General features: G+C 49.6%; 48 protein-coding genes (1 of these 48 only partly in view). 41 read left to right on the top strand and 7 right to left on the bottom strand.

Translation table 11 applies throughout. The features are described from left to right. The 16 genes from PLA01S_RS26880 to PLA01S_RS26805 all read left to right on the top strand — a co-directional run. Positions 1–1,213, top strand: a 1,213-nt coding sequence (locus tag PLA01S_RS26880; RefSeq protein ID WP_127594833.1) for a helicase-related protein, incomplete at its 5' end; no start/stop codon positions are given. A gap of 334 nt (positions 1,214–1,547) precedes the next feature. Next, positions 1,548–2,192: a ComF family protein gene (locus PLA01S_RS26875; RefSeq protein ID WP_246059870.1), complete on the top strand. Its 645-nt coding sequence runs from the start codon at positions 1,548–1,550 to the stop codon at positions 2,190–2,192. Positions 2,193–2,305: 113 nt separating this feature from the next. Next, a complete protein-coding gene (locus PLA01S_RS26870) occupies positions 2,306–2,716 on the top strand; it encodes a TIGR03826 family flagellar region protein (RefSeq protein WP_127594829.1) in 411 nt (136 codons plus the stop codon). An 87-nt stretch (positions 2,717–2,803) separates the two neighbouring features. Further along, entirely contained in the window at positions 2,804–3,100 is a 297-nt protein-coding gene (flgM, locus tag PLA01S_RS26865; protein WP_127594827.1) for a flagellar biosynthesis anti-sigma factor FlgM, read from the top strand. Further along, positions 3,097–3,597 (top strand): flagellar protein FlgN, encoded by a 501-nt coding sequence (locus PLA01S_RS26860; RefSeq protein ID WP_127594825.1) that lies wholly within the window; start codon positions 3,097–3,099, stop codon positions 3,595–3,597. The genes flgM and PLA01S_RS26860 overlap by 4 nt, the downstream gene beginning before the upstream one ends. A 26-nt stretch (positions 3,598–3,623) precedes the next feature. Then, positions 3,624–5,186, top strand: coding sequence for a flagellar hook-associated protein FlgK (flgK, locus tag PLA01S_RS26855; protein ID WP_127594823.1), 1,563 nt, complete (start codon positions 3,624–3,626; stop codon positions 5,184–5,186). A 15-nt stretch (positions 5,187–5,201) separates the two neighbouring features. After that, a complete protein-coding gene (gene flgL / locus PLA01S_RS26850; RefSeq protein WP_127594821.1) occupies positions 5,202–6,098 on the top strand; it encodes a flagellar hook-associated protein FlgL in 897 nt (298 codons plus the stop codon). Between the two features lie 34 nt (positions 6,099–6,132). Beyond that, the gene (locus PLA01S_RS26845) at positions 6,133–6,699 is read left to right on the top strand and encodes a DUF6470 family protein (protein ID WP_127594819.1); all 567 of its coding nucleotides are present in this window, start codon (positions 6,133–6,135) and stop codon (positions 6,697–6,699) included. Between the two features lie 50 nt (positions 6,700–6,749). Then, on the top strand, positions 6,750–7,172 hold the full coding sequence (locus tag PLA01S_RS26840; RefSeq protein ID WP_127594817.1) for a flagellar assembly protein FliW: 423 nt from the start codon (positions 6,750–6,752) through the stop codon (positions 7,170–7,172). Further along, the gene (locus PLA01S_RS26835) at positions 7,172–7,396 is read left to right on the top strand and encodes a carbon storage regulator (RefSeq protein ID WP_127594815.1); all 225 of its coding nucleotides are present in this window, start codon (positions 7,172–7,174) and stop codon (positions 7,394–7,396) included. Before PLA01S_RS26840 ends, PLA01S_RS26835 begins: the two co-directional genes overlap by 1 nt. Positions 7,397–7,506: 110 nt before the next feature. Next, positions 7,507–8,313, top strand: coding sequence for a flagellin N-terminal helical domain-containing protein (locus tag PLA01S_RS26830; RefSeq protein ID WP_127594813.1), 807 nt, complete (start codon positions 7,507–7,509; stop codon positions 8,311–8,313). 168 nt (positions 8,314–8,481) lie between these two features. Then, positions 8,482–9,417, top strand: coding sequence for a flagellar filament capping protein FliD (gene fliD / locus PLA01S_RS26825; RefSeq protein ID WP_127594812.1), 936 nt, complete (start codon positions 8,482–8,484; stop codon positions 9,415–9,417). A gap of 18 nt (positions 9,418–9,435) precedes the next feature. Continuing rightward, on the top strand, positions 9,436–9,786 hold the full coding sequence (locus PLA01S_RS26820) for a flagellar protein FlaG (protein WP_127594811.1): 351 nt from the start codon (positions 9,436–9,438) through the stop codon (positions 9,784–9,786). Further along, positions 9,783–10,184, top strand: a complete 402-nt coding sequence (fliS, locus tag PLA01S_RS26815; RefSeq protein WP_015737714.1) for a flagellar export chaperone FliS — start codon at positions 9,783–9,785, stop codon at positions 10,182–10,184. Before PLA01S_RS26820 ends, fliS begins: the two co-directional genes overlap by 4 nt. Beyond that, a complete protein-coding gene (locus PLA01S_RS26810) occupies positions 10,181–10,546 on the top strand; it encodes a hypothetical protein (protein ID WP_127594810.1) in 366 nt (121 codons plus the stop codon). Before fliS ends, PLA01S_RS26810 begins: the two co-directional genes overlap by 4 nt. A 50-nt stretch (positions 10,547–10,596) precedes the next feature. Continuing rightward, complete coding sequence (locus PLA01S_RS26805; protein ID WP_127594809.1) at positions 10,597–13,503, top strand: IPT/TIG domain-containing protein; 2,907 nt, start codon at positions 10,597–10,599, stop codon at positions 13,501–13,503. A gap of 67 nt (positions 13,504–13,570) precedes the next feature. Here PLA01S_RS26805 and PLA01S_RS26800 read toward each other — a convergent pair whose 3' ends face one another. Continuing rightward, a complete protein-coding gene (locus PLA01S_RS26800) occupies positions 13,571–15,499 on the bottom strand; it encodes a tetratricopeptide repeat-containing glycosyltransferase family 2 protein (RefSeq protein ID WP_127594808.1) in 1,929 nt (642 codons plus the stop codon). Positions 15,500–16,110: 611 nt separating this feature from the next. Between PLA01S_RS26800 and PLA01S_RS26795 the strand changes: the two genes are divergently transcribed. From PLA01S_RS26795 to argH, 13 genes are all read left to right on the top strand, one after another. Next, on the top strand, positions 16,111–16,308 hold the full coding sequence (locus PLA01S_RS26795) for a cold shock domain-containing protein (protein ID WP_009594275.1): 198 nt from the start codon (positions 16,111–16,113) through the stop codon (positions 16,306–16,308). 197 nt (positions 16,309–16,505) lie between these two features. Next, entirely contained in the window at positions 16,506–17,069 is a 564-nt protein-coding gene (gene hpf, locus PLA01S_RS26790; RefSeq protein WP_100540918.1) for a ribosome hibernation-promoting factor, HPF/YfiA family, read from the top strand. A 716-nt stretch (positions 17,070–17,785) separates the two neighbouring features. Beyond that, positions 17,786–20,299: a preprotein translocase subunit SecA gene (secA, locus tag PLA01S_RS26785; RefSeq protein ID WP_127594807.1), complete on the top strand. Its 2,514-nt coding sequence runs from the start codon at positions 17,786–17,788 to the stop codon at positions 20,297–20,299. 394 nt (positions 20,300–20,693) lie between these two features. Next, positions 20,694–21,807, top strand: a protein-coding gene (prfB, locus tag PLA01S_RS26780) for a peptide chain release factor 2 (protein WP_127594806.1) whose coding sequence is annotated in 2 segments (ribosomal slippage) — positions 20,694–20,765 and positions 20,767–21,807 — 1,113 coding nt in all. Because the reading frame shifts where the segments join, the coding sequence is not laid out codon by codon here. Between the two features lie 26 nt (positions 21,808–21,833). Next, positions 21,834–22,739, top strand: a complete 906-nt coding sequence (locus PLA01S_RS26775; RefSeq protein ID WP_100540915.1) for a YitT family protein — start codon at positions 21,834–21,836, stop codon at positions 22,737–22,739. A gap of 294 nt (positions 22,740–23,033) precedes the next feature. Continuing rightward, complete coding sequence (locus tag PLA01S_RS26770; protein ID WP_127594805.1) at positions 23,034–23,603, top strand: GNAT family N-acetyltransferase; 570 nt, start codon at positions 23,034–23,036, stop codon at positions 23,601–23,603. Between the two features lie 391 nt (positions 23,604–23,994). Then, the gene (argC, locus tag PLA01S_RS26765) at positions 23,995–25,056 is read left to right on the top strand and encodes an N-acetyl-gamma-glutamyl-phosphate reductase (protein WP_127594804.1); all 1,062 of its coding nucleotides are present in this window, start codon (positions 23,995–23,997) and stop codon (positions 25,054–25,056) included. A gap of 18 nt (positions 25,057–25,074) precedes the next feature. After that, a complete protein-coding gene (argJ, locus tag PLA01S_RS26760; RefSeq protein WP_127594803.1) occupies positions 25,075–26,301 on the top strand; it encodes a bifunctional glutamate N-acetyltransferase/amino-acid acetyltransferase ArgJ in 1,227 nt (408 codons plus the stop codon). Positions 26,302–26,332: 31 nt separating this feature from the next. Further along, positions 26,333–27,169, top strand: coding sequence for an acetylglutamate kinase (argB, locus tag PLA01S_RS26755; protein WP_127594802.1), 837 nt, complete (start codon positions 26,333–26,335; stop codon positions 27,167–27,169). Positions 27,170–27,404: 235 nt separating this feature from the next. Beyond that, entirely contained in the window at positions 27,405–28,625 is a 1,221-nt protein-coding gene (gene argD / locus PLA01S_RS26750) for an acetylornithine transaminase (protein ID WP_127594801.1), read from the top strand. 58 nt (positions 28,626–28,683) lie between these two features. Continuing rightward, a complete protein-coding gene (gene argF, locus PLA01S_RS26745) occupies positions 28,684–29,640 on the top strand; it encodes an ornithine carbamoyltransferase (RefSeq protein WP_127594800.1) in 957 nt (318 codons plus the stop codon). Between the two features lie 106 nt (positions 29,641–29,746). Beyond that, on the top strand, positions 29,747–30,979 hold the full coding sequence (locus PLA01S_RS26740; RefSeq protein WP_127594799.1) for an argininosuccinate synthase: 1,233 nt from the start codon (positions 29,747–29,749) through the stop codon (positions 30,977–30,979). Between the two features lie 131 nt (positions 30,980–31,110). Next, positions 31,111–32,526, top strand: a complete 1,416-nt coding sequence (gene argH / locus PLA01S_RS26735) for an argininosuccinate lyase (RefSeq protein WP_127594798.1) — start codon at positions 31,111–31,113, stop codon at positions 32,524–32,526. Between the two features lie 113 nt (positions 32,527–32,639). On the opposite strand, the gene PLA01S_RS26730 is transcribed toward argH, so the two are convergent. Continuing rightward, entirely contained in the window at positions 32,640–33,413 is a 774-nt protein-coding gene (locus PLA01S_RS26730; protein ID WP_127594797.1) for an alpha/beta hydrolase, read from the bottom strand. Between the two features lie 409 nt (positions 33,414–33,822). On the opposite strand from PLA01S_RS26730, the gene PLA01S_RS26725 reads away from it, so the two are divergent. Continuing rightward, positions 33,823–34,551, top strand: a complete 729-nt coding sequence (locus PLA01S_RS26725) for a bactofilin family protein (protein ID WP_127594796.1) — start codon at positions 33,823–33,825, stop codon at positions 34,549–34,551. Then, on the top strand, positions 34,499–34,699 hold the full coding sequence (locus PLA01S_RS26720) for a hypothetical protein (protein ID WP_127594795.1): 201 nt from the start codon (positions 34,499–34,501) through the stop codon (positions 34,697–34,699). The genes PLA01S_RS26725 and PLA01S_RS26720 overlap by 53 nt, the downstream gene beginning before the upstream one ends. Before the next feature lie 74 nt (positions 34,700–34,773). Here PLA01S_RS26720 and PLA01S_RS26715 read toward each other — a convergent pair whose 3' ends face one another. Continuing rightward, positions 34,774–36,210 carry a VanW family protein gene (locus PLA01S_RS26715; RefSeq protein WP_127594794.1) on the bottom strand — a complete coding sequence of 479 codons (1,437 nt, stop codon included), beginning with the start codon at positions 36,208–36,210 and terminating at the stop codon, positions 34,774–34,776. Positions 36,211–36,416: 206 nt separating this feature from the next. Between PLA01S_RS26715 and ftsE the strand changes: the two genes are divergently transcribed. The 5 genes from ftsE to PLA01S_RS26690 all read left to right on the top strand — a co-directional run bounded on the left by ftsE (position 36,417) and on the right by PLA01S_RS26690 (position 42,314). After that, the gene (gene ftsE / locus PLA01S_RS26710) at positions 36,417–37,103 is read left to right on the top strand and encodes a cell division ATP-binding protein FtsE (protein WP_071219774.1); all 687 of its coding nucleotides are present in this window, start codon (positions 36,417–36,419) and stop codon (positions 37,101–37,103) included. Further along, on the top strand, positions 37,093–38,001 hold the full coding sequence (ftsX, locus tag PLA01S_RS26705; RefSeq protein WP_127594793.1) for a permease-like cell division protein FtsX: 909 nt from the start codon (positions 37,093–37,095) through the stop codon (positions 37,999–38,001). Before ftsE ends, ftsX begins: the two co-directional genes overlap by 11 nt. Positions 38,002–38,030: 29 nt before the next feature. Further along, positions 38,031–39,299 (top strand): murein hydrolase activator EnvC family protein, encoded by a 1,269-nt coding sequence (locus tag PLA01S_RS26700; protein ID WP_127594792.1) that lies wholly within the window; start codon positions 38,031–38,033, stop codon positions 39,297–39,299. Between the two features lie 131 nt (positions 39,300–39,430). Further along, positions 39,431–40,900: a S41 family peptidase gene (locus tag PLA01S_RS26695; protein WP_100540901.1), complete on the top strand. Its 1,470-nt coding sequence runs from the start codon at positions 39,431–39,433 to the stop codon at positions 40,898–40,900. A 91-nt stretch (positions 40,901–40,991) separates the two neighbouring features. Further along, entirely contained in the window at positions 40,992–42,314 is a 1,323-nt protein-coding gene (locus PLA01S_RS26690) for a PDZ domain-containing protein (RefSeq protein WP_127594791.1), read from the top strand. A gap of 79 nt (positions 42,315–42,393) precedes the next feature. On the opposite strand, the gene PLA01S_RS26685 is transcribed toward PLA01S_RS26690, so the two are convergent. Together PLA01S_RS26685 and PLA01S_RS26680 are read right to left on the bottom strand one after the other, a co-directional pair. Continuing rightward, a complete protein-coding gene (locus tag PLA01S_RS26685) occupies positions 42,394–43,044 on the bottom strand; it encodes a response regulator (RefSeq protein ID WP_127594790.1) in 651 nt (216 codons plus the stop codon). Between the two features lie 54 nt (positions 43,045–43,098). Next, entirely contained in the window at positions 43,099–44,259 is a 1,161-nt protein-coding gene (locus PLA01S_RS26680; protein WP_246059868.1) for a sensor histidine kinase, read from the bottom strand. Positions 44,260–44,435: 176 nt separating this feature from the next. Between PLA01S_RS26680 and PLA01S_RS26675 the strand changes: the two genes are divergently transcribed. From PLA01S_RS26675 to PLA01S_RS26665, 3 genes are read left to right on the top strand one after another with little or no spacing between them, the layout of a single operon-like run. Continuing rightward, a complete protein-coding gene (locus tag PLA01S_RS26675; protein WP_371860461.1) occupies positions 44,436–45,395 on the top strand; it encodes an ABC transporter ATP-binding protein in 960 nt (319 codons plus the stop codon). Positions 45,396–45,441: 46 nt separating this feature from the next. Continuing rightward, positions 45,442–46,623 (top strand): ABC transporter permease, encoded by a 1,182-nt coding sequence (locus tag PLA01S_RS26670; protein WP_127594788.1) that lies wholly within the window; start codon positions 45,442–45,444, stop codon positions 46,621–46,623. Next, complete coding sequence (locus PLA01S_RS26665; protein ID WP_127594787.1) at positions 46,616–47,779, top strand: ABC transporter permease; 1,164 nt, start codon at positions 46,616–46,618, stop codon at positions 47,777–47,779. Before PLA01S_RS26670 ends, PLA01S_RS26665 begins: the two co-directional genes overlap by 8 nt. 206 nt (positions 47,780–47,985) lie before the next feature. Here the strand turns inward: PLA01S_RS26665 and PLA01S_RS26660 are convergent, their stop codons facing one another. Next, entirely contained in the window at positions 47,986–48,801 is an 816-nt protein-coding gene (locus PLA01S_RS26660; protein WP_127594786.1) for an OmpA/MotB family protein, read from the bottom strand. After that, a complete protein-coding gene (locus PLA01S_RS26655; RefSeq protein ID WP_127594785.1) occupies positions 48,785–49,579 on the bottom strand; it encodes a flagellar motor protein in 795 nt (264 codons plus the stop codon). The genes PLA01S_RS26660 and PLA01S_RS26655 overlap by 17 nt, the downstream gene beginning before the upstream one ends. Positions 49,580–49,882: 303 nt before the next feature. On the opposite strand from PLA01S_RS26655, the gene uvrB reads away from it, so the two are divergent. Beyond that, on the top strand, positions 49,883–51,874 hold the full coding sequence (gene uvrB / locus PLA01S_RS26650) for an excinuclease ABC subunit UvrB (RefSeq protein WP_127594784.1): 1,992 nt from the start codon (positions 49,883–49,885) through the stop codon (positions 51,872–51,874). 103 nt (positions 51,875–51,977) lie between these two features. Beyond that, a protein-coding gene (gene uvrA, locus PLA01S_RS26645) for an excinuclease ABC subunit UvrA (protein WP_127594783.1) crosses the window boundary here: on the top strand, positions 51,978–53,378 show its 5' portion. It continues 1,467 nt past the right edge of the window; 1,401 of the gene's 2,868 nt are visible here — the first part of the coding sequence; the start codon lies at positions 51,978–51,980; the stop codon falls past the right edge of the window.

Here is a 53,378-nt window from a genome sequence, read left to right as displayed (position 1 = left end):
TTATTGCGAGGCCTGCCTCGCGATGGGGCGCAGCCGCTCCTGTGCCCTGCTGCTGCATGGCGCAGCAGGATCGGCCGTGCGGGGCACGGCCGGGGGTTCCCCCACCGCGGCCTTGGGCCGGTGGGGGCTTAGCGCAGCGCAGAGCGCCGCCGCTGGCGCTGCGCTGCGGTTTTTGGCGGAGCCGCCCGCAGGGGGCTCCGCGGTGCCCGCCCGGTTTCTCATCTGGGCGGTGACCGGTGCCGGAAAGACCGAAATGATCTTTCCGCTGCTGCAGTCTATTCTGGATACGGGTGGGCGCGTGCTGGTTGCCGCGCCAAGACGGGACGTGGTGCTGGAGCTGGCACCACGTCTATCCAAGGCCTTCCCGGAACAGACGGTAGTCACGTTATATGGGGGAAGTCCGGACAGATGGAAGAGGGGGAGCATCACACTGGCAACAACGCATCAGCTGATGCGTTTCAAGAGAGCTTTTGACCTGGTCGTGATCGACGAGATTGATGCATTCCCATATCATAACGATCCGATGCTGGATTTCGCGGCCAAGGGCGCTTGCAAAATAGGGGGAAAGTATATTTACCTATCAGCCACTCCGCCAACGCCATTACAGCGTGAGGCGGCTGCAGGCAGATTGCCACATGCCAAAGTCCCCGCACGCTTCCACGGTCATCCGTTACCCGTTCCACAAAAGCTGAAAATCTTGACGGTGAACCGCTGTCTACAGGAAAAAAAGCTTCCCCCACTCTTGGTTCGCAGTCTGAGCGCATCTCTTTCCCGTGGTGCTCAGTTGTTCCTGTTCGTTTCCCGCATCAAGCATATTGCTCCAATTCTGGAGCTGCTTCGCAAGGCCATAACCAATATGCCGATTGAAGGGACTTCATCTATCGATCCGGAACGGACAAGCAAAGTGATGTCCTTTCGTAACCGGGAGATTCGCTTACTCGTGACAACGACCATACTCGAGCGCGGGGTAACGGTTCCTAAGAGTGACGTGTTCATTTTGGATGCAGACAGTGAGCTTTTTGATGAAGCTGCATTGATTCAAATGGCCGGCCGCGCGGGCCGATCCAAGGATGATCCGGCAGGACGGGTGGTATTTGCTGCGCCCCAATGGACTCGGAGCCAAAGCTCGGCAGTCCGACAAATCAAGGCGATGAACAGAATCGCGCGTAAGGGAGGGTATTTACGGTCTGTTCAGGAAATTGTCGAATACTAGGGGATTCCCGTAATAGTGATGACAATATATTCGCGTTGTTGTTTTGTAGTCTTTTTATCCGTTCAGTGATATTAATCATTCTTTTTATTCTACCTCTCTTAGAAAGGAAGGAGCATAATTGATATCAAACGCCTTTAGCCATCTGATCGGGCATATGCATCGTTTGCTCAAACCAATTGACGAAACCTGTCTCGCTTGTGGGAAAACAGGTTCATTCACCCGGGAACTTCCGGGCATATGCCGTGCCTGTTATCGGAATATCCCCTGGATTATGAAACCCAAATGTTGGCGCTGCGGGCGGGGAATCGGCTGCCCCGACTGCATTCGACCAGGCTTGAACCATCGAAGCTTTATTTTGAATCGAAGTGCGGTAACCTATGATACACAGATGAGAGAGTGGTTGGCTCAGTACAAATATAGAGGGAATGAACGTTATGCTCCTCTTTTGATAGAGATGATGCTACGGGCGTACACGCTGCTCCATCGGGAAGCAAACATCCATTTGGACTATAAGGGGTCACGGAAATCTAGTAACATGCCATGGAGTGTACATGCCGTCACTTCGGTTCCGGTCAGTGGGGAAAGGCTTCAGGAGAGGGGCTTCAATCAAGCGGAGGTACTCGCACAGGGGCTTGCGCTTAGAATTAAGGTGCCTTATGTACAGATGTTGGAACGTAGACGTCACACGGATAAACAGAGCTTCAAAAGCCGGATGGATCGGTTGAAGGATATGGAGGGTGTTTTCGGTGCATTGCAGGATGGACCCGATATGCTTTTGTCCATAAGTAATCAGGCCGCAGAGCAAACTCGTTCTCAAATGGGAGCATCTCTGTTCAAAGGACCATTCCGTATACTTTTGATTGATGATATCTATACAACTGGAAGTACGATTAATGCTTGTGCGCAGGTTTTGCGGAGATGCGAACCCCTTATGGAAATGCCCGTCGAGATCTATAGTTTAACCTGGGCTCGCTCGTAAATGATTAAAATAGGAAAAATGTGTGGATTCTGTTACCGAATGATAGACGTAAGGCCTGAGATAATGTAATCTAGGGGTATCAAAGGTTCTATGTGGCATGGAGGTTGTTGAGCATGAATCTGGGGAATTGCCCTCGGTGCGGCAAGTTATATACGGTTAATATTCGGGAGTTATGTCCTGAATGCATGAAGGTTATTGAGAAGGAATATGAGAAATGCGCAGCCTTCCTTCGTGAGCAAAAAGGTGCAACGATTCATGAAGTGTCTGAGGCTACGGAAGTATCTGTGCGGCAAATTACGAAGTTCATCAAGGAAGGCCGGATCTCGATTGCGAACGCGCCAAACCTTGCGTATCCTTGCGAGGTGTGCGGAACGTTGATTCGTGAGAGTAATATGTGCGAGTCCTGTCGAACGCGATTAACGAGGGAGCTAAGGCAGGCTGCTGCTGGCGACCAGGAAAATCAGCCTGGGTCCAGAAAAGATAGAGAGACTTACAGTGCAGTCGATAAACTGCGCAAATACTAACTTTTGAACTATTAACAATGTTTCATATCCGGCCGATAAACTTAGTAAAGCTTATCGGTCTTTTATTTTAAGTGAGGTGAATAGGGCGTGAAGATTAACGAATCGGGACGTGTGAACGGCATCAATTCGTATCAACGGAATATTGAATCTCGGGAGATGCAGCATATCGATAAGAAGAAACGCCGTAAGGATGAAGTATCAATCTCCCCGGAGGCGATGGAACTGAGTGCACAGAATAAAGTACAGGATCCGGATCGCGCGGAGAAAATTCAGCGTTTGAAGGAAGCTGTAACCAACGGTACATATGAAGTACCAGTCGACCGTTTGGCAGACAAATTGCTCCCGTATTTTCAATCCTACAATAAATCAGGTGAGTCCAAGTGAGTGTACAGAATGTCATTTTAGCAATGACGAAGTTAAACGATGTCCATCTTGAAATGATAGATGTCGGTAAAGAGAAACAACAGGCAATCATAGATAATGATTCGTCGAACTTGACTCGGCTGATGACGATTGAAAATCGGTTGTTAAGACAGATGAACGAACTGGAACAGCAGCGCGTGGAGCAAGTGAGTTTTTTCTTGCAGGAAAAGGGAATACGTTCCCAATTGAGTCTAAGCGTAACCGAGCTATCGCGACTTGTATTTGATCCGGACGAAAAGCAAGAGCTTATGCAAATCCGTGATAGCTTGCTGAATAACGCCATGATATTAAAAAAGCAGAATGAATTAACGACCCAGTTGCTTGAGCAGTCTCTGCATTTTATTGACTTCTCTTTAAATATAATCGTTGGTGTGGATGAGGAAATGATCTATAAGAAGCCTACGGACACTCCACCGGCTCTTTCGAATAAAAACAATTTTTTTGATGCCAAAGCGTAGCGTGGCACTTATTAAGGAGAGAACACATGGTATCTACATTTCACGGGATTGAAACTGCGAAGCGCAGCCTCTTTGCTCAGATGGCAGGTATGAACACGACCGGTCATAACATAGCAAATGCCAGCACTCCTGGTTACTCACGGCAAGTTGTAGGTTTGATCGCTTCACGTCCGCTGGCTATGCCAGGGATGCATAATCAGATATCTCCTGGCCAGCTGGGCACAGGTGTCGAAGTTAATTATATCAAACGTGTAAGAGATCAGTTTTTGGATCAACAATACTGGAACGCCAATCGCTCTCTTGGTGATTGGGAAGTACAAGCAGGAACGCTCTCTAAACTGGAAACGATTTTTAACGAACCTTCTGAGTCTGGGTTGACAACGGTTATCGATAACTTTTGGAAGGCTTGGTCTGAATTCAGTAAAGACCCTGAGAACGTAACTTCAAGAAAGATCGTCAGGGAAAATGCTTTAGCAATGGCAGAAGCCTTTAACGAAACTAGCAAGAAAATAACTGATATGCAGGCGGATTTGACTCAGGGGATAAGCGTAAATGCAGATCATATTAATACCCTGACCACTCAAATCGCTCAGCTAAATTATGAAATTAATCGAATTGAAGGTTTTAGAGATAATGCAAATGATTTGCGCGATCAAAGAGACCTCATTATCGACGAACTTTCTCGCATGGCTAACGTCACTGTGGTAGAGGAAGAGACGGGCTATCGGGTTACCGTTGGGGGACTTGAACTTGTTGCAGGGGATGCAGCTGTTCCCGTTACCCCTGCTCAATTAGAGACCGCATATGCCGGTAATACTCTGAATAGCGGAGAACTTTTCGGTATTATTAAATCTAGGGACGGCATCGTAAAGGATTACTTGGACCAATTAAACGAGTTGGCTAATACGATAGCTAACGGCGATGTTAGCATTACGATTCCAGCTGGTTCGGTGCTTCCTGAAGGAACCATGCTTAATGGTGTGACTTATAGTGGAACGACGAGAACTTTAACTGCAGATACGACAGTCACAGTAAAAGGTCTTAATGGACTCCATAAACTGGGGTATTTATTTACTTCTCCCGCTCAAGCGGCTGGTGATTTCTTTAGTTCCAAGGACGGGGGGCCTATTACGGCTGCTTCATTTAGCGTTAATAATGCCATTATCCAAGACCCTAACAAGATTGCTTCCTCATTGAGAGTTGTTGCAGGCGCTAATGGGGATGAAGTAGTGAAAGGGAATAATACGCTCGCTTTATTGATGTCTCAGCTTAGAGAACGTCCGTTTACATTTGGCTCCATAGCAAGTAACAATGGGATTACAAATGGCACAATAGATGATTATTACCGAGCCGTTATGGGGCAGATGGGTGTTCAGAGCCGAGAAGCTTTAAGACAGCAAGAAAATAACCAACTGTTAGTCGACCAGGTTGATTCCAGAAGACAATCTGTAAGTGGAGTTTCCTTGGATGAAGAAATGTCGAATTTAATCAAATTACAGCATTCCTATGGAGCTGCTTCACGATTTATGACAACAATTGATCAAAACCTGGATAAAATCATTAACAGCATGGGCGTTGTAGGTAGATAGAGGAGGCGATAGTTCATGGCTTTACGTGTTACACCAGGTATGATGAACCTGCAAATGATGCGAAATATCAATACGAATCTAGTGAGAATGGATGGAAACATGAATGTGCTTTCTACAGGCATGAAGTTAAATAAGCCATCTGACGATCCTGTTGGGATTACATATTCATTAAGATATCGGAGCGAGTTATCGTTTAATGATCAATATCAGAAAAATGCGGACACGGCACTTTCTTGGCTGGAATATACGGATACGGTGATCGGTCAAGTTAATGAGATTTCTCAAAGGGCCAATGAATTAATTGTTAATGCTGTCAATGGAACTAATCCCCAAGAGGGATTAGATGCAATTAACATTGAACTGAAACAAATTTACGAGCAACTCATTTCATTAGGCAATAGTAAATTTAACGATAAGTATATCTTTAATGGCCAGTTAACTGATCAAGCGCCATACGACAAAGTTCTAGCACCTACTCAGGGTACAGATCTTCATGGAATCACATATAAGTTTACAGAAGGGGCAACCTTAAATATTAACGTTACAGGTCAAGATGTATTTGGGGAACCATCAGACCCAGATAATCTATTCAGTATTTTGAATAGAGTTCAAGCTGCATTAACTATCGATGATAAAGCTGCCGCTCGAACAGAATTGGATAACTTATCCAGCCGCTTATCAAAGATTAACGAGGCGAGATCAGAGATTGGAGCCAAGACAAACAGGGTGGACCTTATCTTCAATCGATTAGGCGATCTGGAGATAAATCTAACCGCTATGCAAGCAAAGGTAGAAGATGCTGATTACGCTGAAACAATTATGAAGCTTAAGCAAGATGAAAGCGTGTATCAAGCATCACTAGCAACTAGCGCGAAGATCATGCAGATAAGCTTGCTAGACTATCTTCGGTAATAATATTATGATATAGAGAAACGGGGGTAGGAAGATGGATTTATTAAGGCTATCAATTCGCCAAACCTATGCTTCCATCGGTATAGAGACGAGTAAAGCGAAGTTAAGTATCGAGTCTCCCCCCGGCGATTTGAAGATCGAGACTGAAACGGCAAAAATGGACATTCAACGTACTCCAGCGAAGTTGACGGTTGATAGTTCAAAAGCCTGGATGGCTTTAGGGAAAGGGAATCATTTGGACTGGTGCAATATGGTATTTAGTCAGATGGATCAGGAGTACCTTACCAACGTGTCACGAATTGTGGAGGAAGGGAACCGATTAGCCCAATTTACAAAACCGGGAAGTAAGATTGCTGATATGATGGCAGACCGAATCCAGGAGAAGTCAACCATTGAGTATAATGGGCAAGCTTCTGTTGCAAATGTTGATGTTCATTACGCTCCAACTGAACTGGATGTTCAATGGAGCGATCAAGTTACGCAAATTGAATATACGCCGCAGCGTCCCCAAGCATCCTTTGAAGCGGCTGTTGCTAATATTTATATGAGAAACAAAAATTCACTGAGTATGTGGGTGAATGAGTATGACTTTTATAGTTAAAATAAAGCTATAGCTTATAGGCTGTAGCTTTTTTTATAGGAGGCGATCAAATGCTTAGTCAGTTTAACGGGATTCAAGTTTCCTTCCAAGGAAGCATTCTAGGGTTTGATGAATTGGACACTTTTGTCATGGAAGCAGTAGAAGAAACGCCGTTTGCCTATTTAAATAGCATTGAAAATCCGGAATTATCTTTTCTTGTCACGCCCCCATTTCAATGGTACAAAAACTATGAATTACAGTTAAGTGATTTGTTAAAGAAAAGATTGAATACAGAAAGACCTGAAGAAGTTTTAGTGTTATCTATTGTTACTATCCGGGATCCCCAGCAAGCGTCTACAATTAATCTATTGGCTCCTCTCATTATTAATGTTTCCAGAAAAGTCGGTTTACAGCATGTATTTCATGAACAAACAGCGTACAAGACGAACAGTCCATTGTTCGCGGATGATCAAGGACAAGGGGGAGAAGAATAATGCTGGTACTTTCCCGAAAGCGTGGGCAAACCATTTTAATAAACAATGAGATTGAAATTTTTGTCTCTTCCATTGACGGAGAAAGCGTAAAGTTAGGGATCAGCGCGCCAGCGGATGTCTCTATTTTGAGAAAAGAGCTTGCTGAAGAGGTCAGGGCCACCAATTTAGAAGCCAGTGCAACTTTGAAAAACGTAAATTTATTAAAAACAATAAAAAAACAATAAAAAATCTGAAGTTTGCTATAAATAATCCTAAGATAGCTCCGATATATATTATAGGGCGAAAAGCCTAATTCACAAGGATGTGAAATCCATATTTCAAGGAGGAATAATCAATGATTATTAACCACAATCTTAACGCGATGAACTCTCACCGCAACCTGTCCTTCAACAACATTCAACAAGGTAAGTCCAGCGAGAAATTGTCTTCCGGTTTCCGCATTAACCGTGCTGCTGACGACGCTGCAGGTCTTTCGATTTCTGAAAAGATGCGCGCGCAAATCAAAGGCATGAATCAAGGTATGCGTAATACGCAAGACGGTATTTCGATGGTTCAAGCGGCTGAGGGTGCGATGAACGAAGTTTCCGACATGTTGACCCGTATGAAGGAACTTGCGACGCAAGCGTCCAACGGAACGTATAGCGCCGATGATATCGCATCTATTCAACTCGAGTACCAAGCATTGGGCGATGAGATCAGCCGCAATGCGACGAACTTCTCGTTCAACGGAATTACGCTGCTTGACGGATCTGCTGGTAATGTTACAATTCAAAGCGCTGGCAGTGACGCAGATGCAATCGTTCTTGATTTGTCTGGTATTGACCTTACTGCCCTTCAATTCGGTGCCATTACTGACCAAGCGTCTGGTGCAACTGAACGTGGAGTAGTAGATGCTGCGATCACAGCAGTTAACACAGCTCGTTCCACACTGGGGGCTTACCAGAACCGTCTGGAGCATGCATTCAACAACACAAGCGTTAATGCCGAGAACCTGCAAGCTGCAGAATCGCGTGTTCGTGATACGGATATGGCTGCAGAGATGATGAAGTATACGAAATTCAACATCCTGCAACAAGCTTCCACGGCAATGCTGGCACAAGCGAATCAAGCACCGCAAGGCGTACTGCAGTTGCTTCGTTAAGATTCTGCTTGATACCGGAAGAGGTCCACGAGATTTGTGGACCTCTTTTTCTGTAAGAGGCTGAACATAAATAGAACAGATATATTTATGTAAATCTAAATTTTATAGTATGTTCATTCGATATATAGAGTTAGAGGTCAATTCAATAAACAAGAGGGGGGTATCCATATGCCAATACGCCTTAGCGGAATAGCTTCAGGACTAGACACCGATTCAATGATTAAAGAGCTCATGAAGGCTGAACGAATCCCTGTTAACAAACTATTACAGAAGAAGCAGACGATGGAGTGGAAGGTCGAGAAGTATACCAGCTTCAATTTACAGTTCTCTACCTTGCGCGAATCGGTATCTTCTTTGCGGTTTTCTGGTGGATGGAATAAATCTGACGGAAATGGCAACACGGTACGTTTAAGTACGGATGAGATCATTGCCAAGGCCAAAGACTTTGTAAGCAAATATAACGACACGATTTCATCCATTAGCGGGGCATTGACAGAAAAAGTGAACCGTGATTATCAACCGCTCACTTCCGAAGAGAAGGCGGCGTTAAGCGAAACGGATATTAAAAACTGGGAAACCAAAGCAAAGAGCGGGATCCTGCGTAAAGATGATGTTTTGAAAAGTGCGTTAAGTGATTTGAAAGGTTTGACTTCGGCGGTAGTATCGGGAGTTGATCCTGAATTTGATACATTGAGTGAGATCGGAATTACAACGCCTAAATACATTGTTGGTGCATCATCAGAAACGAATAGCAAGCTAATCCTAGACGAGAACAAACTGCGCGAAGCGGTAGAGAAGAATCCGGAAGCGGTTATTTCTCTGTTCTCGGCACAAGGTACTGATCCTCAAGGAAAAGGGATATTTCAACGTGCATATGATGCAATGAACACAGCGGTCGCCTCTGTTACGAGGAAGATAAGCGGTGGTAATGTAACTAGCATGGGATTGATTTCTCAAATGAACAAAATTGATAACCAAGTCGAGCGTAAAAACGAACAACTTAATAAACGTGAAGATCGCTATTATCTAATGTTCGCTGCAATGGAAAAGGCGATATCGCAAAGCAATGCTCAGTCTAGTTGGTTATCACAACAATTTGCATAAAAGGAAGGCTGTGAGGGAATGGAGATAACAACTCATGCGCAGCCAGTTCAGTCATCAAAGATAAAAGAAACTGTTCCAATTGTTCGTGTTAGTGGAGAATATCAAGAGTTGAAGTCAAAGAGCAAGAATTCCATATTATCGGTTAGTGAGCAAGCCCTCGTTAATGCGATTGACAAAGCAAACCGGGCAGCTCAAGGTACCGAACACTCGTTTCAATTCAAAGTGCATGAAAGTACGAATCAAGTAATTGTCCAAATTTTGGACAAGAACAAAGAGGTCATTCACGAAATACCTTCTGAGAAGTTTATCGATCTTGTTGAGAAATTGAAGGAGCTTTCAGTTGGGGCAATCATTGACGAAAAAAGGTGAGAAAAATTAACTTACAGGCACAATACAACTATCTGCATACGAAAATTCAAACTTCGTCGCCGGGTCAACTCACATTAATGCTCTATACCGGTTGTATAAAGTATTTAAAGTTGGCTGTTCAGAGTATAGAGATTCATGATATGGAAGGGAAGCACTTGAATTTCGTGAAAGCGCAAAACATTATAGATGAACTTCAATCGACTCTAAACATGGAGTATGAAATATCGAAGCAGTTGTACAGCTTATACACCTATATCAATGAGAAACTATTCGAAGCAAATGTCAAGCTTGACGTTAAATCGGCAGAGGATTGCATCCAACTTCTTACCGAGCTTCGAGATACTTGGGCTGAAGCCCTGAAATTAATTTCGAATGGCGAGCAGGTGGGAGTTCAATGAAATCGAGCGCCGCGGAGAATTTGTTGTTGGAATTAAGGGACATAACTCGAGCGATAAGCGATTTGGATCTAGAGAATGAAGCGGACTATGAATCGCTTCATTCTCTTCAATATGATCAAGCCCAACTAAGAGAGCAGATCGATCAGTTGTCTCAAATGAATGGCTTCTCATATACGGAGTCGGATAGGAGCATTCTACTGGAATGCATTGAATTAGAGAAGACGAATAATGAAGCCTTCGCGCAGAAACGACAGGCAGCGAGAATGGAACTAAACCGAATAAATGAGAGTCGAAAGTCTAAAGGTGCCTATCTTGGCGAATATACGCAGCATGTAGGGTACTTTATCGATAGTCAGCAATAAGTAAACATCGAACCGTTTGCTATTACTTTTTTAATAGAGGAGAAAAGCCTATGAAGAAGTTTAAACAATGCTTCACGATCATCTTCGCTGTGTGGTTCGCGTTATATGGATTAATCGCCGCTCCGCAACAAGGGGAGGCTGCGATCAATGATTATGTAACGGTTACCAAATCAGCAAATCCAACAAAAATCACAACACAAGAGGAAACGGAAATTGCGCTCAACATTACAGGAACTCCGCCTGCTAATGTGGTCATGCCTAATGACGTTGTACTTATTATTGACAAATCGGGCAGTATGGCCCCAACGTATGGCCCTAATAATGGGGAAGACAAAATGACGAATGCTAAAGAAGCGGCAAAAGGGTTCGTCGATCTAATGGATATGACTAAACATAGAGTAGCGGTTGTTGATTTCTCCTCCTCCGCAAGTTCATTTCCATTCACGGTGGATAAAGATGCAGCGAAGTCCTACATTAATACAATTAATTCTGGCGGAGGAACCGCTACAGGGAATGCAATCGATGCAGCGGTCGCATTGCTGGCTGACCACCGTACAGAAGCTCAGCCGGTAATTGTACTGATGACGGATGGAGCGGCGACAGAATCGCCGAAGAACACTGATCCGTTTGATTACGCGCTTCAGAGGGCACAAGCTGCAAAGGATGCAGGGGTTATATTCTATACAATTGCTCTTCTGAATCCTAACGAAGATCCTATTACTAGTGCTCCGAACGTCCTTATGAAAAATATGGCTACAACTGCAACTCATCATCACTTTGTTCTTGGTTCAAATGGACTTAACCAAATTTATGCAGCTATCGTTAAAGAAATTGGCATGGCGAGCGCTTATGATGTTACTGTGACAGATATAGTTGGTAACGATTTTGAGATTGTACCTGGATCCTTCGAGGATAATATTCCTAAACCTACGGTGACAGGCAACACATTGACATGGAAATTCAATGAATTGAAAAATAGCGCATTAACATTCAAGTACAAAATTCGTCCAGTCGATAAAATGAAAGCGGGCACTTTCCCGGCTTCGTTGAATGCCTCAAGCATTACTTACAAAGATTATGCTGGAGCTAACCGGACGAAGAGCATTCCAAGCGTTAATGTTACGGTTAAACTGCCAGCACCAGTAATAACCGCTGTAACAGAACCTTTCGGACATCCGAACGGCGGTGAGACAGTTACCATTACAGGTCAAAATTTCGTGTCTGGAGCAACAGTGAAATTTGGCTCTACTGCAGCTACAAATGTAGCTTTTGTCAGCAGCACTGAAATTACGGCAACCGTGCCTGCAGGGAAGCAAGGGATGGTAGATGTAAGTGTAACAAACCCAGATAATCAAGTTGCGAAAGCGCAATATCAATATAAGACTGATCCGATTATTACTTCTATAATTCCCGCTAATGGACCGCTTGTAGGTGGAACGATCGTTTCGATTAAGGGACAGTATTTCATGAGTGGCCTGACTGTGAAATTTGGCGATAAAACGGCTCCACTCTTCTATTACTATGGATCCGATCAAATTTCTGTCAAATCCCCGATTGGCGCAGAGGCAGGTCCAGTTGACGTTACGCTTACGAATCCGGATGGAACTACCGTTACTGTGACAGGAGGGTTTACCTATGATGCTCCTCCATCAACAGATCCGGAAATCGTTTCGATTTCACCTGACAATGGTGTGGTAACAGGTGGAAATACGATTTATGTGAACGGTAAAAACTTTAAAAGCGGTATGAAAGTTGTTATTGGTTCAAAAGATGCATCAACCTCGTATGTATCGGCAACTCAATTGAGGGTGACTGTTCCGGCAGGCGATGCAGCAGGAACAGTAGATGTTTCCGTTCGTACTGCTGAAGGAGCAGTGTACACAAAATCACAAAGCTATACTTATAACGCAATTGTTTATCCGACACCTACGATCACATCAGTAACACCGAATACGGGTTTGATAACAGGCGGGAATACGGTATATGTTAACGGCACCAATTTCGTAAATGGCGTAACTAAAGTTACGTTTGGTACAAATGACGTCAATGCGACTTATGTGAACTCAACAACCCTCCGCCTAACTGTACCAGCTGTTACAATGGCAGGTAAAGTTGATGTTATAGTATCGAATAATGATCAATCTGCGTTGTTACAAGAAGGATATGAATATACGATGCCAATCATCTCTGACCCTAATATTACAGCTGTAACCCCAAATCAGGGATCCATCAAAGGTGGATACATTGCGTATATCGACGGTGAAAATTTTAGTGGTGGCGCAACTGTAACCCTCGGTGGAACAAATGCTAGTGTAACATATATTAATTCGGGCCAGCTTAAAATAGTTGTCCCAGCAACAGCAACGACAGGAGTTGTTGATGTTACTGTTACGAATAAGGATGGCGGAACGGAAACATTGGCAGGCGGATTTGAGTACTTACCAATCTTGCCGGAGATCACTAGCATTTCTCCTGCAAGTGCAAGCCGTGCAGGCGGGGCGACAATCTATGTTAACGGCAACAATTTCGATACATCCGCTGCCGTAAGTATTAATGGTGTCAATGCAACCACTGCTTATGTAAACTCAACTAGTTTAAGAGTGACAGTGCCGGCTAGCTCAACGGTGGGACAAGTGCCATTAGTTGTGAGCTTGTCGAGTGGGCAATCAGCTACCTTTGCATTTACTTATACTGATCTTCCGGCCGCAGCTGCTCCAGTTATTACCAGTCTTTCTTCTGTAACAGGCAAAGCAGGCAACGTCGTATACATTTATGGAACAAACTTTAAGAATAAACCAAAAGTGTATTTCGGATCTGTAGAAGCGACTACTGTCGTATACACAAGTTCGACTACAATCCGAGTTACAGTTCCAACCGGCAACACAGGTGAAGTTTTAGTGAGGGTTGTAAATCCAGATACGCTCGAGAGCAATACAGTCACTTACACTTATAATTAATAACGTACAACACAAGAAGATCGGGTTGAGGTAAATACCTCAACCCGATCTTCTTTGTTCGGTGGTACTATAAATTCTTTGCTGGTTGTATCAAGAATGGAAGATTAATAAAGTTAGGAAAAGCTTCGAGATAACGTTTAAGAAACTGTTCATATTGGTTTTTGGAACAATAGTTAAAAACCCAGCCAATTATAGATGAATCTTCTTCATGATCAAACGCAGTATTTACGAACAAATAGCCATCATCAGAATTATTACTGATAAAATACCATTGTCCTATATTAACCATACCTTTCGTAGATAATGCCTCATTATCCAATAGAATCGCATACAATTCAACTGCTGGTTCATAGTAGCCATATTCGTACATTAGATTAGCAAGTATATTAATTGTATCTGCGGTTGCCATCGACTGAAGCCAGTGAAAATAAATGTCGTTATATGAATATCTTAATAAAATGAAAAGTGTCTTAGCAAGCAACTCAGATGCGGCATCCGTTAATTGAGGAGGAATATCCGGACTTGCTAGAAGAGCATTGTGATGGGTCCAAAGCTCTAGTGCAGAATCCCGGTATTCAGTAATAGCTGTTAAATATTGTGGATCATTATATAGAACGGCGGCCATTAAGGCTATAGAAGCATCTAACTTCATATCAATCGTAAGTTTGAACGGTTTTTCTTCATGTTGTAGTAAATGATAGGTCAAAGCATCATTAGGAGAAACATCTATTACCAGTTTCTTATGATAATATGAACTTAGCGATCGAGAGCCGGTTCGTAGTGCAACGAGAAATAAGGCGGCGTATTCAATGGCTGTAGGATTAGGATAAACCGTTTGAAACAACCGGATAATGGCTTCTTCGTCTTGCTCAGCCTGGATAAGCAGCTCCCATACTTGTTGCAGAACCGTATAGTTTTTAGGCTGAATTTGAAGCAATTGGACACCGTATCGAACAGCGTCCGTCTTGTTTCCTAATTGAACATGCAAATTGAACAACATTTGCAGCGGAACTGTAGAACCGTAGGAAGGTTGAACATTCCAATAGGGACGATTTTGACGGACCGCCATTTCGGCGAGGGCTAAAGCTTGTTCGAAATTATTGATAGCTTGTTGAAACATCCCGAATTGTTCGTAAAGAATACCAAGATGGCAATAATAATCGGAAATTTCGGGGTATTCTGTCATTGCCTGTAGAATGAGATGGTATGCCTCGACATAATTATTTAATTTTATTTCAGTGGAAATTAAGTTATCTAGCAGATGGACATACCATGAATGACTAGGAGCGCTCGAAGCAATACTTGTTCGATAAAGCTGGATGGCTCTTTCCAGTTGATTGTCGCTCGTACAGGCATTTCCCAATATAAAACAAAAGTAAGGGTCGCGAAGTTTTTCTTCTGTCTTCATAGACTCTAGAATGGACAGGTTGCGCTCTGTCTTGTTGTGACTCTCGACTCGTATTTCTGTGTATCCGTCGTGAAAGATCGGATAAGGGAGATTATTAAATGTAATTTTACGGTGATCCGAGGTGACTTGCTCGTGAATAGGGTTGCTGAAGTATATCCCTTTTTGATTCTCGAATATTCGAGCCCCTTGCGAGATCATTACTCTGGAGGGATCAACGGTTTGTCCGGTAAAATTATGGATAGGCAGCATGAATGACTTAAGAGAATCTTTGTCAGTGGGAGTTGCCCGCAGGTCGGTTATTAATCCCTCGATATCGGATGAGTTCATGTATTCATCTGCATCTAGTACCAATATCCATTTTCCGGTGGCATAACGTAATGATTCATTTCTGGCGGCAGAAAAATCGTTGATCCATTCAAAGTCATAGACATGGTTAGTATACCTTCGAGCGACTGTCTTTGTATTATCAACGGAACCGGTATCAATAATGATGATCTCATCGACAAGTCCTTGTACGCTATCTAAACAGCGTGAAATCACCTTTTCCTCGTCTTTTACGATCATGCACAATGAAATCAAATTCTCCATATATCCTCCTGTTGAGCTATAATTCTATGGTCTATACTCTAAATATTCTTTTCGAGGAGGTCATTTCCTCCCAGTTTCATTAAGTAGACGCGTTCCACGATTTTAAGGTGGAACATAAGCAAGTATTCTCAACAAACTAATGCAGCATTAAACTGAATCCCGGATTGCACAAGTTCCGAAAATCCTAGAACCGATTTACCTGCGGAAAGGATTGTAGCGGATGAGACGTAGATATAGTCAGCGTCTCATCCACTCTCACCTGCTTTTCATGATATCTTGATTATACAGCAAAAAAGGTACAGACTCTTCAATTTCCTTGAAGAATGTTCCTTTTTCCAGGAGACGGATTTTTCAGTGGCAGGTGATGGTCGGATGGCGCAGATTTATTGGCAATTAGATGTTTCACCCCCCTCCTGCTGGGTAAATATCGATAAAGCATATTTCTGCAGTGCCCGCCAACTCAGGCCTGAAGCCAAGTCGACATTTTTCCGGTTTTTTTGCAAAAGAAAACCTTTTCCTTGGTAATTGACACTGGATAAGTCGGGTGCTATAGTCGGAAATGTGGACAATTAGTGTCACACTTTATTTGACAATGAAGGGAATGTTAGTGCATGCAAGGTAAAGTGAAATGGTTCAACGCAGAGAAAGGTTATGGCTTCATCGAGACTGAGGACGGCGGCGACGTATTCGTACATTTCTCCGCGATCCAATCCGAGGGCTTCAAGACTCTGGAAGAAGGACAATCCGTAGAATTCGAGATCGTTGAAGGCGCTCGTGGCCCGCAAGCAGCTAACGTAATCAAATTATAATCATCCCGGCACAGCCGACCTACATAAACGGTATAGATGGTTAACAATTCGAGATTCGCTAGCCCAAGACTCCGGAACTTCCGGGGTCTTTTTTTTGTATCCGACCTCCGATAAATATTGTGCTAAAATTCACAATTCTGACTTTTTACATAGCCTTAACAAAATGCTATAATGAAGGTGCAAAGGAGGAGTGCCCAATGCAATTCACTATCCGAGGTCAACAAATTGAAGTGACCGATGCTTTGAAGGACTATGTTGACAAGAAACTCAGCAGGCTAGATAAGTATTTTGATGCACCCCCCACCTCCGAAGGATATGTCACCCTGAATGTCATTCGAGGATTGCACACAGTGGAAGTGACCATTCCGCTCACAGGTGTGGTACTGCGTGCGGAAGACCGAAGCGATGATATGTACGCTTCCATTGACGCTGTTGTGGACAAGTTGGAACGTCAGATTCGCAAGCACAAAACCAAGCTGAACCGTAAGATCAAGCAAGAGGGCGGATTGAAGACGCTCATTGCGGCGAACGGAGCAGCAACCAGTCAGATGGAGGCAGAGCAAGTCGAGTATGACGAGGACAATTACGAAGTTGTCCGTACGAAACGTTTTACCATGAAGCCAATGGACGTGGAAGAAGCGATCCTGCAGATGAACATGGTAGGCCATAATTTCTTTGTATTTTCCAACATTGACACACAAGAAGTAAATGTCGTTTACAAGCGCGATGACGGCAAGTACGGATTGATCGAGCGGGACTAAGCTTTAGCGATATTCCAAGCGGAATGCAGAAGCAGCTGGACCTGATTCGAATTTTAAAACGGTAAATGAAATTGAAATGTAAGATGAGCCTTCATCCGTGTAAGCGGGTGGGGCTCTTTATTTGGATATATACGTTTTCGATGCGGTAGGCATCGTAAAGACGGTGGTATTTGATGGTAAACCCATCGGAGTATGCTGAATAGTGCAACCACTGTTTTAGATGAGATGGCTCATAGGGGGCTTCGGTGCCGTTTCTTAAACAGCTTCAGGTACAACGTCTTAAGGACTTCCTTTATAAGAGGATTAGCGTTCGGTTTAGTCATGATTGAACCATAGTTCCGGGGCAGAGTCTTTGTTATTTTCGGACAATGGGAGATGAATATTTCACACCCATTTAGATGTAGAGTTTCATTCACGAAATGAATATACTTCCATGGTTGAGAGCTGGGTAAATGCTCCACGCAACTTTTTTGAGCCTTCCCGCGTCTCATAGAGTAGGGCTTCACGTAACAGACATCTCTTGTGATAACACATATTGTTGCGGCATCCCTTACAAACTGTTACAATTTATGCAAACCCTCATTTTATGGGACGGGCTTTTTAGCCTGCATGAAATGGGACCATCATAAGGAATCAATGAATCGATTTCATCATTTAACCCTTTGGCATTTAATGAAGTTGATTCTATCACTTGTTTTGCACGAAAGGGGTTAACCATGCTAGGACTTGTCAAAAAGATTTTCGGCGACACCAACGAGCGTGATGTCAAACGTCTCATGAAGACGGTCGATGTAATCAACAAAATGGAACCGGATTTTGAGAAGCTCTCCGATGAGCAGCTGAAAGCCAAAACCGAAGAGTTCCGTGCGCGGATCGAGAAAGGTGAGACGCTGGAGGAATTGCTTCCTGAAGCGTTTGCGACAGTTCGTGAAGCTTCCAGACGGACACTCGGCAAGCGTCACTATGACGTGCAGCTGATCGGAGGAATGGCCCTCCACGAAGGCAGAATTGCAGAGATGAAGACCGGTGAAGGTAAGACCCTTGTAGGTACGCTGCCGGTTTACTTAAATGCCCTGCTTGGCAAAGGTGTTCACGTGGTAACCGTCAATGATTATTTGGCACAGCGTGACAGCCAAGAAATGGCGCAAATATATAACTTCCTGGGAATGACGGTCGGGGTTAACCTGAGCGGTATGGAACACCCGGATAAACAGCAGGCGTATGCTTGTGATATTACGTACGGAACGAACAATGAGTTCGGATTTGACTATCTGCGGGACAACATGGTCCTCTACAAAGAGCAGATGGTTCAGCGTCCGCTTTATTTCTGTATCATTGACGAAGTGGACTCCATCCTGGTTGACGAAGCGCGTACGCCGCTCATCATTTCGGGACAAGCTCAGAAATCGACCGAGCTATATTTTGCAGCTGACCGTTTTGTGAAGCGTCTGACTGCGGAAGAGGATTATACGGTAGACATTAAGGTCAAATCCGTGGCCTTAACCGAAAAAGGCGTGGCCCTAGCGGAGCGTTCCTTCGGGATCGACAACCTGTATGACCATAACCACGTAACCTTGAACCACCACATTGTACAAGCGCTGAAAGCGAATGTCATCATGCGCCGCGATGTGGATTATGTCGTTACCGACGATGAAGTGGTCATCGTTGACGAATTCACGGGACGTCTAATGGCTGGACGCCGTTACAGCGACGGTCTCCACCAGGCGATTGAAGCGAAGGAAGGCATCGAGGTTCAGAACGAGAGCATGACCCTTGCAACAATCACCTTCCAGAACTACTTCCGGATGTATCGCAAGCTGGCAGGTATGACCGGTACGGCGAAAACTGAGGAAGAAGAATTCAAGAAGATTTATGGTCTTGAAGTGCTGCAAATTCCTACGAACAAACCGAATCAGCGTATCGACATGCCGGATGTGGTTTACAAGAGCGAAGAGGGCAAGTTTAAGGCGGTTGTAGCTGAGATCGTGGAACGCCATAAGAAGAACCAGCCCATTCTGGTGGGTACGGTTTCCATCGAGAACTCCGAGCGTTTATCGGAAATGCTGAAGCGCAAAGGCGTCCAGCATAAAGTTCTGAATGCGAAGTACCATGCGGAGGAAGCGGAAATCATCTCGCGTGCCGGTCAGCCGGGATCGGTAACGATCGCGACGAATATGGCGGGACGCGGTACGGATATTTTGCTTGGTGAAGGCGTACAGGATATTGGCGGGCTTCACATTATCGGTACTGAACGTCACGAATCGCGCCGGATCGATAACCAGCTGCGTGGACGTGCCGGTCGTCAGGGTGACCCGGGGTCAACTCAGTTCTATCTGTCCCTCGGCGATGAGCTGATGAAGCGTTTTGGTACAGACAACGTGCTGAATATGATGGAGCGTCTTGGATTTGAAGAAGATCAGCCGATCGAGAGCAAAATGATTACCCGTGCGGTTGAATCCGCGCAGAAGCGGGTAGAAGGCAACAACTTCGATATGCGTAAAGTCGTTCTTCAATACGATGACGTCATGAACCAGCAGCGTGAGATCATCTACAAGCAGCGCCGTGAGATCTTGGAGTCCCAAGACATTAAGCAAATCGTTGTAGAGATGATCAAGCCGGTCATTGATCGTGTGGTGCAGGCTCACTGCAGCGATGACATTCCGGAGAACTGGGAACTGCAGGAAGTGGCAGACTACGTGAACAGCAAGCTGCTGGACGAGGGTGCCGTTACCCGCGAAGATCTGTGGGGTAAAGAAGCCGAAGAGCTTACGGAGTATATCTTCGATCGCGTCATGAAGAAGTACGAAGAGCGTGAGCAAGCCATCGGCGAAGAAATGGTACGTGAATTTGAAAAAGTTATCGTCCTGCGTGCGGTGGACAGCAAGTGGATGGATCATATCGATGCAATGGACCAATTGCGTCAAGGTATTCACCTTCGTGCTTACGGCGGTACCGATCCGCTTCGAGAATACCAATTCGAAGGCTTCGAGATGTTTAATGCCATGATCGCGACGATCCAGGAAGAAGTTGCGACGTACATCATGAAGGCCCAAATCGCGACGAATCAGGAGCGTCAAGCCGTTGTGGACGAGAACAAAGTCTCCACGAACAGCAGCAGCGAACCTGCCGAGAAGCGTCCGGTCCAAGTGGCTGAACAGATCGGCCGGAATGATGCATGCCCTTGCGGCAGCGGCAAGAAGTATAAGCACTGCCATGGACAGAACGCTTAAGCGATTCGGCCCATTGGCGATGAATATAATATAAGAAAAGCATCCATCGACGCGCTTTTACAGAAGTCGGACGGCGTTTAGAGGATATTTTTCTTGCGATGATCGAATTTGTTCAGTTTCGCTAAAATCGATGAATTCGATAATCCCTATAAGCCCGTCCAGAATATGGGCGCAAACTTTCCAACTCCCTTAAGAGCGGCAGATGAACCGGGTGATTGTGGTCTATTCCACCGTGATCCGAAATCACTGCTGCGCTTAAGGGAGTTTATCTGAATAAACAGCGAAACATGTTGTGAAGCGATGTGACGTGGATTTTCTCTTAAAATGGAACGTTTTCCATGCTGGAGAGGGTATACTGAAATTATTACGTGTAGATAAGAAAGGACGAGGACTCATGATCGATCCAAGTGTGAAGCAGGACCTGCGTGAAATCAGCAAGAAACTAACCAATCTTAGGGGGTCTCTTTGACTTAGATCTCAAGCAGGAGATGATTGAGAACTTTGAGGAGAAGATGGCAGCCCCGGATTTCTGGGACGACAATGAGAAAGCTCAGGCGCTTATTACCGAGATGAATGCCGTGAAGTCATCCGTGGATCAATATCAGAAGCTGCAGGTGGACTACGATGATGCCGTCGTGATGATCGAGCTGGCGGATGAAGAAGGCGATGACTCCCTTGCAGGAGAAATCGGAGAGACAATCAAGGATCTGGTTGGGCGTGTGGAAGAGTTTGAACTCCAACTGCTGTTGAACCAGCCTTACGATAAAATGAATGCCATCCTTGAGCTGCATCCGGGCGCGGGAGGTACCGAGTCGCAGGACTGGGGCCAAATGCTGCATCGCATGTACACGCGCTGGGCGGAGAAACGCGGCTTTAAGGTGGAGACGCTGGATTATTTGCCTGGGGATGAAGCGGGAATCAAGAGCGTAACGCTGCTCATTAAGGGCTACAATGCATATGGGTATTTGAAGGCTGAAAAAGGGGTGCATCGCCTGGTTCGGATCTCTCCGTTCGATTCTTCGGGCCGTCGCCATACCTCGTTTGTGTCCTGTGACGTCGTTCCTGAGATTAACGATGAGATTGAACTGGACATCCGCACCGAGGACCTGAAGATTGATACGTACCGTGCGAGCGGTGCCGGTGGTCAGCATATCAATACGACGGACTCAGCCGTACGGATCACTCACTTGCCAACGGGTGTGGTCGTAACCTGTCAGAATGAACGGTCCCAGATCAAGAACCGTGAGCGTGCAATGACCATGCTTCGTTCCAAGCTCTATGAGCGCAAGATTGAAGAGCAGCAGAAGGAATTGGCGGAAATCCGCGGCGAGCAATCCGACATCGCATGGGGCAGCCAGATCCGTTCGTATGTATTCCATCCGTACAGCATGGTTAAAGACCATCGTACACAGGTGGAGACCGGTAATATAGGAGCCGTCATGGACGGGGATCTGGATGCTTTTATCGATGGATATTTGCGCAGTCAGATCAAGCAGGAAGTCGAGTAGGACGTTGAGGAGAGATTTGAAGCACTATGGCGCAATCCGCTGGTAATCCATCGATTAACAAAAGAAAAAGAGAACCTCTGATTCCGATTAACGGTCCCCTTCGTCAGACGGTGGACGCCGTTTTTATTATCATCGGCTCCTTTATTATGGCGCTGTCATTTAATTTGTTTTTCTTGCCCAACCACATCGCCTCAGGCGGCGTGTCCGGATTGTCTGTTCTTGCGCAAGCGTGGCTCGGGATTGAACCGGCCTTTACGCAGTGGGCGCTGAATATCCCCTTGTTTGTGCTTGGCTTTTGGCTGCTTGGACGCGATTATGGCATCCGTTCCCTGCTGGGAAGCGTGATTTTGCCGCTGTTCGTCTTTTTGACCAAGGACTGGCCGATTCCAACCTCTAACCCGCTTCTGGCTTCCATCTATGGCGGGATCGGCGTTGGTATCGGGATGGGGCTGGTCTATCGCGGGAGGGGGTCAACCGGTGGATTGACCATCGTGGCCCAGCTCCTGCAAAAATACAGCGGCCTCAGCTTCTCCCTCTGTGTCGTGCTCTTGGATGCGATTGTGATCTCTTCGGCAGCCCTTGTGCTGTCGCTGGAGCAGGCGTTGTACGCACTCATTGGATTGTACGTGACAGGCAAAGTGATTGATGCGATTGAGCTGGGCTTTAGCTTCACGAAGGTAGCTTACATTATATCCGATCATACGGAGCCGATCACCAAGGCGATTCTCGAGGATCTCGATCGTGGACTAACCAAGCTGACCGCAGAGGGAGGCTATACGGGTGAACACCGGACGGTGCTGATGGTTGTCGTCGGACAGAGTGAAATTCCCCGTCTAAAAACGGTGGTACAATCGGTGGACCCGAATGCGTTTGTCATCATTAGCAATGCCCATGAGGTATTGGGTGAAGGCTTTCGCAATATCAAGGCATAACCCAATAGAAGCGGTGTCGAGAGGTTCTCGACACTTGATGAGACGGTGATATATCACCGTCTCTTTTTTTTGTGGATTTATAGAATCGATAAGGTTTCAGCGAAGCTAACCATTCGATAATCGCAAGCAAAACTTTCTCTAAACGCGGTCAGCCATCGGTGAAGTGCGTCGATCGTCATTTTTCCTAATTGGATCGGCTTTTCGGTGGGTCTGATCGATGACCTTGAATTTTCCTTTATTTTTCTAGTAAAGAGCATATAATGGTATCTAATATTGTTCAGGGGGTGGGGGATTGTGGAAATCGAACAGATCTTTGCTAATTTGCCGGTATTGGAAACCGAGCGCCTGCGGCTTCGCAGAATATCGATGCAGGATGCGGAACAAATGTATGCCTATGCCTCTGATGATGAGGTTGCCAAGTACGTAACATGGGAAACCCATCGCTCGATTCAGGACAGTAAAAAATTCATCCAGTTTATACTGGTTCAGTATGCCAAGCATGATATTGCCCCTTGGGGGATCGAGCTGAAGGAGAGCGGGCGTCTGGTCGGGACGGTGGATTTTGTATGGTGGAAGCCCGAACAGCAGAGTGCCGAGATCGGTTATGTACTCGCGCGGGATTGTTGGGGACAAGGGCTCATGACGGAAGCGGCCTCCGCTTTACTGAAACTCGGATTTGGCGAAATGGATCTTGTGCGCATCCAAGCTCGCTGCATAGAAGGGAACATCGGCTCTCAGCGTGTCATGGAGAAGATCGGTATGTCTTATGAGGGAACATTGAGGAAGGGGATCAAGATCAAAGGTCAGCATTGGGACCTCAAACTATATTCCATTCTAAAAGAAGAATTTAAATCCGCTCCTTAGCCATTGGATGAACATGGAATTTACATGCATTTAGGACCAAATTTGAATAATCCATTGTATTTATATGAATACGGTCGTATAATAATACATATTTATGAGACGGATAAAGTCAATGAATACCTATGAATAAAGAGTGTGCTAACGCAGGAGACAAAAAACTCCAAAGAAGATCACCACCAGCTTGACTGCTTCTTGAAGCAAAAATGATATCAAGAAGCACCAGTAGACACGCGTGGTTTTTGATAACCCATCATATGATGAGGATAGCATCAGCGGCAGCGTGATCGCTCGGAAGAAGTTATACGGATGAGCATGGCGTAGAGATGAAGGATGGATGAATGGGACCTTGCATAAGGTCCTTCAACTGTTCCTTGGGGAGAGGGATGAGGATATGACGGACACAAACTCAAACACAGTAAGAGTTGCTATTGTTGGATCTACCGGCTACGGTGGCGTGGAACTGATCCGCTTGCTGCAAGCACACCCGCGCGTTGAGATTACTTCGGTAATCTCTTCATCGACTGCAGGCGTACCGATATCGGACGGTTTTCCGCATTTGACGAATATCATCACACGTAACCTGGATGGCGTTAACCCAGCGGAAATCGCTGAGGTGGCAGACCTGGTGTTCGCGGCTACGCCTTCGGGCGTCAGTGCCAAGCTGGTGCCGGAGCTGCTGGATGCAGGCCTGAAGGTCATAGATCTTTCGGGGGATTTTCGTTTAAAGGACGGGGCTGTTTATGAACAGTGGTATAAACATACGGCTCCGAGTGCGGAACTGTTGGAAAAGGCCGTATACGGTCTATGCGAAGTGTTTGGCGAAGAGGTCCGTGATGTAGATTTCATCTCCAATCCGGGCTGTTATCCGACAGCAACGCTGCTCGGGCTGATTCCGGCAATCAGCGCTGGATGGATTGATGCCTCTTCCCTTATTATCGATGCCAAATCCGGCGTGTCCGGTGCAGGACGGGGAACGAGCCTGACGACGCATTATGCCGAGATCAACGAGAACTTCAAAGCCTATAAGGTGAATAAACACCAGCATATTCCCGAGGTTGAGCAGGTATTGACGCAGGTCGCGGGCGAACCGATCACGGTTACCTTTACGACCCATTTGGTCCCGATGACGCGGGGAATCATGAGCACCATGTATGCCACGCTGAATGGTCCTTACACGGAAGAGGATTTCATCGAACTGTATCGCCAGTATTTCAAGGACCGCCGGTTTGTGAGAATCCGCGACTTGGGCGTGTGGCCTGCGACAAAAGAAGTCAGCGGGTCCAACTACTGCGATATCGGATTTGCGGTGGATGCGCGTACGAACAGAGTGACCATTATATCGGTCATTGATAATGTGGTGAAGGGTGCAGCCGGTCAGGCGATTCAGAACCTGAATTTGATGATGGGATGGGAGGAGAGCCTCGGACTTACGTTTGCGCCGATTTATCCGTAAGCGTCTGGGGATACAGACATGGGAGAGAATATGTTTGCGATTATTGATGGGGGCAGCATCGTAACGCCGCAAGGCTTCAAGGCTGCCGGACTTCACTGTGGACTTAAGAAAACCGACCGTAACGATCTGGGCGTCATTGTATGTGATGTGCCTGCCGTGGCGGCTGCTGTATATACGACGAACCTGTTCCAAGCGGCACCGCTGAAGGTGACGCGTGAAAGCCTGCAGGACGGCAAGCTTCGCGCGATCGTCGTCAACAGCGGCAATGCTAACGCTTGTACGGGTAAGCAGGGTGAGGAGGATGCTTACACGATGCGTGCCAATACGGCTGCGCAATTCGGTCTGGAAGAGAACGAGGTGGCCGTCGCCTCAACCGGAGTCATCGGGGAACTGCTGAAGATGGACCGTGTATCCTCAGGTATCGCCGGCCTGCCTGCAAGGCTCAGCGGCGAAAGCGAAGGGGCTGAAAGCTTCAGCCAAGCGATTTTGACAACCGATCTCGTGAAAAAAGAAGCCTGCGTCACCGTACAAGTTAACGGTACGAAGGTGACCATCGCCGGCACGGCGAAGGGGTCGGGAATGATTCATCCGAACATGGCGACCATGCTCGGATTCATGACAACGGATGCGGTCATTGGTCAGGAAGCGCTGCAGCTGCTGCTGCGCCAAACGACCAACCTGACCTTTAATATGATTACGGTGGATGGCGATACAAGCACCAATGATATGCTGGTTGCAATGGCCAGCGGCCTGGCGGGACACGACACGCTATCGCCGGAGCATCCGGATTGGGATGCATTCGCAGCCGGCTTCCATTATGTATGCCAGCAGCTGGCGAAGGCTATCGCTCGGGACGGAGAGGGAGCTTCCCGCCTGATTGAGGTTCGCGTAGACGGTGCCGAAAGCGACGATGACGCGCAAGCGATCGCCAAGACAATCATTGGCTCCAGCCTGGTGAAATCCGCCGTATTCGGCGCAGATGCCAACTGGGGACGCATTATTGCGGCTGTCGGCCGTGCGGGCCGTCCGGTCAATCCGGAGACGGTCGATATTGCTATCGGTCCGATTTCGGTGCTGGAGCAGTCCAGGCCGGTTGCGTTTGACGAGGATGCGGCTCTGGCTTACCTCCAGGGCGACACCGTGGACATTGACGTGAAGCTGCATACCGGTAATGGGTCGGCTACGGCCTGGGGCTGTGATTTAACCTATGACTATGTCCGCATTAATGCGGCTTATCGTACGTAGATAAATATTCAGTAGGACGGAGGAGACGGATATGAAGAGCACGATCGATCAAAAGGATACGCTGCCGGTTAAAACATCAGGTGCGGATACGTTCGTGATGAAGTGCGGCGGCAGCACGCTCGCTGCGCTTCCTGACAGCTTCTTCGAGGATTTGAAGGATCTGCAGCAAAAGGGAGTTAACCCCGTTATCGTGCATGGCGGCGGACCCGCGATCTCCGGCAATCTGGAGAAACTCGGCATCGAGACCGAATTTGTAAACGGGCTGCGTAAGACAACGGAGGATGTGCTGGACGTCGTGGAGATGGTACTTGCGGGCACCATTAATAAACAGATTGTACGGCGGATTCAAAGCGTAGGCGGCTCTGCTATCGGCTTGTCCGGCTCGGACGGCGGACTGATCGAGGCCAAACCGGTGACGAACCATGCGGAGGTTGGCTGGGTCGGCGATGTGACGTTTGTGAAGTCGTCGATTCTGAGCGGTGTGCTGGAAATGGGCTACATGCCTGTGGTAGCACCGATCGGGGTGGATCCGTCCGGTCAGCGCTACAACATCAATGCCGATACGGCAGCTGGTGCCGTGGCTTCCCATCTGGGGGTACACCGGATGATCGTTGTCACCGACGTGCCCGGGATCATGAAGGGATCGGGCGGCGAGAAGCGGGTGCTTCCAACCGTGACGGTGCAGGAGATCGAGGACATGATCGGAACAGGTGAAATCTACGGCGGCATGATACCGAAGGTCCGAGCGGCCATCAGCTGCATTCACGGCAAAGTGAGCGAGGTTGTCATCGTGGACGGAAGCGAACCAAATGTACTGAGCCGAGTGCTTGGCGGAGAAGTGCTGGGCACGCGCATCGTGCGGATGTAGATTTAGATTCGAGATTGTACAATATAACGGCTTCAACGGAGAAGGTGGAATTGTTCTGGAGAAGCAGCGCGGTCGCCTTTGCCCCCGGATTTTAACCACTGCAACCATTTCAATAAAAAATCTGGGGGCAACAGCGATCGGAAGAACAATCCACATGCGTAGTGATGTCTGGGGTTGTCAGTGTTCAGGATTCATGAATCTGTTTTGTCCAAATGCAAAGGAGTGTGTGAAGGTCATGGGAAAAGAAACAGCAGCCAACGGTATCAAAGCAGCTAATGAAAGCTCATTGTTCCAAACGTACGCCAGATATCCAATCGCCCTGGTCAAAGGGGAAGGCAGCTGGTTATGGGACGCTCAAGGCAACAAATATCTTGATTTTATGGCCGGTCTGGCGGTAACGAATCTCGGCCATGCCCCGGTAAAGGTGAAAGAGAAGCTGAAGGCCCAGCTGGATGAATTGTGGCATGTCTCGAACCTGTTCCACATTCCGGGTCAGGAAAAAGCAGCCGAGCTGCTGACAGCCAACACTTGCGCGGATGCGGTCTTCTTCTGCAACAGCGGGGCGGAAGCGAACGAAGCCGCCATTAAGCTGGCGCGCCGCTACCATCAGAAGGTGAAGGGGACGGGACGGTACGAGGTTATTACGTTTACCCAGTCCTTCCATGGACGGACGCTGGCTACGCTGACGGCAACCGGCCAGGATAAGGTAAAGGAAGGCTTTCTTCCGCTTCCGGCAGGCTTCAAAAGCGTTCCACTGCATGACCTTCCGGCACTAGAAGCGGCCATTAACGACAACACTGCCGCCATCATGATCGAAATGGTGCAGGCGGAAGGCGGCGTCCATCCGGTGGAGCCGGAGTTCCTTCAAGCCGCCACCGGGCTGTGCAAAAAGCACGGACTGCTGCTGATCGTGGACGAGGTGCAGACGGGCATGGGCCGGACCGGGAAGCTGTTTGCGCATGAGCATTACGGCATTGAGCCGGATATCTTTACCGTGGCCAAAGGGCTCGGCTCCGGGTTCCCGGTCGGCGCGATGCTGGGTAAAGCTTACTTGCGCGAAGCCTTCACGGCAGGAAGCCATGCGACAACGTTTGGCGGCACGCCGATTGCGAGCGCCGTCATTCAGGCCACTATCGAAACGATGCTGGAGGACAATGTGCCGCAGCGTGCGGCCGAAGCAGGAGAATATTTGATGACGAAGCTGAATGAGAGCCTGGGCAGTCATCCTTTTGTGAAGGCGATCCGGGGTAAAGGCCTGCTGATCGGCATTGAATGCATCGAACCGGTTGGCGAGCTGGTGCTGAAAGGACAGAGCCGTGGGCTGCTGTTCGTTACGGCAGGACCGAATGTGATCCGGCTGCTTCCGAATCTGTACGTCACAAAACAAGAGATCGACCAGGCGGTATCGATCGTTACGGAACTTATACATGAGCATACGGCGGTTAGCCAAGCATAGAAGAATCGTACAGCAGCTTTTTGGACAATAACAGCATGGTTAAGGAGGACTGAAGAATATGGCCGCTAGCGGACAAGTGAAGGAATTAAGCCTGAAAGGGCGGGATATGATCGAGCTGGACGAATACTCCACGGAAGAGATTCAGTTCTTGCTCGATTCGGCAATCGAGATTAAACGCAAGCAGAAGAACGGCGAAGTCTATCAGCCGCTGAAAGGCAAGACGATCGGATTGATTTTTGAGAAGTCGTCCACGCGGACGCGGGTGTCGTTCGAGGCTGGCATGTTCCAGCTGGGCGGACATGCACTCTTTTTAAGCAAAAACGATATTCAGCTTGGACGCGGCGAGCCGATCAGCGATACGGCACAGGTGATGTCCCGTTATCTGGACGGCCTGATGATTCGTACCTTCGGGCACGACAATGTGGTCAACCTGGCGAAATATGCCTCCATTCCGGTTATCAACGGCCTGAGCGACATGGCGCATCCATGTCAGGTGCTGGCTGATCTGCAGACCGTGCTGGAGCACAAAGGGAAGCTGAAAGGTCTCAAGATGGCCTTTATCGGCGATGGCAACAACATGGCGCATTCGCTCCTGATCGGCGGTGCCAAGATGGGCATGCATGTGGCCGTGGCCAGTCCGAAGGGCTATGAAGCGGATGCCAGCATCGTGAAGCTGAGCGAGGAGATCGCGGCGCAAACCGGCGGCAAAATCACGATCACCGAAGACCCGCTCGAAGCCGCGAAGGATGCCGATGTGATCTATACAGATGTATGGGCAAGCATGGGCTTTGAAGAGGAGCAAGCTCAGCGGGAAGCCGCTTTTGCGGACTACCAGGTGAATGAGGAGCTGGTGAAGGCGGCGAAGCCGGATTACTTGTTCTTGCATTGCCTTCCAGCCCACCGCGGCGAAGAGGTTAGCGAAGGCGTGATCGACGGTGCCAATTCCGTCATTTTTGATCAGGCTGAGAACCGTCTCCATGCCCAGAAGGCTTTGATGGTTGCTTTGATGGCTTAGAGCCATTCATTGTAGAGTGACATTCTCTATGAAAATGCGTCAATGGACGTTTTCTTTAGTATAATGAAGGACAGGGTTGTTAGTAACAAAGAGAGGGAGTTTAACCATGGCAAAACAAAAAATCGTACTGGCGTATTCCGGCGGTCTGGATACGTCCGTCATTCTGAAGTGGCTGAAAGAAACCTACGATGCGGAGATCATTGCCTTCACGGCCGATATCGGCCAGAAGGAAGAGCTGGACGGACTTGAGGAAAAAGCGCTGGCGACCGGCGCCTCCAAAGTATACATCGACGATCTGCGCGACGAATTTGCAAATGATTTCATCTACCCGATGTTTCAGGCGGGTGCCATGTACGAAGGGCAGTACCTGCTCGGCACCAGCATCGCGCGTCCGTTGATCGCGAAACGCATGGTGGATATCGCTCGTGCCGAAGGCGCGACGGCGATTGCGCACGGCGCTACCGGTAAAGGAAACGACCAGGTTCGTTTTGAGCTGGGCGTAGCCGGCTTGGCACCGGACATTGAAGTAATCGCGCCTTGGCGCATCGAGGAGTTCCGCAACTCCTTCCCGGGACGCGCAGAGATGATTGCCTATGCCGAAGCGCATGGCATTCCGGTAACGGCATCCGCTGCCAAATCCTACTCCATGGACCGCAACCTGCTCCATATCAGTTATGAGAGCGGCGTGCTGGAAGATCCTTGGTTCGATGCAAGCGCGGAGGACAGCAAGGATATGTACCTGCTCAGCGTATCCCCTGAGGATGCACCGGATGAAGCTGAATACCTCGAGCTAACGTTTGAGCAAGGGAATGTCGTTGCGCTGAACGGCGAATCGATGAGCCCGCTGCAAGTGATGGAGAAGCTGAACGAGCTGGGCGGCAAGCACGGCATCGGTCGCGTGGATATGGTGGAGAACCGTTTCGTTGGCATGAAGAGCCGCGGTGTCTATGAAACTCCGGGCGGAACCATCCTGTTCACTGCTCATCGCAAAATGGAATCTATTACGATGGACCGTGAAGTGATGAACCTGCGCGATAGTCTGATAACCCGTTACAGCACCTTGGTTTATAACGGTTTCTGGTTTGCGCCAGAGCGTCTGGCACTGCAGGCCCTGGTAACCGAGAGCCAGAAGAACGTATCCGGTACGGTGCGCGTGAAGCTGTACAAGGGTAACGTCATCGGCGCAGGCGTGAAGAGTCCGGTCAGTCTGTACAACCCGGATATCGCTACGATGGAAGCCGATCCGACGCAAGCTTATGATCAGGGCGATGCGACCGGCTTTATCCGCTTGAACGCACTGCGTTTAAAAGTGGCAACCGGCGTGAACCAGAATCAATAAGTTTACAATAATGAACAGGCTGAAGGCCGTTTTCATGCTAGGGAGCTCCGCTGATTCTCGCGTAACCGGGATGAATGGGACTTCTTAAGCGGGAAGCGGCCCTCTGCCTTAAACAGAGAGGGGCAAGTGTTGTGAGCAAGTTATGGGGCGGGCGCTTTACGAAGCAGACCAACGCATTGGTAGAGGAATATACGGCATCCATCGGTTTTGATAAGCAGCTGGCTGAGGAGGATATCCAGGGAAGCCTTGCTCATGTGTCCATGCTGGGTAAATGCGGCATCGTGCCGGCCGAAGATGTGGAGACGATCAAGAATGGTTTGAACAAGGTGCTGGAGCGCATCCGTGAGGGCAGCATCGAGTTCTCCGTTTCGGATGAGGATATTCATATGAACATCGAGAAGAATCTGATTGAGGAAATCGGACCTGTCGGCGGCAAGCTCCACACAGGCCGCAGCCGTAACGACCAGGTAGCTACGGATATGCATCTGTATTTGCGTAACCGTGTGGTGGCGCTGACCGGCATGCTGCATGAGCTGCAATCTGCACTGATCGGGCAAGCCAAAGATAACCTGGACACGATTATTCCGGGATATACGCATTTGCAGCGTGCACAGCCGATTCTGTTCGCGCATCATTTGATGGCTTACGTTTCCATGTTCCAGCGGGACATCGATCGTCTGATCGACAGCTATAAACGCATTAACGTTTTGCCGCTCGGGGCAGGCGCGCTTGCAGGTACAACGTTCCCGATCGACCGCCATTTCGTGGCAGAGCAGCTTGGGTTTGACGGTGTTTACGAGAACAGTCTGGATGCGGTCAGCGACCGCGACTTCATCCTGGAATTCCTCTCGGATGCTTCCATCATCATGATGCACTTGTCCCGTCTGAGCGAGGAGCTGGTGCTCTGGAGCAGCACGGAGTTCAACTTCGTTGAGCTGGACGATGCGTTCTGCACAGGCAGCAGCATTATGCCGCAGAAGAAGAATCCGGATGTACCTGAGCTGGTCCGCGGCAAAACCGGACGGGTATACGGCAACCTGATGGGTCTGCTCACCGTGCTGAAGTCCCTGCCGCTTGCTTATAACAAGGACATGCAGGAAGATAAAGAGGGCATGTTCGATACAGTGGCTACGCTGGAAGGCGCATTACAGCTGTTTGCACCGATGATCGCCACGATGAAGGTCAACAAAGGCCGCATGCGCGAAGCGGTGAACACCGACTTCTCCAATGCAACCGACATCGCGGACTTCCTGGTTGGCAAAGGACTGCCTTTCCGCCAAGCGCATGAAGTGATTGGCAAGACCGTACTGTACTGCATCCAGAACAACAAGTATCTGCTGGATTTGACGCTGGACGAATTCAAGCAGTTCTCGGAGTTGTTCGACGACTCCATTTATGGCGTGCTTCAACCGGAGACGGTGGTCAATGCGCGTAACGTTTACGGCGGTACGGCAACCGAACAAGTGAAGGCGGCCATTGACCGCAGCGTGCAGACCCTTCAGACCACGGAAGAATGGCTGGGTCTCCGCCAAGGGAAAGTTGAGTAACGGCATATTAGGGTAGAAAAAATAGAGGTGGATCGGCAAACGTTACATTTGCTGATCCACCTTTTTTAAGATATCAGAAAGTGTAAACTTCGGAGCATGCCTCTTTTCATTGACTAGACCTTCAACGGAAGCCACTTCAGCACATCCTGAATGCGGGTATCCCAATATCCCCAATCATGATCGCCCGGGCCTTCCAGATAGGTGAGATCGAGGGAGGTTTTTTCGCAGGCTTTGCGGAACGCTTGATTGTCTTCATAGAGGAAGTCTTCCGTTCCGCAGCATTGATACAGCAGCGGCTTAGGCCCCTCCGATCGTTCTACTTCCTGAAGCAGCCACAGCAGGTCGTTGTCGGTGCCGGTAATATCTTGATCTCCGTAGACTAATTGATGTTCAAACAAGGCCTCATTCCTCCGGATATGACCCGCCATATCGAGCGCGCCCGATAAACTGGCGGCCGCAGCAAAGGCTTCCGGACAGCGAAGGGCCAGTTTGAATGCACCGTATCCGCCCATAGATAAGCCGGCTACGAAGTTATCTTCTCTCGCATGGGATAACGGGAAGAAGGAACGGGCAATGGAGGGCAGCTCCTGGCTGATGAAGGTCCAGTATTTGCCGCCGTATTCCATGTCCGTATAGAAGCTGCGGTGAACTTGCGGCATAACGACGGCAATGCCCATCTCAGCCACATAGCGTTCGATGGAGGTTCTGCGCAGCCAGATGGAATCGTCGTCTGACAGGCCGTGCAGCAGGAAGAGCGTCGGATGCAGACCGCTTTTGGCATGATTGGTCATACCGATCTGCGAAGAGGTTTGCTGAGGGAGAATGACGGTCATGGACGTGCTGAGACCGAGTACCTCCGAGTAAAAGTGACATTGCATAAGAGCCATGTTATGTATCCCCTTTCACTTTTGTAAATGTGAGATCGAAAAGACGAATCTATTTAAATCATATCACAATCGATCTCCCTTCCTCCAAGCAAATCTGAACCAGCTTCTGCGGGCAAGAACAGGTTTACAGTCTGCTGCCTTTGGCCACCTCGCTAATCCTCCGGGGATATAAAGGCGGCTCGGGCCGCAATTGAAATGGATGGGATAAGATGCATAAATCGTCTCGGTCTTGAGACCGAGGCGAAGTTCAGCCATCGGGCTGTTCTATGAATAGCCGCCTTGTGGTATCTTAGAGGGAGATTATGACTCCACCTGGTGGAGGATGGAAACTTATTTAGGAAATAATTGTTGTGATGAAGCAATTAAGATATAGATCGTGATCACTTTGTAAATCTGGAGGAGGATACTTATGATACCACGTGACGACAAGCTGTCCGATTTGAGGATTACAGGAACCGGAAGTTCAAGCGGCGGCCGATACGATAAGGTGCGAATTGACGGTGCCGGACAGGTGAACGGGGATCTGGATTGCCAGGAATTAATAGGCAATGGAACAATGAGCATCAATGGCGCCGTGGCTGCCCGCACGATTCGCGTGAACGGTTCGGGAACCATTAAGGGGGCCGTGGAGTCCGAGGAGCTGCATGTAGCCGGCAGCCTGAGTTTAAAGGAAGGATTGCGCAGCCGCTCCATCTTTATCGGCGGGCATTGCAGCATTCACGGAGATTCCGAATCGAAGAAGCTTGAGGTTACGGGAAACCTGAGAAGCCGTGGTGACGTGCGGAGTGAATCGGCCACGTTTCAGGGGGGCTTTAAGATCGATGGCCGCCTGCATGTTGGAACAGCGGATATTCGGGTATTGGGCCGCTGCCTTGCGCAGGAAATCGTCGGAGACCGGATCACGATCCGCAAAAAAGGAAAGCGGCTCTGGGAAATGCTGTCCTTGCCCTTAAGGGGTGCGCGTTTGGAAGCTCGCATTATTGAAGGCGATGTCCTGGATCTCGAGTATGTCGAAGCCGATATCGTCCGCGGGAACCGGGTGATCCTAGGCAAAGGCTGCGAGATTCGGCAAGTGGAGTACAGAGATGAACTGTCACAGCATCCGGAAGCAGAGGTCAGATCGTCTCGGCGATTTTAAGGGTAACAACGATGCCGCTGTTGTCAGGGGCAGCAGGGTCCATATCGGCAAAGGCTGCTCCATCGGCCGGGTGGAATATACCGAGACGTTCAGCGCAGATGCCATGGCAGAAGTCCGAACCTATTATAAAATAGATACATTACATTAAAATAACAGCAAGGCAAACAGCCCGGATTCGCGGTTCTATTCGCGAATCCGGGCTGTTCCACGTTATCTGCAGGTTCACGGCGCGCTGATCCCGTCCTCAACCACTTCCTCTTTCGGCGTTTCATTCGCATCCGGCAGCGGGACCTCATTCGTCGGATTAATGGCAACGATGCTGTTCTGGGGGCGGTAAGTGTCCTTGGATATTTTGACGTTCTCCACAACCTTGCCGTTTACTTTCTTGGTTCGGTAGGTTTCAACCACATAGCCTGGCTTCCCGTTCTGAACCACCTGCTTGAGTCCGGGCGGCAGCGAGTTATTGTGAATGATTTTCTCTGGTGACGGCAAGGTTTCAACGGTGGTGGACACAAGCTCATATTCCGTATTGTCCGGGAAGGTCCCGAACATCTTTAGCGTTAAATTACCGTGCGATACCTCCGATAAAATAAGTAGATGCTTGCCTGTATTGTTTCGGAAGCGGAAGTTTATCGCACCTTCGGCAAAGGTGGCATCCTGCCCTTTGGGCAGGTAGCTGACCGGAAGGGAATGGTTGCGCCGTTCAGTGATTTCCAGCCCGATGAGCAGAGCGGCATGGTAGACCGTGCTGGATACCTGGCAGATACCGCCGCCGATACCGGGAACCAGCTTGCCGTTCACGATAACGGGAGCTTCTTCAAAGCCGTACTCCTTCTTCGCCGTATCAATAATATGAGCATAATTGAATTCATCGCCCGGCTTTAGAATCATACCGTCTACGGCTTTGGCAGCGGCGGTGACGTTATGAACGCGTCCAGGCCCGCTGGATCCGAGACTGGTGGAGAATTCGACGATTTTGCGCTCAATCCCCTCATCCTGCAGCGATTTTACGGTAACGGGGGGCTTTTGACGGATGAGAGGCAGCTGAACCGTAATGACCTCATCCGGATTCAGCTCGGTGAAGTGAGACTCATTCGGAAGCGCAGCGCTGAACCCATCATAGAATGTTGGCCAATCGATGCGGTACGCTGTTTTCTCCGGGGTATACCGGACAACATCGTCTTCGGAAATGCTTCGCACAGCATTGACGGGTTCCCCAAAGCGTTCCTTTTGCCAGTCTTCGCTCAGCCGCTCCTTTAACACATCGCGATCCCAGTCCGTGGATATATGCCACTCCAGCTGAAAGTTACGCCGGTAAAGAACCTGATCCCATAATGATCCTTCGGACAGCTTGGCGATAGCTTCCCGAAAATCGGCTGCGTTGAATTGAACGCCGGCTTCCCGGAGAGTGAAGCTTTCCGTGTGTCCCTTGAGAGCGTCCGATTGCAGCTCCACCTTCAACGCTGTCATCGCCTGCAGCCGTTGATCCAGCTCTGACAGCACCTCGTCTGCGGGTTTACTGCCTACCTGCCAGCCGGAGAGAACGACCCCCTTCGGGAGTTCCTTCTGGTTCACGTACATCGTCAATAGACCGAAGCCGACCGAGAGGAGAAGACCGAAACTGATGACAATGATGAGACCAAGATGAATTTTTTTCATTCGAAACCACCTTCTTAACTTCGTATTGGCCGCAGTTCATGCACTTGTTCATGTATATGTCACGGTGGGCTTAAACTTTCGGGTACTCAAAAGGTAACAAATTTGTTACAATAAACGATGTCGTGAGGATTTTTCATGGATTTTAAAGGAATTCGATGGAAACTGTCGAAAGTATAAAGGCTAATTAAGGATTGGGAAGTGATGAAGTGATCGAAATGCAGGACGTATGGAAGACTTATCCGAACGGTGCTCATGCGCTTCAAGGAGTTTCCGTCAAAATCAATCGAAATGAATTCGTCTATGTTGTCGGACCGTCAGGTGCGGGCAAATCGACGTTTATGAAACTTATCTATAGAGAAGAAGTGCCTACCAAGGGGCAAATTTCCGTTAACGGATTTAATATCGGGAAGCTGAAGCAGCGCAAAATCCCCTATGTTCGCCGAAATATCGGGGTTATTTTTCAGGACTATCGTCTGCTGCCCAAGCTGACTGCTTACGAAAATGTAGCTTTTGCCATGGAGGTTATCGAAGCGCCGCAGCGTCTCATCAAGAGACGGGTCATGGAGGTGCTGGAGCTTGTGGGTCTGAAATCCAAGGCGAACCGCGAACCTTCCCAACTCTCCGGCGGTGAACAGCAGCGGATCGCAATCGCCAGAGCGATTGTGAACAACCCCTCCGTCATTATTGCGGACGAGCCTACAGGTAACCTGGATCCGGAAACCTCGTGGGGCATCATGCAGCTGCTGGATGAAATCAATTTCAGGGGAACCACCATCGTCATGGCTACCCACAACAGGGATATCGTGAACACCATGCGTAAACGCGTTCTTGCGATTGAGCATGGACAGATCGTCCGTGACCAGCAGAGAGGAGATTACGGGTATGAATTTTAGAACCTTCTTGCGGCACTTGCGGGAAGGGGCGAAGAGCGTTTTCCGGAACGGATGGATGTCGGTCGCATCCGTCACTTCCATCGTGGTGTCTTTGTTTATACTGGGCGTTTTCATGCTGTTAGTCATGAATGTGAACGCTTTAGCCGATAAAGCAGATAGCAATGTGCAAATCAACACGTACTTAAATCTCAACGTGGATGAGAAGCTGCGCGAAACCATCAAGGGTGAACTCGAGGCCATGCCGGAGGTCAGCGCCATCAAGTTCGTGTCCAAGGAAGAGGGCATGAAGGAGCTTGAGGAAAGCCTGGGCTCCGAATGGGTGGAAGGCTTCAGCGAAGCGGACCAGAATCCCCTTCCGGATGCATTCGAGGTTTCCGTTATTGAACCGACCACGGTCGGTTTTGTTGCCGACAAGATTACCGCACTGAACCAGAAGTATACGGAGGAGCCGATCCTGCGTGTCAAGTATGGAGAAGGCACGGTAGAAACCCTGTTCAAGATTACGAAGACGGTGCGCAATATCGGCTTTATTTTCGTAGCGGGACTCGGCTTGATGTCCATGTTCCTGATTTCGAACACCATTCGGGTTACGATTTTGGCTCGTCGCCGTGAGATCGGCATTATGAAGCTTGTCGGCGCGACCAACAACTTCATTCGCTGGCCGTTTTTCGTGGAAGGCGCCATGATCGGCCTGATGGGCTCCATTGTGACGGTCACGCTGTTGTTTGTAGGCTACAACCGCCTGTACGCCGCATCGCAAACGGATTTGACGTTAGCCCAAAGTTTAATCCCGCTGGGAGATTTGTGGCTGCCGATCGGCACCATTGTTGTTGGGCTGGGCATTGTCATTGGCATCTGGGGAAGCACCATGTCGATACGTAAATTTTTGAAAGTATAAAAAACAAGGTAAAGGATGGGGAGCGAAACTTGAAGAAGATCGCCGCAGGAGTAGCAGCCTTATTACTGGCCACTGTTATGATCCAACCGACTGTCGGACAAGCCGAGAAGAAGACTTCAGCCGATGTAGATCGAGAGCTGAGAGTGCTTCAGGAGCAGGTCAAGAAAGCACGGGCACAGAAGAACAAAGCAGCGGAAAATAAACAAGAAGCCCAGCATTACAAGAAGAAAACAACGAAGAATTTGAAATATGTGATGGAACAGATCAGCATCGTCAGCAATGAATTGACTAAAATCTCCATGAAGATCGAGGAGACAGAGGATCTGCTGAGAAAGACAACCAAGGAGCTTGAAGCGGCGGAGGAGCGTATCGCCTCCCGCGAGAAGCTGTTAGAATCCCGAATTCGCCTCATTTATATGGATGGGCAAGTATCGTATCTGGATGTGCTGCTCTCCTCGACCAGCTTCAGCGATTTTATTGAGCGTGCGGATTCCCTGAAGACGATCGTTAACCAGGACCAGGATTTGCTGGTAGAGCATAAGCAGGACAAGCTGCTGGTCATCGACAAGAAAAAGGAGCTTGAAGGACAGTATGCAACCGCCAAGGACCTGTATGGCCAAATGGAGGACCGCAAGAGCATCTTGAACGAGAAGGAACAGGAGAAGCGCGTTTTGCTCGCCCAATACGATCAGGAAATCGAGGACGCGGAAATCTTGACCGAAGAACAGGATAAAATGCTGGTTGCCCTGGCAAGCAAACGCTCGGATCTGCAGAAGGAAAAGAATAAGCTTGCCGCTGAGGAAGCTGCACGTAAAGCAGCGGCTGCCAAAGCGGCTGCGGCGAAAAGAGCCAAGGCGACCACCCTCGGTGGTAGCAAAGGCGGCGGCGGATATACAGGTAACGGCGGACCATTCGCCATTCCGGTCTCCGGGGCCAGACTGTCCTCCGGTTATGGGCCGCGAGTTCATCCGGTAACGGGGGAAGTCGGCAAGATGCATACAGGCCAGGATTTCGCCGTTCCGCAGGGAACGGAGATCCGCGCAGCGGAGAGCGGCACGGTCATTTTGGCCGAGTGGTGGAGCGGTTACGGAAACTGTGTTATTGTTGATCATGGGGGCGGCGTATGGACCTTGTATGGACATATCCGCAACGGCGGCATTAAAGTCAGCGAAGGCGACAAGGTGTCCAGAGGGCAGAAGATTGCCGAAGTAGGCTCCACGGGTCAGAGCACAGGACCGCATCTTCATTTTGAGGTTCGGGTCAATGGATCGCCGGTGAATCCTTCGCCTTATCTGTAACAGAATTTTAGGACTTATACCATATAACCTTCAGACCGCTGTATAAATATTCCCGGCAAGCCAATCATATACTAGGTGGACGGGATTCCCCATGTGTGTAGCAGTTGAAACGTACAAAGGCGGTGAAGTACTTGCTGAAAAAACGAACGGCTGTCTTTCTGGTCATAGCTGCCATGCTGTGCGGCGTGCTGTTAACGATGGCCTTGACCCAGCTGCCCGCTCCTAGCCAGACCGGAGACGGTGAGGGGCTGCTGGCCAGTATAGCCAACAGGAATGGACTGGAGCAGTCTGAAGCGAAAAAATTGGGGACAGCGATTGACCTCATCGAGAGCAATTATTACAAGGATATCGATCGGTCGAAACTGATCGACGGCGCCATCAACGGGATGATGGAAGCGCTGGAAGATCCATATTCCAACTATATGGGAAAAGAAACGGCAGCCCAGTTTGAAGAGAGCATCGAGGGCTCCTTCTCGGGGATTGGCGCAGAGGTGTCCTCTGTAGATGGCAGTGTGGTCGTTGTATCCCCGATCAAGGGATCTCCTGCGGATAAAGCCGGCATTCGGGCAAAGGACACCATCCTTTCCGTCAATGGCGAATCCTTGCAGGGCCTTGAACTGAACGCGGCCGTCAACAAGATTCGCGGTCCGAAGGGCTCCAAGGCCGTTCTTCAGATTAAGCGTGCAGGCTCCGAGCAGCCGATCGAGTATGTTATCGTTCGAGATGACGTCGATCTGGAAACCGTATCGGCACGGATGGAGAAGGGCGGAATCGGCGTTATTGAGATCTCCCAATTCTCGCTGAATACAGGCGAACGCTTTAAGGAGGAACTCGAGAAGCTGGAAAGCCAAGGCATGAAGGGACTGCTGATCGACGTCCGGAACAATCCAGGCGGCGTGCTGTCCGTTGTCATTGACATTGCAGAGCAGTTCGTACCTAAAGGCGAGTTGATCGTTCAGGTAGAGGATAAGGATAAGAAGCGTGAGAAGCATCCTTCCAATGGTGAGGCGAAATCCTATCCGATTACGGTGCTGATGAACAAGGGCAGTGCCAGCGCTTCCGAAATTTTGGCAGGCGCACTGCAGCAATCGGCCGGAGCTACCCTGATGGGTGAGCATTCCTTCGGTAAAGGAACCGTACAAACGAGCTTTGATAAGCAGTTTGGCGATGGAAGCCTGCTGAAAGTAACGATTGCCAAATGGTTGACGCCAAACGGTACCTGGATCCATGAGAAGGGAATTGAGCCGGATATTAAGGTGTCACAGCCAGAATACTTTACCGTTGCACCGATCGATAAGAAGAAAACCTATACGTACGACACGAATAGCACAGATGTGAAGAACGCACAGATCATGCTTGAAGCGGTTGGTTATAAGACAGGGCGTACGGACGGATATTTCGACCGGAATACGGAGAAGGCGGTCAAGAGCTTCCAGAGCAAGCACAAGCTGAAGGCGGACGGTATCCTTAACGGCGCTACAGCCGAGGCATTGGAAGCCGCATTGATCGAGAAGATTCAGGATCCGAAAGAGGATAATCAAATGAATCGCGGAATTGCCGAGGTTCGGAAGGAAATCGCCGCTAAAGCGTCGAACAAGTAAGAAGGCTGAATGTTAGCCTTCTTTTTTCTTTTGAGATATCAGAAAGTATACATTTCGAAGCATCTTGAATCGAAAGGAGCGTGGCAAGCTGTTGGAGACATTGAAACAACTGCTTATGTATGGGATAGATGCAGGCATACAACTGCTGACGCAGCCCTTTTACTATATTTCAATTTTGTTTGTCATGCTGTTTTACCGAAGGCAGGTGTTGGTGGAGCGTAAGCTGTTCCATGTGAAGCTGCATTCCTGGGGATTGCAGACATGGCGAACGTTTCTGGGCGGGCTGCTGGCAGGAATCGGCGTATCGATCGTGGTGGCCTTCCTGGGCATATCCTTAAGCCTGGAAGCCATTATATGCATATGGGTGACTTCCCTGATCCTGATGCTGTTTCATATCCGTTACTTATGCTTTGCCTATTCCATCGGTCTTCTGGGGATCATTCAGTTTGTATTAGGCTGGTTTCCGAATTGGCAGCCGGAAGGCTGGATTAGTCACGTAACAACAACGATCGTTGGATTGGACATCCCCGCGCTGCTGGCGTTATCCGCCGTTCTGCATTTTGCCGAAGCCTTGCTTGTCAGGATACAGGGTTCTGGTTTTGCAACACCGCTGTTCCTTGAGGGGAAACGTGGAAGGCTCGTTGGTGGTTATCACATGCAGAGCTTCTGGCCCTTGCCCTTATTCTTGCTTGTTCCGGCAGTAAACGGAGGCAGCGTGCTGCCATGGACGCCATTCTTCGGTGGGGATGCCTGGAGTACAGGCTTTACCATGATGGCACTCCCAGTCGTGATCGGCTTCGGGGAGATGACGCAGAGCATGCTTCCGCAGGAGAAGGCAGGGATCACATCGAAGCGGCTCATATTCTACGGAGCCATTGTGCTGGCGTTGAGCCTGCTGGCCGAGTGGTGGGCACCACTCACGATCGTGGCTGCATTAGCCGCATTAATGCTGCATGAAGGCTTGGTGTGGTACAGCCGTTACGAAGAGCAGCAGCGCAGTCCAATCTTTGTGCATCCGATTCGGGGACTACGCGTCCTCGCGGTGCTTCCGAATAGTCCGGCAAGCGAACTTGGCATTCTGGCAGGAGAGACGATCCTTAAGGTGAACGGTAAACTGATTCACAGTAAGGAACAGCTGCATAGCGCGCTTCGTCAGAATTCGGCCTTCTGTAAGCTGGAGGTTCAGAACCATCAAGGGGAGAGTAAATTCCTGCAGCGTGCGATCTACGCAGGGGATCATCATCAATTGGGAGCTATCGTGGCACCCGACCCGAGGGATGGCATAGCCGTCAGGTTGAAGCCGGTAAGCTTAATCACGCTGCTGGCGAATAAACTTCATATTCGCAGCAAGCGGGGTTCTTCCGGCAGCACGACGACCGACGGCTCCGAAGAGGCAGGTTTCTATTCATCATGATACTGGAAGCGGGTCTTTGTCCTATATGGACAAAGACCCGCTTTATTGTTGCATAAGGTACGAAATGCTGTATATGGAGCTAGCCCTGCACTTTTTTTAGATAGAAAATGGCGATTTGCGTTCGGTCCCGAAGATTCAGCTTCCCCAGAATTTCGGTGACATAGTTTTTAACGGTGCCTTCACTTAAATAAAGCTGTCCGGCAATTTCCTTATTCGATAGGCCCTCTGCAATAAGGGTGACGACCTTTTTCTCGGCCGGGGTCAGCCCGAATTGTTCAAGCTCAGCAGATTTGGGGACTGGCTGAGCCGTTGGACGAAGCATGCCAGTCAGCTTGCGGGCGATGTCGGGATGAATCAGCATGTTTCCGTCATGCACTGTTTTGATCCCCTGGATGATGCGGTCCGGCGGAATGTTCTTCAGCAGATAGCCGCTGGCCCCGTTCTGCAGAGCTTCCACGATATAATCATCATCATCGAAGGTGGTCAGCATAAGCACTCGTACATCCGAATATCGTTCACGAATTCGCCGCGTTCCTTCCACGCCGTCACATACCGGCATGCGAATGTCCATGAGCACGACGTCAACAGAAAGTCCTTCCTCCAACATAGCCAGCGCTTCCTCGCCGTGCTCCGCGACAGCCGATACATCGATATCCGGGTCCATCCCCACCAGTAATTTCAAGCTTTCTCGAATGAACGGATCATCATCTACAATTAAAACGGATATCATGGATGGCCAACACCTTTTTCTATAAAATAAGATACTGCATCTTGTCTTGTTAAATTACATAATCTCACGCTTCTGGTAGACAGGCAGCCGGGTGATGACGGTAAAAGGTACGGTTCTCCGTACCTCAAGCGTCCCACCCACCACTTGGGTTCGTTCGAGCATGCTGCTCATTCCGATACCTTGACGGTCCCGTGCAGCTTCGTGGCCAATCGGCTCATGGACAGTACCATCGTTGGAAACCTCCATCCTGACGTCCTGGTCTCCGTAATGCAGGATGATTTGGATCCGTTTAGCCTCGCCATGGCGGATGGCGTTCGTGATCGCTTCACGGGCATTTTTGTATAGCACCACCTGTTGACTGGGATAGAGCGGATAGGGGATGCCCTGCAATAAAAGGTCGGTCTCGATCCCGGTCTGTCTGCCTGTCTCCTCCAGCAGCCGATCGAGGGAATAGTCGTCCGTGATCCGCCGGGCCGGATTCATCTGTTTCACGGCCGTTCGCATCTGCTCCATGCTCTCTCCCAGCTGGTCACGGATTTGATGGAGCATATCCATACCACGGACGGAATCTCGAGGCACGATATGGAGAGCTGCTTCCATCATCATTTTAACGCGAATCAGGCGGTGGCCGATGTCGTCATGCAGCTGGCGGGAGATGCGGTTACGCTCCTCGGCCTGGGCCGCACCTTCTACCTGATGGGCGAATTGCAGCAATTGTCTGCCTGCCTCGTCCTGCTGGAAATGCAGTCTTTTCAGCTTGTCGTATAACTGAATATGATCCGCTTCCTTCTGATTCATTTCATGGATGTGGTTGAATGTTACCGCCATGAACAGAAACAGCAGATTGGCTGTCGTCAGCAGCAGCGCATCGTAATCGTTAATGGCGATGTTGAGCAGCAGAAGGTGAACGAACGCCACCCATACCCTGCCTGACCGCTGGAATAAGGGCAAATAAACGCATAGGGTGGAGATGGACAAGAACACCATCATGAAGCCGTATTGATGGCATAGCCACAGAGATAGTGGAATTTCCAGCAGAGCGGCTGCCTTCAGATAAGCAGGCGATGGCAAAAAGCGGCTTAGCACCGTAATCGCCAGAAACAGCAATATGTACACCATATATTCCCCGTAATCATCGAGCTGCTGCAAAAAGATGTCCGCGGCGGCCGGAAGGAGAATGAAGCCATACCTTAGATAGGTGAGTGGGGATGTCACGTGCGATCAAACCCTTTTCCATAGTGAAATCAAACCGTTCAAACGATTGGCTTCATTATATCACAAGGATGTTTTCGGCAAGGAGATGACTTTCGTCACCCTATAAAGTGACTTCTTCTACCTTAAAAAGCCGGCCATTCCGGATAGAATGAAATCAACAAATGGATACGAGAAATATGAGAAATGGAGTGGTGAATATGGCAGTCTTTCTGCAGATGAAGGATGTCGTGAAACGATATGGAAACAAGCTGTCGGTGGATCATATGAACCTGGAAGTGAACGAAGGGGAAATCTTTGGGCTTCTAGGACCGAACGGGGCCGGCAAAAGCACGTCCATCAGTATGATCTGCGGCCTTCTTCTCAAGGATCAGGGCAGCATCAAGGTGGACGGTATCTCGATTGAAGAGCAGCCGCTGGAAGTGAAGCGGAGAATCGGGTTGGTGCCGCAGGATCTGGCTCTGTACGAGGAGATGTCAGCTTGGGATAATGTCGCTTTTTTTGCAAAATTGTACGGACTGCGTGGTCATCTGCTGAAGGAACGGGTGGAAGAGGCGCTGGAGTTTGTCGGCTTGCAGGATCGGGCGAAGGAAAAGCCGTCCACCTTCTCCGGGGGGATGAAACGAAGACTGAATATTGCCTGCTCGATCACACACCGTCCGAAGCTGATCATTATGGATGAGCCTACGGTAGGGATTGATCCGCAGTCCCGGAATCATATTCTGGAGTCCGTGAAGACGCTGAACCGCATGGGCTCTACGGTTATTTATACGAGTCATTACATGGAGGAAGTCGCTGCGATCAGTGATCGGGTGGCGATTATGGATCAAGGTCATGTTATCGCCTGCGGGACGCAGCAGGAGCTTCGGGCACGCGTTGCGCATGAGGAAAAAATCATTCTTACTGCTGATGGGATCACACCCGACCTGGTGGAGGAGCTGACCATTCACCCGCGTGTTCGGCGCGTCACGCAGAATGATAACGTGATCGAAGTCTATGTGCCGTCGGCTCAGGATGAGCTGCAGGATATTTTGTTCATCTGCAGTAAACATCATACGATTCTCCGCTCCCTGCAGTGCGAGGAGCCGGGGCTTGAAACGCTGTTTCTCAGCCTAACCGGGCGAACGCTTCGCGATTGATCATAACGGCATGTGCAGAGGAATCCATGAAGGAGGAATACCGAAAATGAATACGATGATTATCGCCTGGTTTGAGCTGAAGCGGATGGCTACCAGCCGAACGGTGCTGATCAACCAGTTTTTGCTGCCGCTCATTCTTATTTTTATATTGGGGAACGCACTCTCGGGCTGGTTTGGCAATGATCAGGAGTTTAAACAGCCATCGGTCAGAGTGGGATTTGTGTTGGATGCAGCGGATGGAGGTCAACTGCCGGGGAGTATTCAGTCTCTAACCGGCTCACCGGCAATCCAGGACATTCTCGTTCAAGAGATGGCAGATAGCCGGGAAGAGGTTGAAGGAAAGCTGCGCAGGGGCAAGGTCGATTATGCGGTGGTGATTCCCGCTTCCTTTGATGAACGGATGGGTCAGGGAGCGGACGTGAAGCTTGAATTGCTGCCCGGAAGAGACCGTAATCTCAATCTGGTGGCAGACACGATCTTTAAGACCTTTATCGCAGATGCCAATCACAAACAGGCGGAGGTTATCGTTATGGGTGGAGATCAAGTTCTTGCGGCTCAAGCGGCAGCACCTGTTGAAACCTCGTCTGGACCGAACGTAACGATCGGGAAACTGAGCGAGAAAGGAGCCACATATTCAGCAGCCCAATATTACGCTGCCTCCATGCTGATTATGTTTCTTTTGTATTCGGGTCTGATGGCAAGCAGCAGTCTGCTGGGAGAGCGGGAAAGCCGGACCCTGTATCGCCTGCAAAGCGCACCCGTCACCCCCGGAACCGTATTTGCCGGTAAAATTATCGGCTGCAGCCTGATCACGCTTGTACAGGCAGCAGCCATTGTGCTGGGTTCCATGTGGCTGTACGGCGTAAAATGGGGCCCTCACCCCTTGCTGCTCATCGTGGTCTGCGTATTAATCACATTATCGTCCATGACCATTGCCACGTTCATAACCCTAGTCTCCTCAACGGCTGCAGGAGCCAGGGGGCTGATGCAGGCGATCATTATCGCCATGACATTTGTGAGCGGAGGATTCATGCCGCTTCCCGTGGATTTTTTCCAGAAGATCGGCGCCTTCACCGTCAATCATTGGGCCATGCAGAGCATGCTGCGGATGATGCTGAACAGCGACTTGCACTTGATTGTCACTTGCCTCGGCATGCTGGCGGCCATTACCGCGGCCCTGTCGGCTGCAGCCATGATTACGTACAGAAAGGTGGGATACCATGCATAGCTTAACCATTGCCTGGCATATGGTAAGACGCACGCTGGGGCGCAAAAGAGGCTGGATCGTATATCTGCTGGTTCCTTGCGTGGTCGTTACCTTGACGGTGTTTTTCTTGGGGCAGACCACGGCCGCGAGCATTCTGGTCTCTTATGTGAATGAAGATGAAGGCCCGGCAGGTCAGTATTTGATGAATGAGCTGGAGCGCAGCGGCCAATACGTACTCAAGGAGTCCGAATCCGAGAATACGCTGAGAGAAGACCTGGTGGAGAATAAAAGCACCGTAGGCGTTTATATACCGGAGGGCTTCAGCGATGGATTGATTGAAGGACAGCGGCCGACGGTTCAGGTATACGAGGTTTCAACCTCGGAGGCTTCGGTGATGATACGAATGACGGCAGACTCTGCGGTCACGCGTCTGAGCGGCACCGCTGCTTTGATCCGGGGAACCTCAAAGCCGGATGTTGACCGAATGCTGATGCTGCAAGAAGTGCTCAAGCAATCCGCACTGAATCGGGTGGATACTGAGGTCACGGATTTGAATCTGTACGCCAAGCCGGGACTCTCGAACGTAACGGGTTTTACCCTGATGTTCATGATGACCCTCATCTCCAGTGTGGTGTCGATGATGATCGATGACCGCAGGCAGCGAACGCTGTCTCGCATGTATACGGCACCGGTGCGTGCCTACCAGATCGCTTTAGGTAATTTTCTAGGCAGTTTGGTGGTCGGCTCGCTGCAGGTGATCATCGTACTTGTGCTGAGCCGGTATGTGCTCCGTTACGATTACGGTGTTCCGTTACTGCTGCATTTCCTTATTCTGATGGCCTTCATGCTGGTATCGTTAGGCGTGGCAAGCACGGTCGCCGGGTTGATCCGGAACGGGCAAAATGCGGCCATGATCAATTCCATGATCGTCACGCCGACCTGCATGCTGGGCGGGTGCTTCTGGCCGCTTGCCATCATGCCGGAGTTCATGCAGAAAATCGCCAACTTCATCCCGCAAAAATGGGCTATTGAGGCGGTGGAGATTGCGGCCACGGGCGGCACGTTGTCCGATATCGCACTTCCGCTGGCCGTTCTTGGCTTGATGGCGGTCATTCTGCTGGCCGTCGGCTCCGCTATCCTGCGGCCAAGCGAGAGCGGAGTTGGGCACGGCGCATAAAACGAGTATGTTGGAAACCTCTTGGCTCGTATGAACGTTGTTAGTGATCGAATCATTTTTTTAAAGCGAAAGCGCGCGGCCAGATCTGAATGCATGTAGATTCAGTCTGCCGGGCGCTTATTTAATATAGGTGACGATACGATGGGTTAAGCATTTTCTTCTAAGGCAAAGCATGGGAGCGAGTTTGGCCGATGGAGGCTATCTCCCTACTCTTTAAGCTGCCGCAGCACCGTAATTTCAACCCGCCGGTTCTTCTGCTTGCCCTCGGCAGTCGCGTTATCCGCGGCCGGCCTCGTATCGGCATAACCTGCATACTGGAAGCCTTCGGGGTCCAGCTTGCTGTGATCAAGGAAGAACCTCAGCACTGACATCGCCCGGGCACCGGAGAGCTCCCAGTTGTCCTTGTAACTGGAGTAGCGGCCGATCGGCACATTGTCCGTATGCCCCTCGATGCTCACCGTGGTGTTTAAATCGCCGAACAGGCTTGCCAATTTGCCCAGAACCGGAGCGGCACCGGGTTTAAGCTCGGCCTTGCCGACATCGAACAGGAAGCGGTCGCTTAGCGTAATGGCAATCCCTTGCGGCTCGTCCGCGATGAAGATATCCTCTTCGAGCTGGTTGTCCTTCACGTATTGCTGGATGAGTCCCATAAAGTTTGCCAGCTCTTCTTCCTGGGCTCGGAAAGCGAGCTCCCGCTCGGTCAGCGGTTCCACAGCTGTATCCTTGTCTTCGCTCTCCTCATCGGCTGCAGGCTTCGGCGGAGGATTCTTGTGCTTCTCCGTATCGGCCGTGCCGGTAAGGCCTGATCCCATCTCCAGGATACTGTCTCCGCTCTGGAAGGTGGCTTGCAGGGATTGGGTGACGAGTTTGTATTTTTCCGTATCGAGCCGGCTCATGGCATACATCACAACAAAAAAAATCAGGAGCAGCGTAATCAAGTCGGCATAGGTGATCATCCAGCGGTCGCGCTGGTCGCCTTCAGCCTGCTTGCGCTGACGGCGCCGTCTATTCGGCTGTCTCATGCGCGATCCCCCTTGTGGACGGAATGTCCGTGGTGCCGGCGGAAGCGAAGGAGGCTAGCTTTTTACGAACCAACAGCGGGTGCTCTCCGTTCTGAACAGCCATAATTCCTTCGAGCAGCAGCTCCATATTTGCAATTTCTTCTTCGGAACGTGCTTTAATCTTGGTCGCAATGGGCAAAAAGATAATATTGGCACTTGCGACACCGTATAAAGTGGCGGTGAACGCGACCGCGATCGAAGGTCCGAGACCCGTTGGGTCTTGCAGACTGCCCAGCACGTGGATCAAGCCCATGACCGTACCGATGATCCCCATGGTAGGAGCATATCCCCCGGCGGACTCGAAAATCTTGGCATACCCTTCGTGCTTCTGCTCGGCGGCATTGATATCGAGCTCCAGGATTTGGCGCACCATTTCCGGGTCGTTGCCGTCCACGACCATCTGCATGCCTTCCCGCAGGAACGGATCCTCGTGTTCGGCCGAGATGCGCTCGAGCGCCAGCACCCCGTCTCTTCTGGCCGTTACCGACATATCGACAATGGCGTCAATCAGCTCGTCCGTTGAACGATTGCTGCGGCCGAAGGCCAGCTTGAGGGCAGCCGGGATGGTGCGGAGCCGGGTAGCCGGGAAACTGACGATGACGGCGGCGATGGTGCCGCCGAATACGATAAGCGCAGCCGCTCCTTGCAGCAGGCCGCTCAGATGCCCGCCTTCCCATAAAAACCCTCCGATCAACGCGGCCAAACCGGCGAGAATGCCAAGAATAATCGTAATATCCATAACGCTGTATCATCTCCTTAAGGAAGTTAATTGTAGATCATGGGTTTGCTTGAAGCTAGTCCGATATGGAATTTGAAGGCTGCCGGACCCTAGAAGGTGTGGCCCGGAACATTCGCGCTGGAACTTATTGAAATTTTAATTAAACTGTTTGCATCAAAAAAACGTAAAGGGTATAATGAGACGGGAACAAATATTCTTATTCCTTACGTAGACACCACTAATTTCCCATAGTATATCATCGGGAAGTTTCGACATATCTTTTAGCATGAATTTCATTTTAGAGTATGAGGGTGATGAAGGGCAATGAGCGATTTAGTTGTCAGTACCAAATCCTTTGAGATCCAGTCTGAATTCCAGCCGCAGGGCGATCAGCCCACGGCTATTGATGCGTTGGTCGAAGGACTCCGCCAAGGGAAAAAACATCAGACGCTGCTAGGTGCAACAGGAACGGGGAAGACGTTTACGATCGCGCAGACAATCGCCAAAGTAAACCGTCCCACACTCGTCATTGCGCATAACAAGACGCTGGCTGCACAGCTGGCCAGTGAGTTTAAGGAATTCTTCCCGAACAACTCTGTGGATTATTTCGTGAGTTATTACGATTACTATCAGCCGGAAGCGTATATCCCTTCCTCCGATACGTATATCGAGAAGGACTCCAGCATTAATGAAGAGATCGATAAGCTCCGCCACTCTGCAACGAGTTCGCTGTTTGAACGGCGCGATGTCATCATTGTGGCAAGCGTATCTTGCATATATGGCTTGGGTTCGCCGCATGAGTACGGCGAAATGCTGCTTTCGCTCCGGGTAGGCATGGAGAAGCCGCGGAATGAGATTTTGTCGCGGCTGGTTGATATCCAGTATCAGCGGAACGATATCAACTTCGTTCGCGGTACCTTCCGCGTCCGCGGGGATGTCATCGAGATATTCCCGGCCTCGAAGGGGGAACAGGCCGTTCGCGTCGAGCTGTTCGGCGACGAGATCGAGCGGATCACGGAGATCGACGTCTTGACGGGAGAGCTGGTTGGAGAACGCGAGCATATCGCCATTTTCCCGGCGTCTCACTTCGTTACCCGTGAAGAGACGATGCGGGTAGCAATCGTGAATATCGAACGCGAATTGGAAGAACGCCTTGAGCTGCTGCGCTCGGAAGGCAAGCTGCTGGAAGCGCAGCGCCTGGAGCAGCGTACCCGTTACGACATCGAGATGATGAAGGAAGTCGGATTCTGCTCCGGCATCGAGAACTATTCCGGCCCTCTGACCTTCAGGGAGCCTGGTGCTACGCCATATACGCTCCTTGACTACTTCCCGGACGATATGCTGTTTGTCATTGACGAATCACACGTGACGCTCCCGCAAATCCGCGCGATGTACAACGGTGACCGGGCACGGAAAACGGTGCTGGTCGATCACGGCTTCCGCCTGCCGTCCGCGCTGGATAACCGGCCGCTGAAGTTCGAGGAATTCGAGGAGAAGGTCAATCAGATCATTTACGTGTCGGCTACGCCTGGTCCGTATGAGATGGAGCACTGCGATACGATGGTTGAACAGATCATCCGGCCGACAGGCTTGCTTGATCCGATCATTGATGTGCGCCCAACAGAAGGTCAGATCGATGACTTGATTAGCGAGATCCATGACCGGGTGGAACGTGACGAGCGTGTGCTCGTGACGACCCTGACGAAGAAAATGTCAGAGGATCTGACCGATTACTTGAAGGAAATTGGCATCAAGGTTCGTTACATGCACTCTGATATCAAGACGCTGGAGCGGATGCAGATTCTACGGGATCTGCGGCTTGGTACATTTCACGTGCTGGTGGGTATTAACCTTCTACGGGAGGGTCTTGACCTGCCGGAGGTTTCCTTGGTAGCGATTCTCGATGCCGACAAGGAAGGCTTCCTCCGTTCGGATCGCTCGCTCATTCAGACGATCGGCCGGGCAGCCCGGAACTCGGAAGGTAAAGTTATCATGTACGGCGATAAGATCACCGATTCGATGGATCGGGCAATCAAGGAAACCGAGCGCCGTCGCAGCATCCAGGTTGCCTACAACGAGAAGCACGGCATAACGCCGCAAACGATCCGCAAGAAGATCCGCGATGTCATCGAAGCAACCAAGGTTGCGGAGGGCAAGGCAGATTATCTGGTGGGCGAAGGACAGAAGATGTCGAAGAAAGATCGTCAGAAACTGATCCAGCGTCTTGAGTCCGAAATGAAGGAAGCAGCGAAGAATTTGCAATTCGAGCGTGCGGCCGAGCTTCGTGATGCGCTGCTGGAGCTGCAAGCCGAGTAAATATTGGAGAGACGAATGACAGGGGGGACGGCCTATGCGGTCGTTCTCTTTGTGAAAATATAAGCACCACATGCATGCCATATGGAGTAGGAGATGATATCGTTTGGCAAGTGAAAATATTGTGATCAAAGGCGCCCGTGCACACAATCTGAAAAATATCGACGTCACGATACCGCGTGACAAGTTCGTCGTTCTTACGGGGCTTAGCGGCTCGGGTAAATCCTCTCTCGCATTCGATACGATTTACGCCGAGGGTCAGCGCCGTTACGTGGAATCCTTGTCCGCTTATGCACGCCAGTTCCTCGGACAGATGGAGAAGCCGGATGTCGATTCCATTGAAGGCCTATCGCCGGCGATATCGATTGACCAGAAAACCACGAGCCGAAATCCGCGCTCTACGGTAGGTACCGTAACGGAAATTTATGATTATTTGCGTCTGCTGTTCGCCCGGGTCGGACATCCTCACTGTCCGGAGCATGGCGTCGAGATTACGTCCCAGACGGTCGAGCAAATGGTAGACCGCATCATGCAGTATCCCGAGAAGACGAGACTGCAAATTCTCGCGCCGGTCATTTCCGGGCGCAAGGGCGAGCATAAGAACCTGTTCGCCGATATTGCGAAGCAGGGCTTCGTTCGGGTCCGCGTCGATGGAGAGCTGCGTGATCTGTCGGAGAACATCGAACTTGAGAAGAACAAAAAGCATACGATCGAGGTGGTTGTGGACCGGATCGTAGTTAAGGAAGATATAGAGGCACGTCTGGCCGATTCGATCGAGACGGCACTGAACCTGTCAGGCGGTCAGCTCCTGGTCGATATTATGGGTCAGGAGGAGCTGCGATTCAGCTCCAACTTTGCTTGCCCGATCTGCGGCTTCAGCATGGAAGAGTTGACCCCCAGAATGTTTTCCTTCAATACCCCTTTCGGTGCTTGTCCGGATTGCGACGGTCTGGGCGTCGAAATGATCGTGGACCCGGAGCTGCTTGTACCGGATACGAGCAAGAGCGTGGAGGAAGGTGCCTTTGCTGCATGGAGCGGGGGCACGTCGACTTATTATCCGCAGTTTCTGAAATCGGTCTGCGCGCATTTCGGCATTCCGCTGGACAAGCCGGTCAGTACCTTTAGCCAGGAACAGATGAATAAACTGTTGTACGGTACGGGTAATGAGAAGGTTCACTTCCGTTATGAGAATGACTTCGGTCAGCGCAAGGAAGCGCATGTGACCTTCGAGGGCATCATTCCGAATCTGGAACGTCGCTACCGCGATACCAATTCCGAGGGTATTCGCGAATACATCGAAGGTTATATGAGCAGCAAGCCATGCGATGTTTGTAAAGGTCATCGTCTCCGGAAGGAAAGCCTAGCGGTTACAATCAATGACCGCAACATGGCCTATGTCACCAGCCTGTCGATCGGAGAATCGCTGAAATTCTTCGATCACCTGGAGCTTAGCGAGAAAGAAAAACAGATTGCCAATCTCATTCTGAAGGAGATTCACAGCCGTTTG

The sequence above is a fragment of the Paenibacillus lautus NBRC 15380 genome, from assembly GCF_004000945.1.
Taxonomy (GTDB): Bacteria; Bacillota; Bacilli; order Paenibacillales; family Paenibacillaceae; genus Paenibacillus_AQ; species Paenibacillus_AQ lautus.
Note: the sequence above shows the minus strand (reverse complement) of the source record. Positions and strands in the feature narration are given on the sequence as shown.

What these genes read in the sequence shown, in the direction of transcription:
- PLA01S_RS26870 (WP_127594829.1), top strand. Translation starts at nt 2,306, where the DNA reads ATGAATCTGGGGAATTGCCCTCGGTGCGGCAAGTTATATACGGTTAAT.
- flgK (WP_127594823.1), top strand. Translation starts at nt 3,624, where the DNA reads ATGGTATCTACATTTCACGGGATTGAAACTGCGAAGCGCAGCCTCTTT.
- flgL (WP_127594821.1), top strand. Translation starts at nt 5,202, where the DNA reads ATGGCTTTACGTGTTACACCAGGTATGATGAACCTGCAAATGATGCGA.
- PLA01S_RS26845 (WP_127594819.1), top strand. Translation starts at nt 6,133, where the DNA reads ATGGATTTATTAAGGCTATCAATTCGCCAAACCTATGCTTCCATCGGT.
- PLA01S_RS26840 (WP_127594817.1), top strand. Translation starts at nt 6,750, where the DNA reads ATGCTTAGTCAGTTTAACGGGATTCAAGTTTCCTTCCAAGGAAGCATT.
- PLA01S_RS26835 (WP_127594815.1), top strand. Translation starts at nt 7,172, where the DNA reads ATGCTGGTACTTTCCCGAAAGCGTGGGCAAACCATTTTAATAAACAAT.
- PLA01S_RS26830 (WP_127594813.1), top strand. Translation starts at nt 7,507, where the DNA reads ATGATTATTAACCACAATCTTAACGCGATGAACTCTCACCGCAACCTG.
- fliD (WP_127594812.1), top strand. Translation starts at nt 8,482, where the DNA reads ATGCCAATACGCCTTAGCGGAATAGCTTCAGGACTAGACACCGATTCA.
- PLA01S_RS26820 (WP_127594811.1), top strand. Translation starts at nt 9,436, where the DNA reads ATGGAGATAACAACTCATGCGCAGCCAGTTCAGTCATCAAAGATAAAA.
- PLA01S_RS26810 (WP_127594810.1), top strand. Translation starts at nt 10,181, where the DNA reads ATGAAATCGAGCGCCGCGGAGAATTTGTTGTTGGAATTAAGGGACATA.
- PLA01S_RS26805 (WP_127594809.1), top strand. Translation starts at nt 10,597, where the DNA reads ATGAAGAAGTTTAAACAATGCTTCACGATCATCTTCGCTGTGTGGTTC.
- PLA01S_RS26800 (WP_127594808.1), bottom strand. Translation starts at nt 15,499, where the DNA reads ATGGAGAATTTGATTTCATTGTGCATGATCGTAAAAGACGAGGAAAAG.
- PLA01S_RS26795 (WP_009594275.1), top strand. Translation starts at nt 16,111, where the DNA reads ATGCAAGGTAAAGTGAAATGGTTCAACGCAGAGAAAGGTTATGGCTTC.
- hpf (WP_100540918.1), top strand. Translation starts at nt 16,506, where the DNA reads ATGCAATTCACTATCCGAGGTCAACAAATTGAAGTGACCGATGCTTTG.
- secA (WP_127594807.1), top strand. Translation starts at nt 17,786, where the DNA reads ATGCTAGGACTTGTCAAAAAGATTTTCGGCGACACCAACGAGCGTGAT.
- PLA01S_RS26775 (WP_100540915.1), top strand. Translation starts at nt 21,834, where the DNA reads ATGGCGCAATCCGCTGGTAATCCATCGATTAACAAAAGAAAAAGAGAA.
- argC (WP_127594804.1), top strand. Translation starts at nt 23,995, where the DNA reads ATGACGGACACAAACTCAAACACAGTAAGAGTTGCTATTGTTGGATCT.
- argJ (WP_127594803.1), top strand. Translation starts at nt 25,075, where the DNA reads ATGGGAGAGAATATGTTTGCGATTATTGATGGGGGCAGCATCGTAACG.
- argB (WP_127594802.1), top strand. Translation starts at nt 26,333, where the DNA reads ATGAAGAGCACGATCGATCAAAAGGATACGCTGCCGGTTAAAACATCA.
- argD (WP_127594801.1), top strand. Translation starts at nt 27,405, where the DNA reads ATGGGAAAAGAAACAGCAGCCAACGGTATCAAAGCAGCTAATGAAAGC.
- argF (WP_127594800.1), top strand. Translation starts at nt 28,684, where the DNA reads ATGGCCGCTAGCGGACAAGTGAAGGAATTAAGCCTGAAAGGGCGGGAT.
- PLA01S_RS26740 (WP_127594799.1), top strand. Translation starts at nt 29,747, where the DNA reads ATGGCAAAACAAAAAATCGTACTGGCGTATTCCGGCGGTCTGGATACG.
- PLA01S_RS26730 (WP_127594797.1), bottom strand. Translation starts at nt 33,413, where the DNA reads ATGGCTCTTATGCAATGTCACTTTTACTCGGAGGTACTCGGTCTCAGC.
- PLA01S_RS26725 (WP_127594796.1), top strand. Translation starts at nt 33,823, where the DNA reads ATGATACCACGTGACGACAAGCTGTCCGATTTGAGGATTACAGGAACC.
- PLA01S_RS26720 (WP_127594795.1), top strand. Translation starts at nt 34,499, where the DNA reads ATGAACTGTCACAGCATCCGGAAGCAGAGGTCAGATCGTCTCGGCGAT.
- PLA01S_RS26715 (WP_127594794.1), bottom strand. Translation starts at nt 36,210, where the DNA reads ATGAAAAAAATTCATCTTGGTCTCATCATTGTCATCAGTTTCGGTCTT.
- ftsX (WP_127594793.1), top strand. Translation starts at nt 37,093, where the DNA reads ATGAATTTTAGAACCTTCTTGCGGCACTTGCGGGAAGGGGCGAAGAGC.
- PLA01S_RS26685 (WP_127594790.1), bottom strand. Translation starts at nt 43,044, where the DNA reads ATGATATCCGTTTTAATTGTAGATGATGATCCGTTCATTCGAGAAAGC.
- PLA01S_RS26675 (WP_371860461.1), top strand. Translation starts at nt 44,436, where the DNA reads ATGAGAAATGGAGTGGTGAATATGGCAGTCTTTCTGCAGATGAAGGAT.
- PLA01S_RS26670 (WP_127594788.1), top strand. Translation starts at nt 45,442, where the DNA reads ATGAATACGATGATTATCGCCTGGTTTGAGCTGAAGCGGATGGCTACC.
- PLA01S_RS26665 (WP_127594787.1), top strand. Translation starts at nt 46,616, where the DNA reads ATGCATAGCTTAACCATTGCCTGGCATATGGTAAGACGCACGCTGGGG.
- PLA01S_RS26660 (WP_127594786.1), bottom strand. Translation starts at nt 48,801, where the DNA reads ATGAGACAGCCGAATAGACGGCGCCGTCAGCGCAAGCAGGCTGAAGGC.
- PLA01S_RS26655 (WP_127594785.1), bottom strand. Translation starts at nt 49,579, where the DNA reads ATGGATATTACGATTATTCTTGGCATTCTCGCCGGTTTGGCCGCGTTG.
- uvrB (WP_127594784.1), top strand. Translation starts at nt 49,883, where the DNA reads ATGAGCGATTTAGTTGTCAGTACCAAATCCTTTGAGATCCAGTCTGAA.